46 protein-coding genes, 1 tRNA gene and 1 riboswitch (2 of these 48 only partly in view) are annotated in these 57,671 nt (G+C 45.9%); of the genes, 16 read left to right on the top strand and 31 right to left on the bottom strand.

From position 1 onward, the window contains the following. From LZZ85_RS07675 to uvrC, 3 genes are all read left to right on the top strand, one after another. Positions 1–32, top strand: the 3' portion of a protein-coding gene (locus LZZ85_RS07675; RefSeq protein WP_237870292.1) for a hypothetical protein. Its footprint begins 1,447 nt before the window's first position; only the last 32 of its 1,479 coding nucleotides appear in the window; the start codon falls outside the window, past its left edge; it ends in the stop codon at positions 30–32. A 143-nt stretch (positions 33–175) separates the two neighbouring features. Continuing rightward, positions 176–745, top strand: coding sequence for a hypothetical protein (locus LZZ85_RS07670; protein ID WP_237870290.1), 570 nt, complete (start codon positions 176–178; stop codon positions 743–745). Between the two features lie 2 nt (positions 746–747). Continuing rightward, complete coding sequence (uvrC, locus tag LZZ85_RS07665; RefSeq protein WP_237870288.1) at positions 748–2,562, top strand: excinuclease ABC subunit UvrC; 1,815 nt, start codon at positions 748–750, stop codon at positions 2,560–2,562. A gap of 368 nt (positions 2,563–2,930) precedes the next feature. Here the strand turns inward: uvrC and porN are convergent, their stop codons facing one another. The 8 genes from porN to LZZ85_RS07625 all read right to left on the bottom strand — a co-directional run bounded on the left by porN (position 2,931) and on the right by LZZ85_RS07625 (position 14,290). After that, complete coding sequence (porN, locus tag LZZ85_RS07660; RefSeq protein ID WP_237870286.1) at positions 2,931–3,959, bottom strand: type IX secretion system ring subunit PorN/GldN; 1,029 nt, start codon at positions 3,957–3,959, stop codon at positions 2,931–2,933. An 11-nt stretch (positions 3,960–3,970) separates the two neighbouring features. Further along, entirely contained in the window at positions 3,971–5,503 is a 1,533-nt protein-coding gene (porM, locus tag LZZ85_RS07655; RefSeq protein ID WP_237870284.1) for a type IX secretion system motor protein PorM/GldM, read from the bottom strand. A gap of 94 nt (positions 5,504–5,597) precedes the next feature. Then, positions 5,598–6,425, bottom strand: a complete 828-nt coding sequence (porL, locus tag LZZ85_RS07650; protein ID WP_237870282.1) for a type IX secretion system motor protein PorL/GldL — start codon at positions 6,423–6,425, stop codon at positions 5,598–5,600. A gap of 126 nt (positions 6,426–6,551) precedes the next feature. Continuing rightward, complete coding sequence (gene porK / locus LZZ85_RS07645) at positions 6,552–7,853, bottom strand: T9SS ring complex lipoprotein PorK/GldK (RefSeq protein ID WP_237870280.1); 1,302 nt, start codon at positions 7,851–7,853, stop codon at positions 6,552–6,554. 334 nt (positions 7,854–8,187) lie between these two features. Next, positions 8,188–10,299: a thioredoxin domain-containing protein gene (locus LZZ85_RS07640; protein ID WP_237870278.1), complete on the bottom strand. Its 2,112-nt coding sequence runs from the start codon at positions 10,297–10,299 to the stop codon at positions 8,188–8,190. A gap of 179 nt (positions 10,300–10,478) precedes the next feature. After that, positions 10,479–11,273, bottom strand: a complete 795-nt coding sequence (locus LZZ85_RS07635; protein WP_237870276.1) for a uroporphyrinogen-III synthase — start codon at positions 11,271–11,273, stop codon at positions 10,479–10,481. 39 nt (positions 11,274–11,312) lie between these two features. After that, positions 11,313–12,293, bottom strand: a complete 981-nt coding sequence (locus LZZ85_RS07630) for a DUF4271 domain-containing protein (protein WP_237870274.1) — start codon at positions 12,291–12,293, stop codon at positions 11,313–11,315. 200 nt (positions 12,294–12,493) lie between these two features. Beyond that, positions 12,494–14,290: a POTRA domain-containing protein gene (locus tag LZZ85_RS07625; RefSeq protein WP_237870272.1), complete on the bottom strand. Its 1,797-nt coding sequence runs from the start codon at positions 14,288–14,290 to the stop codon at positions 12,494–12,496. A gap of 92 nt (positions 14,291–14,382) precedes the next feature. On the opposite strand from LZZ85_RS07625, the gene hemW reads away from it, so the two are divergent. After that, positions 14,383–15,543 carry a radical SAM family heme chaperone HemW gene (gene hemW / locus LZZ85_RS07620; RefSeq protein WP_237870270.1) on the top strand — a complete coding sequence of 387 codons (1,161 nt, stop codon included), beginning with the start codon at positions 14,383–14,385 and terminating at the stop codon, positions 15,541–15,543. Between the two features lie 122 nt (positions 15,544–15,665). Here the strand turns inward: hemW and LZZ85_RS07615 are convergent, their stop codons facing one another. The 10 genes from LZZ85_RS07615 to LZZ85_RS07570 form a co-directional block, all read right to left on the bottom strand. After that, a complete protein-coding gene (locus LZZ85_RS07615) occupies positions 15,666–16,712 on the bottom strand; it encodes an NAD(P)H-dependent glycerol-3-phosphate dehydrogenase (RefSeq protein ID WP_237870268.1) in 1,047 nt (348 codons plus the stop codon). 138 nt (positions 16,713–16,850) lie between these two features. Next, a complete protein-coding gene (locus tag LZZ85_RS07610) occupies positions 16,851–18,227 on the bottom strand; it encodes an efflux RND transporter periplasmic adaptor subunit (RefSeq protein WP_237870266.1) in 1,377 nt (458 codons plus the stop codon). Positions 18,228–18,285: 58 nt separating this feature from the next. Further along, positions 18,286–19,722 carry a TolC family protein gene (locus LZZ85_RS07605; RefSeq protein WP_237870264.1) on the bottom strand — a complete coding sequence of 479 codons (1,437 nt, stop codon included), beginning with the start codon at positions 19,720–19,722 and terminating at the stop codon, positions 18,286–18,288. Between the two features lie 301 nt (positions 19,723–20,023). After that, a complete protein-coding gene (locus tag LZZ85_RS07600) occupies positions 20,024–21,184 on the bottom strand; it encodes a trans-sulfuration enzyme family protein (protein ID WP_237870262.1) in 1,161 nt (386 codons plus the stop codon). A gap of 2 nt (positions 21,185–21,186) precedes the next feature. Beyond that, a complete protein-coding gene (locus LZZ85_RS07595) occupies positions 21,187–22,515 on the bottom strand; it encodes an APC family permease (RefSeq protein ID WP_237870260.1) in 1,329 nt (442 codons plus the stop codon). 57 nt (positions 22,516–22,572) lie between these two features. Next, positions 22,573–23,133, bottom strand: coding sequence for a hypothetical protein (locus tag LZZ85_RS07590; RefSeq protein WP_237870258.1), 561 nt, complete (start codon positions 23,131–23,133; stop codon positions 22,573–22,575). Between the two features lie 42 nt (positions 23,134–23,175). Then, the gene (locus tag LZZ85_RS07585) at positions 23,176–23,874 is read right to left on the bottom strand and encodes a dioxygenase family protein (RefSeq protein ID WP_237870256.1); all 699 of its coding nucleotides are present in this window, start codon (positions 23,872–23,874) and stop codon (positions 23,176–23,178) included. A gap of 135 nt (positions 23,875–24,009) precedes the next feature. After that, positions 24,010–24,771: a DUF6089 family protein gene (locus tag LZZ85_RS07580; protein WP_237870254.1), complete on the bottom strand. Its 762-nt coding sequence runs from the start codon at positions 24,769–24,771 to the stop codon at positions 24,010–24,012. A 221-nt stretch (positions 24,772–24,992) separates the two neighbouring features. Beyond that, positions 24,993–25,706 carry a LytR/AlgR family response regulator transcription factor gene (locus tag LZZ85_RS07575; protein WP_237870252.1) on the bottom strand — a complete coding sequence of 238 codons (714 nt, stop codon included), beginning with the start codon at positions 25,704–25,706 and terminating at the stop codon, positions 24,993–24,995. 15 nt (positions 25,707–25,721) lie between these two features. Then, positions 25,722–26,861 carry a sensor histidine kinase gene (locus tag LZZ85_RS07570; RefSeq protein ID WP_237870250.1) on the bottom strand — a complete coding sequence of 380 codons (1,140 nt, stop codon included), beginning with the start codon at positions 26,859–26,861 and terminating at the stop codon, positions 25,722–25,724. Positions 26,862–26,970: 109 nt separating this feature from the next. Further along, positions 26,971–27,282, top strand: a riboswitch (cobalamin riboswitch). Between the two features lie 103 nt (positions 27,283–27,385). Between LZZ85_RS07570 and LZZ85_RS28760 the strand changes: the two genes are divergently transcribed. After that, complete coding sequence (locus tag LZZ85_RS28760) at positions 27,386–27,610, top strand: cysteine-rich CWC family protein (protein ID WP_432422756.1); 225 nt, start codon at positions 27,386–27,388, stop codon at positions 27,608–27,610. Between the two features lie 1,251 nt (positions 27,611–28,861). After that, complete coding sequence (locus tag LZZ85_RS07560) at positions 28,862–29,440, top strand: MarC family protein (RefSeq protein WP_237870246.1); 579 nt, start codon at positions 28,862–28,864, stop codon at positions 29,438–29,440. Positions 29,441–29,556: 116 nt separating this feature from the next. Here LZZ85_RS07560 and LZZ85_RS07555 read toward each other — a convergent pair whose 3' ends face one another. From LZZ85_RS07555 to LZZ85_RS07530, 6 genes are all read right to left on the bottom strand, one after another. Beyond that, complete coding sequence (locus LZZ85_RS07555; RefSeq protein WP_237870244.1) at positions 29,557–31,119, bottom strand: calcineurin-like phosphoesterase C-terminal domain-containing protein; 1,563 nt, start codon at positions 31,117–31,119, stop codon at positions 29,557–29,559. A 36-nt stretch (positions 31,120–31,155) separates the two neighbouring features. Next, positions 31,156–32,514 carry an alkaline phosphatase family protein gene (locus tag LZZ85_RS07550; protein ID WP_237870242.1) on the bottom strand — a complete coding sequence of 453 codons (1,359 nt, stop codon included), beginning with the start codon at positions 32,512–32,514 and terminating at the stop codon, positions 31,156–31,158. Between the two features lie 156 nt (positions 32,515–32,670). After that, positions 32,671–34,269 carry a DUF5689 domain-containing protein gene (locus tag LZZ85_RS07545; RefSeq protein WP_237870240.1) on the bottom strand — a complete coding sequence of 533 codons (1,599 nt, stop codon included), beginning with the start codon at positions 34,267–34,269 and terminating at the stop codon, positions 32,671–32,673. 24 nt (positions 34,270–34,293) lie between these two features. After that, on the bottom strand, positions 34,294–35,859 hold the full coding sequence (locus LZZ85_RS07540; RefSeq protein WP_237870238.1) for a SusD/RagB family nutrient-binding outer membrane lipoprotein: 1,566 nt from the start codon (positions 35,857–35,859) through the stop codon (positions 34,294–34,296). Positions 35,860–36,015: 156 nt separating this feature from the next. Next, positions 36,016–39,246 (bottom strand): SusC/RagA family TonB-linked outer membrane protein, encoded by a 3,231-nt coding sequence (locus tag LZZ85_RS07535; protein WP_237870236.1) that lies wholly within the window; start codon positions 39,244–39,246, stop codon positions 36,016–36,018. A 676-nt stretch (positions 39,247–39,922) separates the two neighbouring features. Beyond that, on the bottom strand, positions 39,923–40,474 hold the full coding sequence (locus LZZ85_RS07530; protein WP_237870234.1) for a winged helix-turn-helix domain-containing protein: 552 nt from the start codon (positions 40,472–40,474) through the stop codon (positions 39,923–39,925). Positions 40,475–40,597: 123 nt separating this feature from the next. Between LZZ85_RS07530 and LZZ85_RS07525 the strand changes: the two genes are divergently transcribed. Further along, positions 40,598–41,374 (top strand): hypothetical protein, encoded by a 777-nt coding sequence (locus LZZ85_RS07525; RefSeq protein ID WP_237870232.1) that lies wholly within the window; start codon positions 40,598–40,600, stop codon positions 41,372–41,374. A gap of 396 nt (positions 41,375–41,770) precedes the next feature. On the opposite strand, the gene LZZ85_RS07520 is transcribed toward LZZ85_RS07525, so the two are convergent. Continuing rightward, positions 41,771–42,493 carry a siderophore-interacting protein gene (locus LZZ85_RS07520; RefSeq protein WP_237870230.1) on the bottom strand — a complete coding sequence of 241 codons (723 nt, stop codon included), beginning with the start codon at positions 42,491–42,493 and terminating at the stop codon, positions 41,771–41,773. 120 nt (positions 42,494–42,613) lie between these two features. Next, positions 42,614–43,471, bottom strand: coding sequence for a helix-turn-helix domain-containing protein (locus tag LZZ85_RS07515; RefSeq protein WP_237870228.1), 858 nt, complete (start codon positions 43,469–43,471; stop codon positions 42,614–42,616). A 295-nt stretch (positions 43,472–43,766) separates the two neighbouring features. Between LZZ85_RS07515 and LZZ85_RS07510 the strand changes: the two genes are divergently transcribed. The 4 genes from LZZ85_RS07510 (at position 43,767) to LZZ85_RS07495 (ending at position 47,598) form a co-directional block, all read left to right on the top strand. After that, positions 43,767–43,838, top strand: a tRNA-Arg gene (locus tag LZZ85_RS07510). 371 nt (positions 43,839–44,209) lie between these two features. Continuing rightward, positions 44,210–44,461 (top strand): hypothetical protein, encoded by a 252-nt coding sequence (locus LZZ85_RS07505; RefSeq protein ID WP_237870226.1) that lies wholly within the window; start codon positions 44,210–44,212, stop codon positions 44,459–44,461. A 622-nt stretch (positions 44,462–45,083) separates the two neighbouring features. Beyond that, positions 45,084–45,899: a helix-turn-helix domain-containing protein gene (locus LZZ85_RS07500; RefSeq protein WP_237870224.1), complete on the top strand. Its 816-nt coding sequence runs from the start codon at positions 45,084–45,086 to the stop codon at positions 45,897–45,899. Between the two features lie 106 nt (positions 45,900–46,005). Then, positions 46,006–47,598: a serine hydrolase gene (locus LZZ85_RS07495; RefSeq protein ID WP_237870222.1), complete on the top strand. Its 1,593-nt coding sequence runs from the start codon at positions 46,006–46,008 to the stop codon at positions 47,596–47,598. Positions 47,599–47,629: 31 nt separating this feature from the next. Here LZZ85_RS07495 and LZZ85_RS07490 read toward each other — a convergent pair whose 3' ends face one another. The 3 genes from LZZ85_RS07490 to LZZ85_RS07480 all read right to left on the bottom strand — a co-directional run bounded on the left by LZZ85_RS07490 (position 47,630) and on the right by LZZ85_RS07480 (position 50,264). Beyond that, complete coding sequence (locus LZZ85_RS07490; protein ID WP_237870219.1) at positions 47,630–47,998, bottom strand: hypothetical protein; 369 nt, start codon at positions 47,996–47,998, stop codon at positions 47,630–47,632. Between the two features lie 259 nt (positions 47,999–48,257). Next, positions 48,258–49,259 (bottom strand): NADP-dependent oxidoreductase, encoded by a 1,002-nt coding sequence (locus LZZ85_RS07485; protein ID WP_237870217.1) that lies wholly within the window; start codon positions 49,257–49,259, stop codon positions 48,258–48,260. 204 nt (positions 49,260–49,463) lie between these two features. After that, entirely contained in the window at positions 49,464–50,264 is an 801-nt protein-coding gene (locus LZZ85_RS07480) for an SDR family NAD(P)-dependent oxidoreductase (protein WP_237870215.1), read from the bottom strand. An 86-nt stretch (positions 50,265–50,350) separates the two neighbouring features. Here LZZ85_RS07480 and LZZ85_RS07475 point away from each other — a divergent pair, with 86 nt between their 5' ends. After that, complete coding sequence (locus LZZ85_RS07475) at positions 50,351–50,758, top strand: winged helix-turn-helix transcriptional regulator (protein WP_237870213.1); 408 nt, start codon at positions 50,351–50,353, stop codon at positions 50,756–50,758. A gap of 320 nt (positions 50,759–51,078) precedes the next feature. Here LZZ85_RS07475 and LZZ85_RS07470 read toward each other — a convergent pair whose 3' ends face one another. Both LZZ85_RS07470 and LZZ85_RS07465 read right to left on the bottom strand, forming a co-directional pair. Continuing rightward, the gene (locus LZZ85_RS07470; protein WP_237870211.1) at positions 51,079–52,467 is read right to left on the bottom strand and encodes a glycoside hydrolase family 43 protein; all 1,389 of its coding nucleotides are present in this window, start codon (positions 52,465–52,467) and stop codon (positions 51,079–51,081) included. A gap of 113 nt (positions 52,468–52,580) precedes the next feature. Then, positions 52,581–54,347: a family 43 glycosylhydrolase gene (locus LZZ85_RS07465; RefSeq protein ID WP_237870209.1), complete on the bottom strand. Its 1,767-nt coding sequence runs from the start codon at positions 54,345–54,347 to the stop codon at positions 52,581–52,583. A 501-nt stretch (positions 54,348–54,848) separates the two neighbouring features. On the opposite strand from LZZ85_RS07465, the gene LZZ85_RS07460 reads away from it, so the two are divergent. The 4 genes from LZZ85_RS07460 to LZZ85_RS07445 form a co-directional block, all read left to right on the top strand. Next, a complete protein-coding gene (locus LZZ85_RS07460) occupies positions 54,849–55,478 on the top strand; it encodes a DUF4241 domain-containing protein (protein WP_237870207.1) in 630 nt (209 codons plus the stop codon). 39 nt (positions 55,479–55,517) lie between these two features. Beyond that, a complete protein-coding gene (locus LZZ85_RS07455; protein ID WP_237870205.1) occupies positions 55,518–55,964 on the top strand; it encodes an SMI1/KNR4 family protein in 447 nt (148 codons plus the stop codon). 207 nt (positions 55,965–56,171) lie between these two features. Beyond that, positions 56,172–57,080 (top strand): alpha/beta fold hydrolase, encoded by a 909-nt coding sequence (locus LZZ85_RS07450; protein WP_237870203.1) that lies wholly within the window; start codon positions 56,172–56,174, stop codon positions 57,078–57,080. A gap of 97 nt (positions 57,081–57,177) precedes the next feature. Beyond that, positions 57,178–57,671, top strand: the 5' portion of a protein-coding gene (locus LZZ85_RS07445; protein WP_237870201.1) for a helix-turn-helix domain-containing protein. The gene runs 370 nt beyond the window's last position; the window shows 494 of its 864 coding nt (coding positions 1–494); its start codon is at positions 57,178–57,180; its stop codon lies off the right edge, out of view.

The following is a 57,671-nucleotide window of genomic DNA, read 5'->3' as shown; positions in this document are numbered from 1 at the left end:
GCACCGGCACATCCAACACCGGCTGGAGATAAAAATATCATCAACGGCTTCCTGTGTCAAAAAACGCCCCGCATCGCCGGGGCGTTTTTCTTATCACCACACCCCATAAAGTCGCCCTGTTATCCGCCCGGAGATCAAACAGAAGCCTTAATTTCGCAACAGAAAGGATCTAACGATGAAAAAAACAAGTTTAGGTTTAACAGTTTCTCTCCTGCTGCTTCTCTCCTGCAAATCCTCAAAAGAAAATGAGGAGGCAGGTTTTTTCCCTATTCTGCCGATCCTTCAAAGCCAGGTAGCAAAAGTAGACACCACCCTGAACTCCATCAGGCAGTACGTGTTTGCAGACAGCAGTCATGTAGATACTATTTTCGTACACCGGAATCAATTCAGAGCACTGGCCCAGGATTTTCTGAGCCTTCCGGATATCGCCACAGAAGATTACCAGGACCGGTATAAAGAGACCACCCAGTTTGACGAAACGCTAAACCGGGCCATTTTTACCTATGTACCGGTAAATGCAGACAAAGAGATCATACAACGCCAGGAAGTGCTGATCAAACCTGAAGGCAGTGGTGACCAGATCACTTCAATCATCGTGAATACAGTTAACAATACAAAAGACAGTGCCATACAAAGACGAATGCTGTGGCAGGTGGATAAAAGTTTCCAGGTGACCACTACCCGCCAACTGGTCGGCCAACCGGCCGTTACCACCACCGTCAAAGTTGTATGGGATGAGGAGTAGACATGACAGCAGCAGAATTTCAGCAATTAGCCCCCGGCATTCCGCTTCAGCCCGGGATCTACAAATACTATGATTCTTCCAATTCCCTCATTTATGTGGGTAAGGCCAAAAGTATACGCAAACGCGTAAGCTCCTATTTCAATAAGAACCTGAACAGTTACAAAACACATGAGCTGGTCCGCAGGATCCACCACATCGAGTTTACGATCGTAAACTCCGAGCAGGATGCCTTTCTGCTGGAGAACTCACTGATCAAGGAGTTTCAACCGATCTTCAATATCAACCTGAAGGATGACAAGACCTATCCCTTCATCGTGATAAAGAATGAGCCTTTCCCAAGAGTATTCCTTACGAGAAAAAAAATACCGGATGGCTCTGAATATCTCGGGCCTTACACGTCGGTAAAAAAAGTAAGGGAGCTGATCGAATTCACGCGGCAGACGATCCCCCTGCGGAATTGTTCACTGAACCTGACGGAAAAAAATATCCGCGAAAAGAAATTCAAGGTCTGCCTGGAGTATCACCTCGGCAATTGTAAAGGCCCCTGCGAAGCACATCAGACAGAAGAAGGATACCGTGAGAATATTGAACAGCTGAAGAACCTGCTCAGGGGAAACCTGACGCCGGTATTAAAACATTTCCGGGATGAAATGAAGCGATTTGCGGCAGACATGCGCTTTGAAAGAGCGGAGATCACCCGGAAGAAAGTTGAATTCCTGGAGAACTACCAGGCCCGCTCTGTAGTGGTGAGCACACGCACCGGCGACATGGATGTATTCTCCCTTGTAAAAGATAAGGAGGTGGCTTTCGTCAACTTCCTGATGGTGCGCAATGGCGCGATCGTGCAGACACACACCACCAAAGTAGAAACACATCTTGACGAAAGCCCGACCGAGATCCTCAGCTTTTCGGTCGCACAACTGCGGGACACGTTCAATAGCGAAGCAACCGAAGTGGTGGTGCCCTTTGAGATCGAATATCCGCAGACAGAACTGACGATCACCATTCCCAAAGCGGGCGACAAAAAAAAGCTCCTGGAGCTTTCTGAAAAAAATGCAGATTATTTTATAGAAGAGATCAAAAACAAAGCAAGGCTTCAGTTGTCCCGCAATACAGACAAGATCAAAATACTGGAACAATTGCAGGCCAACCTGCAACTTCCTTCCCTCCCGCTGCACATCGAATGTTTTGATAACTCCAACTTCCAGGGGAGCTATCCCGTGTCGGCGATGGTTTGCTTTAAGAATGGGGAACCCAGCAAAAAAGATTACCGGCATTTCAACGTAAAGACGGTGGAAGGCATCAACGACTTTGCGTCGATGAAAGAGGCCGTTTACAGGCGATATAAGCGCCTCCGCGACGAAGAGCAGGCTTTTCCTCAATTAGTCATTATCGACGGCGGAAAGGGCCAGCTAGGCGCTGCATTGGACGCTATCAGGGAGCTTGGCCTCCTCGGTCAGTCAACATTCGTCGGTCTCGCTAAAAATGAAGAAGAGATCTTCTTCGCCGGAGATCAGGAATCGCTGAAACTCCCTTACAACAGCGAAAGCCTGAAACTTGTACGCCGCATCCGCGATGAAGTACACCGTTTCGGCATCACGTTTCACCGACAGAAGCGCAGTAAAGGCACTTTCAAAAATGAGCTGGAAGATATCAGCGGTATTGGTAAAGCAACAGCAGACATGCTATTGAAAGAATTCCGTTCAGTGAAAAATATCAGGGAGAAAACGGAAGAAGAGATTGCGGCAGTGATCGGAAAGGCTAAGGCGGGGATTGTGCAGAAGTATTTCAGCGGCAACGATGGCAACGACGGCTGATGACCGATGGCCGAGCTCCGCAAATCGATAAAGAGTAGAAATGAAGAAGCCTGCCGATGTCGGCAGGCTTCTTTAAATATATTAGCTCGGGGTGCGGCCATCGGTCATCAGCCACCAATCCCTCTAAGAAATTGTTTCACTTAAAGACAAAAAAAATGGGGCCAGGATAGAAATCCAGCCCCGTTTTTAAAATCCAATATCCTATGAAAAACCGAGACGAAAATACAACATTTTCCCTATTTTCCTAGTGACAGCCGACGATTTTTCAAACTTTTTTTAATTAATTATAAATGAAATCTTTAAATACAGAAAAAGCCCCGTGACCGGGGCTTTTTCTGATAGATATGTTTTTTTTATACTGGTAGCTGTTAGTAAGACCAGAGGTCTTGCTCGTAGTTAAAGATCTTCTCTTTGATCGCATCGCCTTCCAGCAATGCCAGGATCGGATCTTTAATATACATTCTGATATTACGGTTAGCAGAGTTATCAATAGTCGACTTCACGATATAGCTGCTGAACATACGGCTTTCGAACAATTCTTCCCAGGTCATACGGCTGTTACCCATGTTCTTAGGGTTGTACACCTCGTATTTTGTCAGGATTGAACGCAGATCCGGATAGTAGACCCAGAACATCACTGTTGAGCCTGGTCTTTCGCGACCATCAGGCATGAACTGTGTTTTCAGCGGTGCGATACCAAGGATCCTGCAGAACAGGCGGCTTGATTCGCGGTCAAATACCCATTCTTCCTTGATACGCAGTTTCAATACTGTTTTGGGGTCGAATGAACTACGTGTTACCACATAGCGGACTACTTTGCTTGGGTCATTGGGGTCAACCTGAGGGGTTGTGTCCACCGCACCGGCACTGGCTTGTGTAACTGATTCACCGGTGATCGGCGTGGTAAAGCGGTCGTCTTCAAACGCAGTAACCTGGCCTGAAGTAACAGCTTTCATCAGGATGTTGATGAACATCTGGCTGCCGTTGTCGCTTTCTGCTTCGTAGCGGAAGGTCTGGTTCATCTTTTCACGGAGGTCCAGCTCTCTCCACACTTTTTCAGCAAAGAGGGCGTCATCAGCTCTCAGGTGCTCATAATCCAATGGCGTACGTGCATTCACGCTGCTTTTATCGTATGCGTTCTCGTTGCGGAGCGATTTCTTTACAGCCGTATCACTTGCGAGAGAGGCTGAATCCACTACAATCGGAATGTTTCCATAAGGATTATAGTTGGAAGGCGGAGCAGTGTTATTATTCTGCTGCTGCGTCTCCTGTTGCTGCTGATTAGCAGGCGGGTTTGTACCTGTCCTGCGTCGGCCGGAACGTTGAGCATCAGCATCCGTAACAACCATGGCGCTAACCGCCAGCAACAAACAACTCTTGATAACAATGCTTTTCATCTTCAAATCTTTTATTTGATGTAGTAAACCAGTGAAGGCAACTTCTGTGTTCTTCCGTCAGGTCCAACTGCGCGGATCTCATCTACTGTTACGGTTCTTCCAGGACCCAGTTTGCGGATAATGCTCTGCGCTTTGCCATCAAACATGTTTCCTTTCACCGGAGCTTCCTCGATATCACCGTCAGGATTGTCGGCAGTCAGTGTGAAGCTTGTAACGGCATATCTCAGGTTCAGCGGGAAGTCCTTAATATAAGCACCCACACCAGTCTGAGCTTTGAATGCACCTGCAGCTACGTTCTCACCGCTTGGGTATCCACCGATCGTGCCTACAGGCTGAGGGATGGTACGTACACGGAATTTTGTACTTGCTGCCGGTTTGCCGTCAACTGAAACGTTGATCATACAATCATCAGTTACGCTGTTCACTTTTGCGATGTAATGACCACCGCCTGTTTTAGTGATAGAACCGCCACCACCGGCAATGCTTACAGAAACTTTATCGTCTCCGCCGCCGCTCGCAGCAACAGTGATCTTATTTTCGTAACCGATATAAAGTACGTTCATTTCGTCAAGTGCAATAGACGCTGAAGATTGACCTACAGTATAAGGAATCTCCTTTTTTATGGTCTGCTGAACTCCATCCTGGTCAACATAGTTGATCACTACAGGAATAGAATGCTGGCCAATACCTGCTGTCGGAACTTTGATACGCGCTGCACCATCTTCGCCGATCGGAACAGATCTGCCGCCGATCACGATGTTTGGCTGAGCTTGTTTACTGAAAGCACCAACACCAGCTGTCACTTCGATCTCCTGACCAGGCATCACGTAGTTTGAGCTCTGACCGATGATCGCAGCATAGGTATCGAACCGTACGGTTACTTTACCAACCTGCTCGTGACAATAAGCAACCACTTTGTTCTCTGAAGTTCTTACGTCATTCTGGAATTTACTCAGGATCGTAAGAGCAGCTACAGTAGGAACCATTCGGAAATACGCCGCTTCCCATGAACTGTTTCCTTTCGCTTCTGTATGAGGTTTTGTAAGATCGATCTGGAGAGTCTTTCCAAACTCTTTTGCGATCAATGAATCAACACCTAATACATCAGTTTTATACTTTGCCAGCATGTCGTAGAGTTTCTGGCCTTCGCCTTTCTCTACCATGATATGTGTGGCAATGTCAAGGTTGTCTTCTTTGAACTTTTTAGTTGCATCCTTTGGATCTCCGCCCGCTTCGGTTAAGATGCGGTCTTTCAATCCCTGGATATAATTAAATACGTTGTTCGAATAGCTGGCTACCTGAGTTGCCTTTGGCTCCCAGATAGTTGCTTTTGCAGCAGACTGAGGGTCAGCCTTCTTCTCTGCCAGAGATTCGAGGATCGTTTTAGTCGAATTGTTTACAGTAGTGTTCGTATTCTGTAAACTATTATTAACCGTCTTAAAGGCATTCAGGATCTCCGATGATACGTTGAGGGCCAGAAGGGCCGTCAACACGAGGTACATCATGTTGATCATTCGCTGCCGCGGCTCCTTAGGTATAGACATGAATTCTTGGTTTTAAAATTAGATAAGGTGACTATCAAAAATCAATGGATACGGGATTTTCAATTATAAGTAATAACGAAACCCTTTGTTAGTTTTAGCTGCGACCCTGCATTGCGCTCAGCATGTTACCATAAACATTGTTCAGGCGGCCCAGATTGTTCGCAAGCAATGCGATCTGATCTTTAGCTTTCTGAGCATCTTCCACGCTACCCTGCATTGCTTTGGAAGCATCAGTCAGGTTGCTGTAGAATTTGTTCATAGCTTTCAGGTGATTGTTGGTGTCCTGCAGTTCCAGCTCGTAGATAGTGTTCAGTGAAGACAGATTTTTTGTCAGCACCTGTACCTGCTCGTGGAATTGCTTTGTACCATCAGCTGCCTGATTGAAGTGTTGAATGCTGCTTGCAGCGCCCAGGTAAGCATCTTTCATGGTACCCAGTGCAGTAGCAGCTTCTTTTGTTTTCTTTGTATAGTCACCGGTAGCGGCTACCACATCAGTGATGTCAGCCATCTTATCTACAGTACCACCGAATTTCTTGAAATTTTCGCCCAGACGACCAAGGTTAGCCGGAGTGATGTCTGCGTCACGCAGCATATCTTCCAGTTTGTTCAGCGCAGGGTTACCATTGTTACCGCCGCCACCGCCGATCGCGAGAGGAGTTGGTTTAAAGTTTGGATCCAGGTCCGGGTGAGTAGTGATACCTGGAAAATATCTTTCCCAATGTGGCTCTTCAGGTGGTTCAACACCAAAGGCCATGATAAGGAATACTACAGCTTCTGCGATCAGGCCGACCATGATTGCATAATCAGATCCTGGCCAGTGCAGGATTTTCATCATCGCAGCGAAGATTACAACGGCTGCAAAGAACGAGAAGAGAAAATTAAGTACTTCCTGACCTTTTTTGGTTTTAAAGAAGCGACGCATAAGGGTTCGTTTTTATGGATTATTAAATTTTAAAAGAGACAAACGGATTAGTAAGAGATTAAACGTCTCGTAAGCAGTTAAATTGTGCGGTGTAAAAAGGGGGTCGCAGACGACCCGTGGAAAATGTTATCTGCGACGACCTTTTTGCGGAGCGGCTGGCAGGTCAATAACACTGCGGAAGCCGATATAAGATTTGGCTGAGTCCTGGTATTCGTAAGTGCTGGTACCTGTCTGCAGGTAGTAACCCACATCTTTCCAGCTACCGCCACGGATGATCTTGCGTTTCATCAGCGGTGGATCGTCGTCTTTTGCATTCCAGCGAACGTCAGGGTTCATATCATGCTGGAAGTTGTTACGACCTTCATAGAAGATAGAAGAAGTCCATTCTGCCACGTTACCTGACATACAGTACAGACCATAATCATTAGGCCAGTATGCATCAGCACGTACAGTATAGAAACCGCCATCTTCAGGATAGTTACCGCGGCCGGGTTTGAAGTTGGCCATCAGACATCCTTTTTTATTGCGGAGGTAATAGTTACCCCATGGGAACATTGATTGTGAACGACCGCCGCGGGCTGCATATTCCCACTGAGCTTCAGTCGGAAGACGGAAGTCAGACTCCTGAACCCGTTTCTTGCTGTCAAGCCATGAGTTCAGCAAGTGTGTTCTCCACTCGCAGAACGCTGTTGCCTGTTTCCAGCTCACACCAACCACCGGATAATTACCGAAAGCCGGGTGAGAGAAATAACGCTTGGTCATTGGCTCGTTGTAAGAATAAGAGAAGTCACGGATCCAGACCAGTGTGTCAGGATAGATCGCTACGTCTTTTTTAATGATGAACTTAGAGCGCGGTCTGCCGGCATTCTCCCTTTTTGCAGCTTCTTTCAGATCAAATGTCTCTGAATGGAAGACCAGCTTGGAAGCATCGATCTCTTTTTTGCCGAAGACACGGTCTTCCGGTGCAAGGATCAGATCAGCCATAGACTCCACCGTCTTAGGGTCATCCCACTTAACGGTGCGCATAGCAGCCCAATCCACATATTCATTACCATCAGCGCCGGCTTTCACTTTACCCATTTTACGGGCAGCTACTGAGTCACGGACCCACTGTACAAACTGACGGTATTCGTTGTTGGTGATTTCTGTTGCATCCATCCAGAATCCACTGATGGAAACGGAACGGTTACGTGCGCTGAAGGCATAAGCCGGATCCTCGTCGCTCGGACCCATGTGGAAGGTACCCTGAGGTATGTATACCATTCCCGGCGGTTTAGGGAGAACATAACGACTGCCTGGAGCTACTCCATGTACCTGGCCATCGTTGGGAAGAGCACTTCCGCTGCTTTTCTTTCCGCCAATTATTCCGCAACTGGACAGCATCGAAACGCTGACAATAGCGAGGATTGCTCGGTTTAGGTTTTTCATTTTCATACACTTAAAGGGTATTGGGCAAATATAATATTTTGGTTTGTTCGTAAGCACAACGTTACAATTTTATTTTATATAGCCAAAACGGATTTTACGACGTAAATATTCAAACGAAACATGACTTGTTTTTATTGCTTTAACACGAAATTAATTGCCCCTCCAGCACTGCCTTCCGGCGGGCGGAGCCGATGACCCATGGCCGCTTTTTTGCTACCCGGAATCATGCTCTCACACGGCCCGGATTACAAAAACGATCAGTGACTCAACGCTATTGTCTATTCCTGCAAATATTTTATTATATGTGTATATCGTATGGATAACTAACCTGCCCTTATACCGTAACAGACTTGTTGATCAACGAGATAGCTTCGTCATATGTGCTGACAGGCTGCTGACAGGCAAAATCCCTGCAAACAAACACCTTTACAGGTCCGCCGGCGCTCTTTCCGTTCAGTAACGGATAGGCAGAAGCCCCGCCGTCGAATCCCATCATCACGGCATGCGGCGTAAAAGCCCGTAATAACCGGTGGTAGATCTCCGATCTTCCGGTTCCTACAATCGCTAATTCTGCCGTCCCGGTTGCCCGTTCCAACACCTGGGAAGCCCAGTATCCGAAAGAAGTTGGATGCCTGACGATCGCCTGGCCCAGCGAATTGACCATCCGGTCGCTCCTTTCCCGCCAGTCCGCCCGGTCAAGCAATATCCCCAGATGATGAAGAACGGAGGCCATGACAGCGTTTCCCGATGCTACTGCCCCATCATACACTTCTTTTTTCCGGATGATCACGTCCGTCTGGTCCTTACCCGTGAAAAAAAAGTACCCGGTCTCCTCTTCGCTGAACTGCTCACTCAAGTGATCCACGATCTTCGCGGCCTCTTCCAGCCAGGTCGCATCCCCGGTGATTTCCTGCAGATGCAGCAAAGCATCTGCCAGAAACGAATAGTCATCCAGAAAGGCCGGGTATTTTGCCTGCTCATTCTTCCAGGTCCATGTATGATAATATCCTCCATCTTCACAGGTAAACTTCTCCAGCAGGAACTTCATATTCGCCACTGCGAGCTCCCTGTACTGCTCGTCTCCCGTGGCAGCAAATGCCTTACTGCAGGCTTTGTTCATGAGCGCATTCCAGCCTAGAATGATCTTGTCATCCAAGGCAGGCCGGACGCGGTGGCTGCGAGCTTCAAGTAAAATATTTTTTCCCCGGGTGATCCGCTGCTTTAATTCATCGGGGGTAAGGGAAAACTGTGTGGCGATCTCTTCCCATGACGACAATACGCGCAGGATGTTCTTTGAACCTGTATGTCCCGGTTCATTCCAGTTGCCTTTTTCAGAAATATCATAATACCCGCAGAATGCCGGCGCCTCCTCAGCAAGCAACTGTTCCACTTCCTCCTTCTGCCATACATAGAACTTTCCTTCCTCCCCTTCACTGTCGGCATCCAGCGCCGCATAAAATCCAAAGCCCGGCGCCATAAGCTCGCGTTTTACAAAGCCGATCGTTTCGCTGATCACCTCAGCGTAACGCTTTTTCCCGGTAAGCTGATACGCTTCTGCCAGTACATCCACCAGCAAGGCATTATCATACAGCATCTTTTCAAAATGCGGCGCCAGCCATTCTGCATCTGTGGAGTAACGGGCAAAGCCGCCGCCAAGCTGGTCATAGATGCCGCCTTCGATCATCTTGTCCAGGCTCAGCAATGCCTGTTGCAAACCGGGTTCCGCGAGCTCCTTAAACTGGTTGCCGGATCCCGTCTTTTTTACATGGTAATATCTCAGCAGATATCGGATCGTAAAGCTCTGCGGGAATTTAGGAGCCCGTCCAAATCCTCCCCAGACCGTATCTGCATTCGTCAGACAGTTCTCCGCGATCTGATCTGTATTTCCGGTGGTGAATACGGCATCACCCTGAGCAGGATTTTGCAAGCCGAAACTATTTGCATTCAGCAGGTGGGTGGTCAGATTATTCGCCTGCGATTCAATTTCCTCCCGTTTTTTGTAAAAACCATTAGCCACGCCCGCAAGCACTTCTTTCCATGAGGCTCTGTTGAACGCCCTTACCGGCGGGAAATAAGTACCGCCATAGAACGGACGTGTATCCGGCGTGAGAAATACATTGAGCGGCCACCCTCCGCTTCCGGACATTGCCTGCACGGCATCCATGTAGATATGATCAAGATCCGGGCGTTCCTCACGGTCGATCTTGATATTGATGAAATGTTCATTCATCAGCTCCGCTGTACTTTCATCTTCAAAGCTTTCGCGTTCCATTACGTGACACCAGTGACAGGCAGCATAGCCGATACTGACAAGGATCGGTTTGTCCTCCTCCTTTGCTCTTTTCAATGCTTCTTCCCCCCATGGGTACCATTGCACGGGATTGTGCGCATGCTGCAGCAGGTAAGGACTCGTTTCGTTGATGAGATGATTGGTATGTTGATGCATGGGTTATTATTGGGACAGTAAATCAGTCAATTGAAATGCCAAACAGGCTTATACCTGTAAAAGTACAACGACTGGGTGTAGGAAGATGTTCCAGAGCTGCTAAGCAGCTCCCGCTACCTCAAAAAAAAAAGGTTTAAGAAGTTTCCTTCCTAAACCTTTCAATATGCTGGATTGACATCTTATTTCTTTTGCACTGCCAGGAACTTATCAAGCGCAGACACCATACTGGGAGCCTGCGGCTGTGGGGCGATAATGTCCAGTTTCAGCCCTGCTTCTTCTGCTGCTTTGGACGTATTGCTTCCAAAAGCGCCGATCACGGTACCGTTCTGCTTGTATTTGGGAAGATTATCGAACAAACTCTTGATGCCGCTTGGTGTAAAGAAACAGATCACATCGTAGTTATTCTCATTCAGCATTTCCGCCACATCATTGCTTTGTGTGCGATACATAAATGCTAGCGCAAATTCGCAATTATTCGATTTGAGCCAGTTTACGATCTCATTATCCTGCTGGTTCTCGGAGCAGACATACAGGAATTTTTCATTTCCCTTGTGTTTGTTGATAACATCAAACATGCTTTTGTTGCTGCCATCAGCTCCGTAGAAAACCTTGCGTTTGCGGTAAAGAATGAATTTTTGCAGGTATAGAGCGACTGCTTCGGTGATACAAAAGTATTTTGTATCCTGCGATACGCTCACTTTCATCTCTTCGCAGGTGCGAAAGAAGTGATCGATAGCATTCCGGCTGGTGAAGATCACCCCCGTAAAGTTCGGAATCTCTATTTTCTGCTTGCGGAATTCGCGCGCAGGGATCCCTTCCAGCCGTATAAACGGCTGAAAATCCAATTGAATTCCGTATTTCCTGGCCAGCTCAAAGTACGGCGACTTGTCACTTTCGGGCCGGGGTTGGGTAATCAGGATTTTTTGAATGTCCTTGGCCAGCGTATCGGCCTTTTTCACACCAGTTGTTGACATGTTGCGGTTCGGCTAAATTGGCTGCAAAGTTAAGCCTTTCTATTTAAAAAAGAATAGTAAAAGCCTGTAAATCAGCAAAAGTGGCGCTGCTTCGAATGCCAGGATGTATAAAAGAAAGTGAAAAAGGTTGAACCTGACCTCATTACGAGCTGCAGCGTAACCTAAAATAAATCTGTACAGGAACAGCATCCCGATGCCTGCCCAGGAAAGTGTCAGCGCAATCGATCTCATTGGCTCGGCGGAAAACGCCAGCAAAGCCAGGAAGGGTAGCAGGAAAATACCGATAACTTTATTGATAATGAAGACGATGAAAATATAGGAATCCGCTGCCTGCCGCACATTGAACATCCATCCGCAAAGTTTCAGCACCAGGAATTTGCCCACATAGATAGCAGCGAGTCCCGCGCAGCAATACAGGTAAAGCACCCAGAAATTGCTCACCGGCCGGACGTTGAAATGAAACAGCAGGAAATTAACGTACAACCCGGTCGCCGACAGGAAAAAGATATTAAAACCCAGTGAAGCCACCGGGGTCTGCATCAGCTGTTCCCGGATCTGCCTTTGCTTCATCGTTGTCTGGAAAAACACCCGGAACAGGTCGCTGAAATACTTCGCGAAAGCAAGTTTAAGCAACGCAAATGCGAGAACAAGCGCCATGATCACATAGAACAGCGTCTCCTTCCCCTTGAATACTTTGAGATTGGAAGGCACCACAAACGGTCTTGTCTTGAAATCAAAAAAAGGATGCAGCCTCATGATCTGCACAGCAAATGGAAGCTCGCTGATCATCTCCCATTGCGGCATACCGACCAGGGGGCGCTCAACTATACTGTCCACTGCGGCCGGCAACACCGTTGCAGTATCCTTCAGGCGGGTAGTATCAGCCGCCACAGTTCGTACCTGCACGACCCTCCTTCCCGTATCTGCAGAAGGCATCCTCGCCGTATCAGCTACAGCCTGCCCGTAAGATTCTATCGAATAAGAAAGGATAACAAGAAATAAGATGAGTAACCTGTGCAAGAAGTATTGGGTTTTGATTTTCCAAAAGTAAGCTAAGAGGAGAAAGGGGCGAAGGAGGAAAAGAGTTTTTTGTTTTTTATTTGTTTCAGTTCTTTATTCCCGGGGAGTTCCCTGTGTTCCCGTATACTCTAACGCGCAATAAAACACTTTAATATTTTCAGCATCCCTCTTTTTCTCCGTTCCTCCCGTCCTTCCCGTATCTAGAAGAAATTCACGAACCCGAAGTGAACTTTGGATTGACGAAGGCTGAATGGCACATCACTTCGCCGGCCAACTGCCCAGGCGAGGTTGAATATCCCGAGTTTGGTTTCGAACGCAAGGCCAAGACCGGAACCTAGATAGGAATAACTGGCGTCAGTGTTCTGCGAGTTATTGCGTCCCCAGCCGCCATCGACGAAGCCATAGAAGAAAGAGTTTTGCCCGATAAGATAACGGTATTCAAGTGTACCGATAGCGAACTGCGAGAGGTACTGGCTTTCTTCATCAAACCCACGTAACAATTTGTAACCGCCGATCTGGAACAACTCATTCCGGAAGACGTTCCCGCTTTGAAAAAAGCCGCCGTTCAATCCGAGCTTGAGTGTGCTTTGCCTTCCTATGGGGAGATACCTCGCAGCGATCACCCTGGTGCGGAATTGATAGGTGTTCAGCTTAACCGTATCATACAATGAATTGAAATCAAACGCAGGGTTTCCCGGATCTTTCAATTCGAGCACTTCATTATTCCGCTTTACTTTTTTGGTACCCGCAGAAGTAATGATACGGAATTCATTTCCTTTTGTCGGATTCATCCGGTAGTTGGTGTTATTGAATTCGTAATCGATCCCAACATTGGTAGAACTGACATCCGCATCATCCGGCAGACGGTAAGTTTGCAGGATATAATTTGTATTTGCACTCGTTACGATCGACTGGAATCGCTGCAGGAACAACTTTCCGGACTGCCTGCTGTCCAGCACATACTGTGCACCTAACTGAAAGTTCACGTTCAGAAAGGAACTATCCTTCCGGAACATATCAAAAGAAAAATCCAGCCCGACCGGAGTATTGAACAGGTATGGATGCCGGTAAATGATATTCAGTCGCGGAGACCTTACCTGTAATTGCTGCCAATTCAGGCCAATGGTCTCTCCGGCACCCAGCGCATTCCTCAATAACAGGTTTGCTTCACCGGTCACCAGTAGTTTTTTCGATGACAGCTGATCATTATTCGGAAGAAATCCAACCAGTATATTCACCTGGCTGCTTTGTTTTTGTTTCAGATACATCTCCAGGAAAGACCCAGAGTTCAGCCAGATCAGTCGTGAAGGGCGTTCTTCTTCCACATAGGACAGTTCACGCATTTTACGGCTTACATTCTGCAGTTTCTGTTTATCGAACGTGCTGCCGTTACGTATGTCAAGAAAGCGTTGCAGGAATTCGGAAGATATTTTCGCATCGCCAACAACACGGATACTGTCGATCCGGTAAACAGGCCCGGGTTCAACTTTCAGCGAAGCCCATACTTTCTCCTGTTCAAGCCGGAAGCTATCGACATACACTTTGCCAAACGGACGTCCATTGTTTTCGAGATGCGTGATGATCTTTTCCTGCCAGCTCTGGACCTGCGCAAAGTCCATCGGTTTGTCAATAAATGCTTTCTCCCTCCATCCGATCGCCGTCAGGATAGCAGGGTCCACCTGGCCTGCATCCAGCTTCCCCCATTCATAGCGATCACCGATATAGATAACAGTCCGGGCAGACGCTGAATCAAAAAAGAGGCTATCGATAGAAGCCGTAACATATCCTTTCATCTGCAATAGCGGCGTAAGCTCATTCATATATGCTATGCATTCGTTCCTCGAATCAAACAGCGTACGGATCCCCAGGGTTGACGTCAGGAATACCGTGTCTTTATCCACCGCCCGCAGCTGCAAAGGATAGCTCCCCTGACCTTTCACCGAAAGGCAGCTCAACAAAATGAGGAGAAAGAAAAGCGGGCGTACTAACTTTGTCATATTTTACTGAACACGGCTGAAGGTTGAAGCATCCTGAAATGTTTTAATATAAACAGGAACAACAGCCAAACAGATCCACTAAACAAATCTACTTGTCTGGCATATATATTCATATTCCTTTTTGCAAACAGGCCTGTCATTATTGCAATTTCCACTTCAGCACATCGCTGCGGTACAAAAACGAACTGATCGCGGCTTTATTGGGCGAGATCAGCCTGACGAAGGATTTCTTTCCGGAAGCGGTGAAGAATGCTGGAGCCGTTGAAACGATCTATTTCGGCGGAGGCACTCCCAGCCTTTGCACGAAGGAAGAGATCGATGCGATCCTTTCACAGATCTCCGCAAGTTTTGAGGTGGCTGCCGGAGCAGAGATCACGCTGGAAGCAAACCCCGACGATATCACCGAAGAGAGGCTGCTGCAATGGAAAGATTCGGGCATTACAAGGCTGAGCATCGGTATTCAGAGCTTTTTTGAAGAAGACCTTGTTTGGATGAACAGAGCACATAATAGCAGCCAGGCCTGGAATAGCTTACAACTGGCGACAAAATATTTCGATAATATCACGATCGATCTCATCTATGGCACTCCCGGGCTCACTGATGATAAGTGGAAACAGAATGTCGATCGCGTGATCAGCCTCGGGATCCCGCATATCTCCTGTTATGCTTTGACGGTTGAGCCCAAAACCCCTTTGCAGAAAATGATCCGCGAACACAAGCTCGCAGACGTAGATCCGGATCATCAGTCCGCGCAATTTCTGCTACTGATGACCTGGCTTGCCGATGCCGGCTTTGAGCATTATGAGATCTCCAATTTCGCTAAACCGGGTTTTCGCAGCAGACATAACTCGTCCTACTGGAAAGGGAAGCCTTACTTCGGATTCGGACCATCAGCGCATTCTTTTGATGGAGAGTCCAGGTGGTGGAATATTGCAAACAATACGACCTATATCCGGTCAATAGAGCAGGGAGCCATTCCGTATGAAAAAGAAGTGCTGACACCGGTGCAGCAGGTGAACGAGATGATCATGATCTCACTGCGGACACTGGAAGGATTGGATACCAGCCGCCTGATACAACAGATAAAAGGGATTGCACAGGATGAGATCCTGCGGATGAAACAAACGATCCTTGAAGAAAGTGCACGTTATATCAGTAACGGATTAATGGTACGGGAGGGGGATTGGCTGCGGCTGACGTATGAGGGAAAGTTGCTGGCGGATGGAATTGCAGCGGATCTCTTTTTTGATTAAAACGGCGTAGCAGTTTTGCAAAGAACAAAAAGGAATCACAAAGACCGCAAAGAGACCTTAGCGCCCCTGGCGGTCCCCTTTCGTTCTTTGCAAAGCTGCTACGGAATACAATAGAAATTTTCTCAGATCATCACCTGTTCGATCTTCTTAAATCCTATCGCGGGATTCACTCCCTCCCATAAGATCTGATAGACCGTTTCGGCAAGCGTCATCGAAGCTTTTACCGACTTATTGATATTGAAAATACATTTCGCGGCATTATAACCTTCCGCCACCATATTCATTTCCAGTTGTGCGGTCCGTACTGAATATCCTTTACCGATCATGTTCCCGAATGTCCGGTTACGGCTGTAAGGAGAATAACAGGTTACCAGCAGGTCACCCAGGTAAACGGATGCCGCATAGTTCGGCGTTTTACGGTGCGTGAATGGATCTTCTTCCCTTTCATGCTCACCTACTACAATATGTTCAGCGCCGAAACTGCGGAGGAATTCCGCCATTTCATCTGCTGCATTTGCGATGTAAACACTCAGGAAATTATCTCCGTATTCGAGGCCATGCGCGATGCCGGCTCCCAGCGCATATATGTTCTTCAGCACGGCGGCATATTGTACGCCAAGAATATCGTGGTTCACGATCGTATTGATATAATCGATCGTAAAATGAGAAGCGATGGTAGAAGCCATGGTGATATCCGTTCCCGAGAAGGTCAGATAAGAAAGCTTTTCCGCCGCCACTTCTTCTGCGTGACATGGCCCCAGAACGGCAAAATAATTTTCAAGCGGAAGATTGAATTTCTGATGGAGATAATAGTTCAGCAGGATATCCTGATCAGGCAGCAGGCCCTTTACTGCGGATACGACACGTTTTCCCTCCCAGTCAGCTGCTGTAAGGTGGCCAATGCTTTGATCAATAAAAGATGAGGGAATAGCGATCACGATGATATCCGATTCCCGAACAACGGTCTGAACGTCCGGAGACATCCGGATCGTTGCCGGATCAAAGTTCACCGAAGAAAGATAGGATGGATTATGCCTGCGTTCCGCAATATGCCTGATATGATTTTCATTTCGCACCCACCAGTTCACCACCTGCTTTTTATCTGTCAGTATCTTGGTCAATGCTGTTGCCCAGCTGCCACTTCCTATTATACCAAAAGTCTGCCCCATGCCTTGTGTTGTTAGTTAGAAGAAACGGATAGGACAAAGATCAGTTTAAAAGTTTAAAGGTTCAAAAGTTTAAAAGTTGAAACCCGAGGATCATCACTTTTAAACTATTGAACCTTTAACTATGAAACTATGGCTGTTTTATTTCTTCTCGAACAGTTGATCCTTTGCCACCACTTTCACCTTCATGCCTTCCTTCATCGTTTTGCTGATGGCTGTATACGGGCCTGTCACCACCTGCTCACCGCCTTTCAACCCGCTGAGAATTTCGATATAGCTCATATCCTGGATGCCGGACCTGACAACCACTTTTTTCACTGTGCCGTCTGCCTGCACAAGGAATACCACTTCCTCAAGTTCATTACTGATAGAGGGAGAGGCTGATGTGGCAGACTCTTCTCCTCCTTTTGCATCCGTTGCCTCTTTCTTTTTATCCTCTACACTCTGATCACTTCCTTTTACCCGTGCATTTACCGCAGTGATAGGAACAGACAGTACATTATCATGACGCTTAGTCTTGATATCTGCACTCGCGTTCATCCCCGGTCTGAAAGGAAATTTCTTTGGCTTTGAAGGATCGATCAGGTCTTTGTAAGAATTGAAATCAAGACGGATCCGTACCTGGTAGTTCGTTACATCATTAGCGCTGGCAGTGGATCCGGTAGTAGCGGATTTTACGCTGCTGGCGATCTGTGTGACCACGCCTTTGAACTTGCGGTTATTGTAAGCGTCTACTTCTATATCTGCTGAGTCACCAATATTCACTTTAACGATATCATTTTCGCCAACATCAACTCTGGCTTCGAGTACACTCATGTCCGCAACGGTCATCATTTCAGTACCAACATTGAAACTGTTACCGGCAACCCGCTCTCCCTTCTTTACCTGCAGTGAAGAGATCACGCCATTCATTGGGGCTACCAGTGTAGTTCTTCCAAGATCTTTATTTGCACGTGTAAGACCTGCCTGCGCCGTTTGTACGCCGGCTTTCAGGCTGCGGATATTTTGCTGTGCCGCATTATAGTTTGCCTGAGCGGAACGCCAGGTGGCTTCCACCTGCTCAAATTCCGATTGAGATATCACTTTCTGATCGTACAGGGATTTATTACGGTCGTACGCCTGCTTCGACTGGGTGAGTGAAGCATTCAATGCTTCAAGTGCGGCTTCATTGTTCGCAACGGTTGCCTGTGACTGGCTGACCTGTGAAGCGGCTTCATCACGGCTGAGCGCATAGATATCTGCAAAGATCTTCGCGAGAACCGTTCCTTTCTTTACACTATCGCCTTCTTCCACATTTAGTTCCACCACTTCCCCGGAGATATCCGGGCTGATCTTTACTTCCACTTCGGGATAGATCTGTCCGCTGGCCGTCACCGTTTCAACGATAGTGCGTTTCCCGACTGCTTCCGCAGTTACTTTTTCGAGACCGTCATCCTTACTGCCAAAGATTTTACTGGCTATGAAAATAACCAGCAGCACACCAAAAATGATCAGTATCCATTTTACAGCCTTCTTCATAATATCTCCCTGAAGGGTTTTTAATTAGGTAATGTTTGCGTTGCGTAACAGTACAGGATTACAGTTTCAGTCCGAGTCCCTTATAGAACTCAAGCAATTTCATCTTGAACACATAATCATATTGAGCAGAAACCAGGTTGATCTTTGCACGGAAAAGATTATTCTGATTAGTGATCAGGTCGATCGTATTCAGCAGTCCGACATCAAATCTTTTCTTGGCAAAATCATAAGCCTTCTGAGCAGTTTCCACTCCTTTTCTGGAAGCGTTGAATTTCTGCAAGGCAGCGACAGCATTGTTATGAGACTGGTATATGTCCTGCTTAAGCGTTAATGCATCCTGTTCTTTCTGTAACTCCACACTGGTAACATTGAGCTGAGCCTTGCGCCAGTTCGTCCGGGCGATCCCGCCATTGAAGATCGGAATGCTGAGTCCCAACCCGATCGACTGGCTGAAGTTATTGTTCAATTGGCGGAAATAAGTATTCTTTCCATAAGAGAGCGGCACTATTTGTTCTTCCTGGGTGGTCACCGTATAATTTGTTCCGTTCACACTCACGTTACCAATCGGTAAAAAAGCGAGGCCTGATTGGGTGACATAACGCCGTTGAGCATTTGAGTAGCGGCTATCAAGATTTCCAAATAACGTCAGAGATGGATACATCTGCCCCCGTACAGCCGCCACGTTTTTGATCGCCGCCTGAAGGTTAAGCGTATTGATCTTTTGCTGGGGCATATTTGCCTGGGCAAGCTGATACACTGCGGCCGGATCAAGATCAGCCAGGGACTCTACCGGGATCTGTTCAACCGGAGGGATCGCGACTTCAAAAGCCTGGTCTGCAGGAATATTCAGGACTGCTTTCAATTGAAGAACAGATAGTGTATAGTTCGCTCTCGCCGTGATCAGGGTAGAACTGTCATTGGCGAGCTGTGCTTCCAGTTCGGCAGCATTCAATTCAGGAAGGGCTCCCGCTTTTACCTGCTTGGTAACTATGTTCAGTTGCTCGATACTTTGTTTTACCTGCACATCACTGATATTGATCTGCTCCGCATTCAGCAGGATCTGGAGATATGCATTGGCAACATTCAGGGCCACATCATTTCTGGCTTTCTCAGCCCCGGCCACGTAGGCCTCTGCCTGAAGACGGGTTGCAGCCACCGTATTGCGCTTACTGAACCAGTTGAAAAGATCCAGGTTTATATTCAGCGAATGGTTGGTGAACAGAATTTCCTGGGTGGTGAAGCTGTTGGTCGCAGGGTCAATGGACCGGCCGAAGTTATACCCTCCGCTGTTTTGAAAGTTCGCGGACGGAAGCTGCGAAAGCTTGTTCTGCTGATAGGTCAGCGCGTATATGCGGGCCTGTACGTCTGCCTGTCGCACGGAAATATTGTTTTTCAATGCATAATCTACACATTGTTGGAGGTCCCATTTGTCCTGGGCATAGCAGGTAGTAATAGCAAATAAGCAGATTACCAGTTGGATGCAGCGGGTCATCATGAAACAAAAATAAAGGAAAACTGTGGCGGCGAAAGTGATTTTTGGTAAATGGGGGTTAATTTTTAAGAGGAAGACCGCGGACGAAGAACTGCTGACCCGGACGGCCATGGCTTAACGGAAAAGTTTTGCCGGGGTGGACTGGCGCAGGAGCGACGCAAATGGTATCAAAAAAAAGCTAGTACGCTATAGAATACTCTTTGCGCTCATTGCGATCCGGCTGCGTAGTTTGCGTACTCCCATGCCGCTTAATAATTAAACGGAACCCTTACGCCCCTGCCCGGCTGCGATCCGTGGCCCTCTTCTACATCCGGCTCAACGCCTGCCGCAGATCCTCAATAATGTACGAAGGTTCCTCCAGACCAACATAGAGCCGTACATACCGGTGTTCACGGTTAGCCGGGTTAAAATCTGCCGCCGGGATACCTGCACATTTGGGGATGACCAGCGATTCATGACCACCCCAGCTGACAGCCATCAGGATATGTTTCAGCGACTCGCAGAAGCGTACGATCGACTGCCGGTTATCTGTTTTCAGCACCAGCGTCATCAGGCCGAAGGCATCTTTCATTTGTTTACGGGCCAGCTCCAGCTGTGGAAATGATGTATCAAAAGGAAAAATGACCGACTCGATCGCGGGATGCTGCTTCAGAAAAGCGAGCACTTCCTGCGTGGACCGGCTTACACGCTCAAGCCTGGCCTGAAGTGTCCTCAGACCTCGGATCAGCAACCATGCATTGAATGGCTGTATGCCACTTCCGGTCCCCAGGTATTCACTATCGAAGATCTTTTTCATCATCGCATGCGAACCGCAAAGCACCCCGCCAAGCGTATCGCTATGGCCGCCGATATACTTCGTCGCCGTTTGCATTGCCAGATCGATCCCTAACGGGATCACGGGCTGATAGACCGGCGTGGAATAACTGTTATCGATCATGGTAACGATCCTTCTTTCCTTTGCAAAAGCAGCCACCTCTTGCAGGGGTTGCAAGGCAAAGTCCCAGCTATTGGGAGATTCAAGATAAAAGAACGAAGTATTGTCTTTTGCAGCCAGTTGCCAGTTTTCCAGTCTTGTTCCATCTATATAGGTTGTTTGCACACCAAACCTCGGCAGCACCACATCAAACATTTTCTGTGCCCAGCTATAGGGATTTTTAACGGACACGATATGATCGCCACTCTTCACATTGGCCAGCACGCCTGCAAAGATCGCTGCCGCTCCGCTGTTGAATACAAGACAATCTTCCGCCTGATCAAGCGCGGCAAGTTTCTTCCGGAGAATATCCACCGTAGGGTTCAATCCGCGGCTGTACAGGTACCCGCCCATTTCATCCTCAAAAGCTTTCGACATTGCATCAACCGTCTTGAAGGCGAAATTGCTGGCCTGAACGATAGGCGGAGCTACTGCATTGAAATAATGCTCACGGTCCTCTCCCAGTTCATTCAATATATAGGAAATATCCATTGTCAGAGTTGTGTTTTCTTTTTATAACTAACGATCACAAAATAAAGAAGCAGGAAAGAAGCAAATACTGTTGTACCTATCAGCGCAAGATTTGGTGTATCAACAGCAATGGAGATCCCTACAAAAATATAGGCAGCAATGAAGATGAGTGGGAGAAGCGGATATAATTTCATCTTGTAAATGCCTTTATCATCAAGATGTTTTGTACGTTTTCGCAAGATGAACAAAGTGGCGGCCGAACTTGCCATGCCAATGGAATCCAGGAAGATCGTAAAGCCGAGGATCTCATTAAACGACTTCGCAAAAAACAATACGATAATGCCGATAGCAGCAAATGCAGTAAGACCCACTGTGAGCACGTCTTTCTTCTCGTCTTTCTTTTTAAAAGCAGCCGGCAGTATGCCATCTTTACTCATGGCATACATTACTCGCGGATTACTTAACAGCAGTACGTTCACATAAGCGAGTACTGCAATAAAAAGAAGAATGGAAGCGATCATACGACCGGTTGGCCCAAACATTTTTTCAACAACCACCGAGGCAATTCCACTTGAAGTCTTCAATTGTTCAAAACCTATTGCATTATAATACGCATAGCTGACGGCGAGATAAAGACTGATGATCAGCAGTATCCCGATAAAGATCCCGCGCGGAATGGTTCTCCTCGGCTCTTTGATATCTTCACCAAAATTGATCGTTTGCTGATAGCCTCCGTAAGTGAATGAAACCGCGATCAGTGCCACGCCGAATGAACGGATGTAGTCCATTGCGGAGAACTCCCCGGTGGTCACCGTTGCCGCATTCGCATTATCCACAAAAAAAATAGAACTGATCAGCAACACCAGCATCCCGATCTTAATGATCATCAAAATATTCTGTGCAGTGGAGCTCATTCTTAAACCAAGGAGATTCACACCATAGAAAAGAATGATCGGTACCATTGCGATCAGGGCTCTAGTGGTAGGTCCCGGGTCTGTGTGGAAGATCACCTGGGAGATGTATTCACTTCCTACCAATGCAACGCCGGACATGGATGCCGCATTGGAGATAAGGATAATACAATTGATCGAAAAAGCAACGGACGGATGATAACATTCTGCAAAAACTTTATAGTATCCGCCGGTGACCGGCAACCTTGAGCCGATCTCCGCGTAGGTCAATGCTCCACACAGGGCGATCATACCGCCGGCAAACCAGGCTCCGAAAAAAAGTAAAGGGGTGATGGCGGCTTTTGCCGCATCGGCAGAGGTTCTGAATATGCCCATGCCGATAACGAGGCCAACAACGATCATTGTGAGATCGAAGAGGCCCAATTTATTTTTTGCAGTCATAGCCACCAATATAATAAATGCTGCGCGAATTAGCGCGAATGAACACGAATACGCGGATTATGCGAATTGCGCCAGATCCGGGTGAGGGCTGGTGCATGTCGCCGGAAGGCTCTGATATTGATGAACAGTGACCAGGGTCGATGGCCTGATCATGAAAGTGCTCATCCATTCACCCGCGGGCAATTGAGAAAGGTCTCCATTAGCAAGAAGCACCTGGTCCCCGACCGTTTCAAGCAGGGTAAGAATGCCCGTATAAAAAGTGACGGCAACCCTGTGCGCGTTGCGGTCAGACAGATTGGAATGAATGATCTCAAATTCGTGCGATTCAAAGCTGGGATGGCTTGAACCAGGGATAAGATCTTTGATACCCGGGATCTGGTTTTTTAGCGCCGATATATATAACCCAACCGCGAAGCCAACTTTGTAGTGAAGGGAATTCGCCTTGGGATTACTTGCAATAAGTTCTTCCAGCGTAGTATGCACCCCTTCCCTGTTATACGCCTGAGCCTGGAGGCGAAACTCATTGTAAGAGTCAAGAAATACATCTTTTTCGAAAGAGCCGGAAAAAGCCGGTCCGATCTCGTGACGGAATGCAAGCTTAACAAGGGCTTTAGCCATGGGAAAGGTTTTTAGATTTGACGACGAATGCTGAATATTCCTTTATGCCGAAACATAAATAGTATGAACAAGATCATAACCACCTGAAGCATTGGAGGTTACAGCAGCCAGCTCATTATCCAGGGAATCACGGATAATGCTATCAGAAGAATTAGTGGTATCTGGCTGTCCGTGCGCCGCGTAAAGGGACGTGTTGCAAACGGCAGTATTGACCGCATCAGGGAAGGCGATTTGCGAGGTCAGTTTCAGCATACTGTTTACATAGATCTGTACATGGATATGTATACAGCGTCCGCTATACCAACCCGGATAAATAGACGTAAACCCGATCTCCCCGTTGCTGTCTGTCACCTGCCTGCCACGGCAGAAGACCAGGCCGCTGTTGTTTTGCGTGCCGAGATAACCCGTGTTTGAATAGCCGGAATAATAGCCGTCTTTGTCGCAATGCCAGATATCAACTACCGCATTTGAAAGAACAGCACAATTGTTATTTACATTTTTGACAATGATCCTGATATTTAAGGGCAGACCGGCTTTACCATCAGCTATAGAAGTTCGCTGGATTGCTGAACCGCGACTGCCATACAACGGATAAGGACCATCTGTTTCCGTATCAGTAACGGAACAGCTCCCCGAGTCGCTGCTACTGCTGCTGTCTTTGCGGCATGCATCAAGAACCGGTGATAAACCGATCACTCCGATTAAGCCGGCTGTCTTCTTCAGAAAATTTTTACGTTCCATTTGTATATCGCTTTTAGAGATGAATAATGTGCGATATAAAATTGGAACTTATTGAAAAGAGAAAAGATAATGATAGATGAACCGGCATTATGTACCGATAACTCCACTGTTGTTGAGCGGGATCAACCAGGAATGTTAATACCTGGTCTTAAGCGGGCGAGGACAATCCAGCATATTTGCTTTACCAAAACGGAAGATCACATTGAGTGTGTGACTGTAATAATTATCTCCCTGCTTAGGATTCACTGCCTTGCTGAAACCATCAAGATAGTCTGTTGATGTACGGCGGATATTTGTCTCAAGTCCGACCCCGATCTTATCCGAAAAGAAATAGCGGACACCAGCAAAAAGAGGAATGAAAACACGGCCACCCGGAGGAGTGTGTTGTATATCTTCAGAAAGCCCGTTACTTGTCTCACCATTGTCAGAAAAATATTCAGCATTATAACGGCTGTAATCACGTTCTATATCTAAAAACGTATAACCAACGCCAAGGCCTACATAGGGTGCCAGCTTTTTAACTTCATAATTACGGTTAAGCACATTCCATTCTATCATCGCACTCGGTTCAACGATAGAACTGGTGAATCGGAAACCTCTTTGACGGCGATATTCAGGCTCTTCGTAAACAGATTCATCTCCCTCAATAGAACCGATTGCAAGATTCAGTCGCCAACCGAAACCAGCGCTCACCAGCTTTCCTCCGAACAATTGTACTGCCGGACGTAACGTTTTATATGATCCTGCTTTTTCTTCAGAAAGGTCTCCCTGATATACAAAGACACCACCTCCAACGCCGAATTGCCAGCTTGGAACATTTTGAAACATCTGCGCGGAAGATGTATATCCTATCACTAACAGCAATAGAAGGGCTGTACTGCTTTTACAGTAATTCATACAATAGCTTTTTCCTTAAAGTGTGAATGCAGTTTGTCGGTTGGTCCGGGGGATGATAGGCGGCTTGCTTTATCCTTAACGAAAAAAACGCCCTTTCATTTTCGCCGTTTTGTTAAATCCATTTGGACAAATACAAACTCTGGGCCAACATCGGGCTAATAGCGGAAAAAGGAGAGCGAGAGAAGGAAGAAATGATCGTTTACAACCGGCCTTTTCTCCTTTTATTCTTTGCCCGGCTTAGCCCCGGCAGACCATTGCTGAATGAAATCTGTATAGCTGTCGCTGACAGGCAGCTCTGTTTTGGACTGGAGCATTACTTTTTTATTCTGGATAGACTGGACTTTGCCGGAAGAGACCACATAGCTGCGATGTATCCGGCTGAAACGGGAGGATGGTAATTTTTCCAGCACCCCTTTGAGCGTCATGAGGGTGAGAATGGGTTTGCTGTCGATCAGGTGGATCCTGATATAATCTTCGAGGCTTTCTATATATTCAATATCGGAAAGCTTGATCTTGATCATGCGGTATTCGGAATAAACGAAGAGGTATTCATCACCGGTATCAACCGGCCTGTTTTTGTAGTGATGATATTCTATCGCTTTATTTACGGCTTTTGAAAATCTTTCAAAACTGATGGGTTTGAGTAAATAATCGATCGCATCAAGCTCAAAGCCTTCGAACGCAAATTTCTTATAGGCGGTAGTAAAAATGATCATTGGTTTTTCCTGTAAGGAGCGGGCCAGGTCGAGCCCGGTGATGTCTGGCATATTAATATCGAGAAATAGCAGATCAACAGCCGTGCTGCGAAGATACTCGGCGCCTGATACAGCATCATCAAAGGTCTGCACAAGCTGAATACCGGGGAATCGCGCAATATATTCGCGGATCAGCGTCAGCGCGGGTGGTTCATCATCTATAGCAATGCACTTTAGCATAGGATCAAAATATAGTTATACCTGCAATGTAAGTTGAACTGTATAAAAACCATCATCTGTGGTGATGTTCAGGAAGTGCCTGTCGGGATAAAGCCGCTGCAAACGTTGCCTGGTATTCTTCACGCCGATACCTGCACGATCAGAAGAAGTTTTTGCCTCGAACAACCTGTTCCTGCAGAAGAAGCGGATATGATCATCCTGCGCAGACAATTTTATTTCGATAACGGACTCTTCGTGACTGCTGATCCCGTATTTAAATACATTCTCAATAAAATTCATCAGGATCAATGGTGCGATCTTTTTTCCGGCAGCCTGCCCTTCCACTATAAAAGAAACCGTCATTTTTTTTCCCAGACGCAGGCGTTGCAGGTCGATATAATCGCGCAGGCATTCGATCTCGTTTTCCAGAGATACATAATCTTCTGTTACATCATCCGTTACATAACGCATAATGTTTGAGAGTTTCATGATGCTCTCTGCAGTGTTCTCGTTTTTTGTAACAGCAAGAGAGTAGATATTATTCAGTGTGTTGAAAAGAAAGTGAGGATTGATCTGTGCTTTCAGAAAAGAAAGTTCGGCATTGGCTTTATCAGCTTCGGCCTGCATGACCCGGCTTTCGGTTCGCTTCCATTCGCGGATAACGCAGATCGCTGTGCTGAGCGACCAAACTGTTACAAAAAGAATAATGCTGACGATATCGGTGGGATGTTCACGATTGGACATCCCCGGAGGCCGGCGCCCCTCCCGTGGTCCGCCCTGGGGCGGAGCGTATAGCGAATCCCGTGGGCCGGACATGAACCGGCGCTGCTCCTCTCCCTCCCGCATTTGAGGCCGGTGCCCCTGCTCCCGGGGAGATAACCCCCTGATCACTTTTTCAAAAGGCCGGAGCGTATACACACCAGTAAAAAGGACAAGTCCGATAGCTATATACAGAAAATATTTCTTTCTCAGATATAGCCGGGGGAACAGTAAAAAATAATTGGCATAAAAAAGAAAAAGGAAGACCGAAGAGAAGATCAGAAAGGGCACTGAAAAAACGCGGCTTGTCGTATCACCACCCGAATTAGGCATCCGGATGGCAAATCCCAGCACCAGGCTGAAGAATAGCAACCAGGCGGCTACATGGGCAACAACAGGTGTAAACTTCTGTTTCATTGACAGCAAAGTAAGTTACAGAAAATTAAACCGATCATCATGTACCGGTAAATGCCCTTAATGAATGGATGATTTGCCGGGATACATGTTAATATCTCTGTCGATATACCTATTTTTGCGCTGATCGGGTTTCCGCACTTGCGGAATTAAAAGGGAAGTCCGGTGAGAAACCGGCGCTATCCCCGTAGCTGTAAAAACCCTGCGTCCGCCTTGGCTAAAGCTTTGGCGCACGTAGCAAAGCATTTTAATCCAATGTCGTTTAGTTAAGAGCGCCCTACACTAGCTCATCGGCCATCGAATGAACTTTCGGGAAATCCTTAACTAAATGACATGGCATTTTAATCCACTGCTGCAGCAATGCAATGGGAAGGAATTTGCAAAAGGTTTAAGCCAGAAGACCTGCCTGGTCAGACCACTGACATTCAACTTTCGGGTGAAAAGTGAAATGGATCATTCCTGTATTCGCGTCATGCGGCCTGGATATAGCGGATCGTTCATTTCTGTTTCTCCCTTTAGTATTTCAAATGTTCTGTATGTGCAATCATGAAACACATAAATGCCCGCGTTGTGGAAATGGTTTTGCCTGTAAGCCAGGCAATATTACCCAGTGCCAGTGTTTCGGGATCACGATCACATCCGAGCAGAGGGCCTTTATGGATCAGCGATACAGCGACTGTCTGTGCAAAGAATGCCTGGTCCATTTACAGTCAGAACTGAACCGGTTTGTTGAAACGCATATCAAGCGATAACACATGCGTACCTGAAAGAGAAATTCCTATAAAACCACCATAAGTTAAGCAGTTAGTGGCGCCGGAAAAATGAACCCTGGCGCCATTTGCGTTATTTGTCACTGCAGTAAGTCTCCTGCTCGTGCCAGATGAACGATGGCAGATGATCGATGGCCGATGGCCGAAATCAAACAACTAACTGAAAATCTCTTGGTCTATCTAAATTTTCGGCTGGAAGATGCACGCTTTTTTTAGGGAACTATCAACGGTGGAGCCCGGCCATCGGCCATTGAACCGTTACAAGCGACTTTCCTTTCCAAACGTTTCAGAGCAGGCGTAAAGGCGCTGTCTCCTTCACTAAGATCAACACCAGTAACCGCATGCTCCGCATCCATATAGCAATCCCCTATTTAGGAATGATCATCCGGAGTAAACGAACATTTCTTATTAGCCGAAGAACGAGCAGACCCGATGTCATCCCAGACCCCGGATGCGTGAGGCCCCGGGGTTCCGTATGCCGGAACATCTTTCGGAATCTAACAATCTTGAGAACTGAGGATCCGGCATCTCCACAATCGGCCAAAGCATCCTTGTCACCCTAAAATCAGAAGTAAGAGTTATGGGATCAGGTCAATTGTTTTGAATAGCTGTCCCAGTTATGTTATCTGGTGGTCTGTTCACCAGAATACTTCCGTTATTTTCCCCGCAGATCTTGTGTTTTTCTCATGGATTCGCTTACGCCTTGAGCGATCTTTACAACAGAGAAATTTCTTAGTCACCGTCATTTTCAGGACTGGTGGAGGAGGGCAGTCCTGAAAAGGGCGGTGCGTTTTTTTATTTCATCTATGATCAAAAAAAGGAAATGTGAGTTAGGATAGTGGAATTATATCAAATCAAGCGGGCAACGACAGTCAAACGCAGGCATGCGGGTGCTGTCGTATGCCCGTTTGTAGCCAGCGCGGCCGCGCGGGTGCGCTGTAGAGAGGTCTATGCGTCGCTGGCGCCCGGATATGGGGGCTTTGACCCGTTTGGGTGAAATACGGTGCGAAAAATAGTGTACCAATACACTACAATTTCCCCGGCAAAACGGTCGGTAAGTGTACCAATACTGTACTAACTTCTTACCCCGGGCCTACCATCCAATCATCATCTACGGTATGCTTATGCTTCCTCTCTGCATCCTCGCTGCCTTGAAGCATACCGACAGTTGCATAAACAGACAACAGTCTTTACATTCAGGATTCGTTTTCTATCTTTGAATAAACCATCACCATGAATCTTGTCCCCGCTGAATTACTCACCGTAACGTTCACGCTTTTTGCGGTGATAGACATTATCGGCTCAGTGCCGATCCTGATCTCATTGAAGCAAAAAATGGGCGGAATGAAGGAATTGCGCGCTACCCTGATCTCTGGAGCATTGATGATCCTCTTCCTTTATGTGGGTGAGGCTTTCCTGAATGTGCTGGGGCTGGATGTAAAATCATTTGCAGTGGGCGGATCGATCGTGATCTTCATTCTCGGACTGGAAATGGTATTAGGGATCGAATTCTTTAAAGGTGACGCCGATGTAAAAACAGCAACAGTCGTACCTATTGCATTTCCCCTCATCGCCGGCTCCGGAACGCTAACGACCATCATGTCCCTTAAAGCCAACTATGGAGTTGCAACTCTATTGATCGCCATTGTCATCAACCTTATCATCATCTACATTGTATTGAAATCCCTCGGATATATCGCAAAGCTTCTCGGATCAAGCGGCCTTAGTGCGATCAGGAAATTCTTTGGCGTGATCCTGCTCGCCATTGCGGTGAAGATCTTCGCGACAAATGCGCCAGGATTGATCAAGTAAGCCGCGAGGCGGATGTAACAGATCAGGGTTTGATCGTCTTAAAATTCGCTCCCGGAAGAGACAGTTTTAAAACGATCAAACCCTGATCTGTTAAAATATACTCACACGTGCACGGCTTACTTTACAGCGAACACCTGCGTTGTTGTAAACTCACGACCATACATATCCTTCGCACGCACTTCGATCTTATGCTGGCCGGGCTTAAGATTTCTCGGCACGGCGAGTTCCCACAGGTGAGTGGACTCCACAGGAAGGCTGGGCCTTCTGTTCCCTAAAAGCGAGTCCGCATAATCCCATTGAACCATCGACGCTACATAGTAAGGATCGAAGCTTTTGGAGAATTTCATCTTCTGCCACTTCCCACCGTTAAAACGGATATCTACAGGAGTGGTTTCATTCCCCATAAAAAAGTTCGCATACACGGTAGAGGTAGTTGGCTTCTTACCATTTGTATTTTTTGGAACATATACGGAGATCTGGTAATCAGGATCTCTGCCGACAACTTTAAAATCGATCGTATACTGGTTGCCTTTGAAATGTATGAACGAATACCCTTTGGGTGTGCCATCTCTCATGGTAGATACGGGCACTCCTTTGTCATTGAATGAACCGGAATACCAGTCACCTGAAGTGGTTGCCGCATTATACTCGTGGTGCGGTTTGGCACGCAACCAGCCTTCTTTTTCCGTGAACAGATCGTTGCGCTGTAAATGCGTATGAGCCGAAAGCGACAGTGTATTGGGATAATCGTTTAGCAGATCAAACAAACGTTTTCTGTGAGACATATTGAAAGATTCTTCAGTCCCCCTAAGTGGAATGTGGAAAGCGAGCACAACCAGTTTATCCTTTGGCACAAGCTTCAGATCATTTTCAAGAAACCGGAACTGGTCTTCCCTGAAACCACCCCAGTAACTTTTACCATCGCGTGGATCCGGGTAAAGGATATCATCGAGGATAATGAAATGCACATCACCGTAATTAAAAGAATAATTGGCAGGGCCGAAATTCTTTTCAAATGTTTCATCACTCAGCGAATCAGCCTTCGCTTCATAGTTCATATCGTGATTTCCCATAACGTTGAACCAGGGCAATCCAACTTTTTGCGTGGCGTCAATGTACGGGCTATGCAGGTCAAGAGAATCTCCTACCAGGTCGCCAAGGCTAAGACCGAACTGCATATTCTTTATGCCTTCCACTTCCGCAACAACACCTTTTGCATAATACTCCACCTCCTCTGCAGTATAAGGCTGCGGATCTCCGAAAATAAGACTGCTGAAATCTTTTAACACAGTACCCGGCAGCAGTGCAAAGTCAACCGACTTAGGCAGTGGACCAGTTGGAGCCACACCCTTGTACTTGAAATCAGCCGGAGACCCGCTTGGCTTATGATTATAATAGAAGACGGGCAACTTCTTTGCTGTGACCGGCAGAGTATACGCTGAAGGTTTGATCACAAAGATGATATTGTCTGAACCAACCGGCAGGGTATACTTACCACTGGCATCAGTTGTTGCGACATCCTGCCCGTTTGATACACCGACACCTGCGATGCCTTTTTCATTCTTATCCTTTTTGCCATTTCCGTTAACATCGGCATACACATATCCCGACACGGAACTCTGTGCAACGGCCGCCAGGGAGATCCCTGTTGAAATTAATACTGCTGCGAGTTTTATCATGATCATTGTTTGTTTTAGATTGTTAGAGAAGGCGAATCACTTTTTCTTCGCCTCCAGAATTCCCGGATATAATATCCCATCCGGCGCTTCGAACGAAAGGCCGAGAAGCGAGGAAACGATCGGAGCCATATCCTGCAACCCCATTACCGGTATCACCACGCCCTTTTTAAATCCGGGTCCGTAGCCGATAAAGCCTGTCTGGATCTCTTTGAAGTCAGGGAAATAACCATGTGTTCCGCCAGAGGCTGCTCTTAACGCATCCTTTCCTTTATCGGAAGAAGAGAAGCTTACGCCCTTGATCGCGGTCAGGGCAAGCACGGCATTGGGATCAGCTCCGATACTATCCAGTTCCGCTCTTTCCACTACACGGAACATTCTTTTCTGAGGTTCGGGCAGGTTCTTAAGAACAGTCCTAAGTTTTTGCAACGTCCCCTTGTCAGTTTTATCTTTTAAATGTAAAAAGGCGGAACCGCCATTGCTATGGAATAGCGCTTTCCAGTTATCCTGGCTGTTTGCCTGTGAAGGAGTAACAAAGCCATTATCGCGTAACCATACATTCGGGAATAAAGTGCTGTGGATATCAGAAAAGCCATGATCACCCAGGACGATCACAGCTGTGCTGTCTTTTAATCCGGCTTTATCTATAGATTCAAGGATCGTTCTTACAGATCTGTCAGCGGATGCGACAGCAAGACGGACCTTATCTCCATCCCTGCCCTGCTCATGTTCAAAGTGATCGGTATTGGCCAGGTGTACAGCAAGCAGGTTGGGTTTATACTTCCGGATCAGATAACCTGCAATGCGTGACATATTTTCGTCTGCACTAAGATAGTCTCCATTATAATCGAACTCCTCAAGCTTTCCCGTTGCATTCTGCTGAGCATCTTCAAAAAGACCGGGCGGGTTTGCATACTGACTAACCTTACCGAGCAATGTTTTTTTGCCGGGCCAGTTCCATATTTCGGGAATATTGTAATCGATCGGAGCTCCCACCGTCACGGGCCAGTGAACAGCTGCACTTGTCATGCCTGCGTTTTTGATCGCATCCCAAAGTGTAGGCACTTTGATCTCAGACTCATTCCAGTACCATCTTCCCGGTGTTGCCCACGGCTCAAAGTAAACATTATAATAGATGCCATGATGGATAGGCAGCGCACCGGTGATCACTGCTGTGTGAGACGGATAAGTTACCGTTGGGAAAACGCCCTGTACTCCTTCCGCACTCACACCTTTTTCTTTCATCTGTTGCAGGTTGACTGCATTCCAGGAAGGGTTCATATAAAATTCGGGACGAAAACCATCGATGCTTATAATGATCACGTGTTTGACCTTTTGCGAGAAAGACTCAGCAACCATAAAAAGAGCCGCTGCTACCAGTGAGATCTTCTTAACCATTCTTCTATCTGTTTATTTAACGGGCGGGAAAAGTTCACTGTCATTGCGTGACAGTAATGAACAAATTCCTTCTTACCGTTCTTACGGTCTTACGCGTAAACAAGAACGGTAAGAAGAAAAATGTGATGATTTCAAAAGGAGTTGACCGGTATCTTACTAGTCGATCAGCCTTGTTACAGCTGCATGTTTTTCCAGCGTATCGATGGTTGCCGTAGTCTGTACCAGCTCAACCACCGTTTGTTTTCGCGCGGTTGTCCATCTGCCAAGTGTGACATTGTACACCCCGCCCATCATATTGAACAGACCCGCATCAGTAGCTGCAGTCGGGTATTTTTCGTTGATCGGGTAAGGCATGTTGTTTGTGTTACCGGAAGAACGATAATGCAGGTAAGGGACAACAACAGGTTTATACGTTGTCTGATCGATGGAGATCGAGTACATGGAATACCAGTCGTTGTTACAGATCCTGTAACCAAGGATCGGGTTCTTTGCTGCGTCGTAGATTGCGGCGCCGCCACCTGTTGCCACAAACAGTACGTCTTCGGGTGTGGAAGCTTCGGTAACGGTTGTGCCTTTGAAGATCGCTACACCGCATGCATTACCACTGTTTGCCCATGGGCCGGAGGTTCCATAGTTGGAAGCACGGACGAGTCCGCCGTCACCAAGGTTAGTTCCGGTGGTAGCATATGTCTTCTGGTACCAGTTTGTTTCAGCAGGAAAAGAGTACGTTCCTGCTGAGCCGTTGATCTTTCTGCCCTGGAAGCCGAAGTAGAAGAACTGTCCTTTTGCCACGCTGCCCGAGTTGATATTCCATTTGATGGTACGCTGACCGCCGGTGGCCCATCCTGCATCCAGAGGATTGGCGGAAGCAGCGGTACCTGCATTGTTGCAGAACACAATACTATAGGGTGTAGTAGCAAAGTTGATATCTTTCGTAGCGATCATCTGTACATATTCATAGCCGCCATCTCCACCTTTTGGATCACTTTGAAATCCGGAGATGATCAGATCCTGGGCAGAAGATCCCATGTCAACAATATCGTCTCCTTCCCTTGTTCTAAGTTGAACAGAGCCATCCGCCGTACTAAAGGGAATGCCGACATAAGCTGCCAGTGCATAGGGCGCATTATTTGCGTAATCCACTTTCGTATCAACGAAAAGAGCCAGGTCGCCAAATCCATCATTGATCTTTTTAGAACCGCCGATCACTTCTCCGGGCTGAAGGGCCGGGTTAAAACTGGACTTATTGAGAATACAGAGAGAGCTTTCATAATCATTAGGATTAGCCAGGATCTGCGCAATATTAACTGCATTGATCCCCACAACGCCTTTCCCTTTGGAGGTAATATTATTTTCAGTCAGCCCGCTGATCGTCAGGATGCCATTTTTCCGTGTCAGCACACCCGTATTGATATCAATCCATACAGAATCACCCGGGTGGAATTTAGCAGCTGCCGCACCGAGATCAATAGAAATACCTCTGAGTAATTCCAGCCGGCGGGCATCCTGCACAACGAGTAATCCTTCAGGGAGGTTTCCTTTTCTGTGATCAGAGACTACTACTGCTGCGATCCTGGTTCCGCCAAACACGCTCTCCTGCGTAAGCAGCACATCCTTTCCTTTGTAGAGGGGGCGGATATCCAGAATAGACACGATCGGGTTCGGTACGCCGCCCGGGTATTTTTCGTTCTTTTCGCAGCTAACCAGTGCTGCCGCGATACCTGTCGCTAGAAAAAGTTTTATTAAAGATTTCATCTTACTATTTTATAGTTGATACAATTAAGGTCTCTGCCACCATACAAGGGTATTGATATCATCTGGTCCTTGTGCAACAATGGCGGCTTTGTAGTTTGTTGGATTTGCAGCCTGAACATATATCGGGTAAACCAATCGTGCCGGCATACGGCCACCGTTTGACAGGCCAGGGCCTTTTGGCAACACAGGATGTCCTGTGCGTCTGTATTCAAACCACTGTTGCAGATCTGTCATGAACAATGCAAAATATTTCTGCAAATGGATCATCTCCATTTTTGCATCCTGTGAAAGATTATCACTCCACAGCTCGCCTGCCGCATCAAGATTTTTCAGGTGCTCTGTGAAGTTGGTGGAAGCAATACTCTCCGGGAAGTTCGGCACCCAGTAGTTGATCGCGGAGGCAATCCCCTGGTAGTAAAATGTTTTTACATCTCCGGTGATCCATCCTTTTAAAGCAGCTTCTGCAAGAATGAACTGCAGTTCTGCATACTGCATAATGATACCGGTGTTCTGATTTTGCTGAAGAGACCACGTACCACCTGTACTCGTGTTATCATAGCTCTGGAAATAACAGCCTTTGTCATCACCACGGCCGGGGATGTATCCGCTTGGAACACCAAACCAACCACCGCCGCTTGCCTGTGAAATACCAAAACGTCCAATACTGCCGGATCCATAAGGAGTAGCAGAAACGTAGCGGGGATCAGTCCAGGCAACAAGATTATCCAGAAAAAAATTACAAACAGCAGGGCCGCGAAAATCCTGCGCACGGATCCCGTTCACATACGGTGATGTATAAGGATCAGTAGTACTGGTGCCGCCGCTCCACAACAATCTTGCATTGTCTGCATTGCTTTGAAAAACCGGGTATGCTGAAGGATTTTCTACGATCTGTTTGATCTTGGCAATCACGGACTGTTGTGTTTCAGTTTTACCTGAAACACGCATCAAAAGACGCAGGTATAAGGAGTTGGAAAATTTTCTCCATTTGCTTATATCACCTTTATACATCGGATCGCTGGACACAACGATCGCGGCATTCGATGCAAGCAGGGTATTGGCCTCTTCCAGTTGACTGAAGATATCAAGGTAAATATCTTTCTGCCTGTCAAATGCAGGCATTACATTATCCTGATCACCTTTCAAGGCATCGAAATAAGGAATATCACCGTAGATATCCGTCAGGTTGGAAAACAACCAGGCCTTGCCGATTTTACCGATCGCCTGGTAAGAAGTGTTGGTTACTTTCTCCGTACGCGCGAGGCTGTCGATCTGTTTGAAATTGGTAAGCTGTACAAACCAGGTATTCCATAAATAGTCGGACTGGTTTGCACGGAAAGCATAGCGAAACACTGTATTGTCACCATCACTCTGGGACACTGTCACCTGCATAAGCTCATTATTAAAACCCCGGTTACGGTTCATACCCGGCCAGAGCGAATTCACCAGTGCCGGTGCGAGTAGTTTATCCGGAGTGGTTTCGATGATATTGATCGGATCTACGTTCAGATCCTCAAATCCTTTTTTGCATGAATAAAGTGTTGGCACTGCCATCACCGCAAAACATGCTATCATTAATTGCTTTCTCATCCTGTATGCTTTTAACTTTTAAATAGTATCAGTCTGTTGCCTGTTCGACGGCCACTGGCCGGTTTGGCTGCCTTTATGTTGCCGACCTTATATTGGTCAGCCTGTATTCCGGCCATCGGTCATCAACAATGTCCTGGATCAACAAGCCTGTGCGAATTAAAATCCGATCGATAAATTGAATCCCATTGAGCGCGTGGAAGGGAACTGCCCCACTTCAAACCCTCTCACGATATCTGTTCCTGCCAGTGTTCCAAATTCAGGATCGAAGATTGGCCATGGCGACCAGATGAACAGGTCACGACCATACACACCGATCAATGCTGATTTCAATCCAAGTTTTTTAAGCAGCTTTGGCCTGAAGTTGTACACGAGGGAAGCTTCGCGGAATTTCAGGAAGTCTGTACTGAAAGTGCTGCCTTCGGCATTGAAGCTGCCGATGCTGTATTGATAATACTGGTCAATGTCATAAGCAACCACATCGTTCTGGCGATAAGAACCGTCAGGATTCTGCACCACACCATTACCAATGATGCCATTGTACCGGCCAGGCAATGTCGATTTCAATTTGCCCTGTTCTGCCATTTTGTAATGTGTCAGAGAATAAGCCACTGCACCAAGCTGTGCGTCAAACAATACTTTCAGGCTGAAATTTTTAAAGGAGAATGTGTTGCCAAGGCTGAATTTGAATTTAGGGATCGTATTACCGAGGTAGATGATGCTATCGGTAATTTTTGGAAATCCGGTTGCCTCGTCATAGATCACCTGGCCATCAGGACTGCGCCTGTAACCCAATCCATACAAGTCTCCCATACTTCCGCCGATTGATGCCACGATCTGTCCGCTCGCGATCTGGCCAGCTCTCAGCAATGCTGTGCTGTCCGGCATGGTAAGGATCTTATTCTTATTGAAAGAGAATGTCGCAAACGTAGCCCATTCAAAACTGCGGCTTTTCACGGGCTTTGCATTAATGCTTACTTCGATACCATTGTTTCTTACTTTCCCTGCGTTGATGATAGAGGAGTTGTATCCGGATGCTGCATCAACTGTTCTGGTGAAGATCTGGTTTCTTGTATTTCCAAAATACAAGGCTACGTCTGTGCTCAATCTTCCATTGAAGAACTGCACTTCCGCACCCAGCTCAACTGTTGTAGTAAGAAGGGGCTTAAGATTTACATTAGGCAATGTTGTTGGACTGACAAGGCCGCTATCCGGGTAGATACCACCATTGGCCACCGGGTAAGTGTAAGCCGTCCTGTATGGAGTAGTACCGCCACTACCCACCTGCGCAAATGATGCTCTCACTTTTGCATAGTTGATCACAGATGGAAGCTTTGCCACATCCGACACAACAAAACCTGTATTAATAGAAGGATAGAAGAACCCTACGTTATCCGTTCTTTTTGGCGTAGCCAGTACACTGTTCCAGTCCTGGCGCCCGGTGATCTCCGCAAACAGAAAGTTCTTATAGCTCAGGTTAATGATACCGAACATACTGTTGATCCTGTAACGGCTTGTATCAGGGAAATACAGGAGACCATACATGCTGTTCTCCAATGTATAGATGCCGGGGTGTCTCAATCCATCGTTCCTGACATCGGATTTATCATATTTATTCCATAATTGACTGCCCCCTGCGGTCACACCGAGTTTCAGATCCCTGGTCAGGTCTTTATTATAACGCGCCATCACATCATAGCTCTGCTCCTGCGCATAAATGTTTTGTTTTCTCACAGACCCTCTTGGCAAACGTGTCCCTGCATCAAACGGCCTGTCCTGTTCGCGTTTATCATTCATCCAGTCCATGTTACCGCGGACCATGACGTTGAGCTCCTTGCTGACCTGGTAGTTCAAGGTTACGTTACCCGTTACGTTGTTTCTTTTTGTTTTGTTCAGGAATTCATTTGTGATCGCAAATGGATTCTCCGGGAAAGAAGAAAAGGGATAACGGATATGTTTATAAAGGCTGTCATAAACGCTTCCCGGCCCACCAGCCCAATAGTTTCTCAGCCAGTTATAATCAGCACTTGGCTGCCAGAAAATGTACCAGTACATCAATGACTGGTTACCATACCCTGCAGCAGGCAGATTATCACTATTCCTGTAACCATAGGTTACTTTGGTTGAAAGTTTCAGTTTTCTGGTAATATCTGTATTGGTAGAAAGACCCAGGTTTTTGCGGTCGAATCCCGTGTTGGGAACGATCCATTTATTATTTTCTGTACCAGCCGTCAGGCGGATACCGGTAGAACCGATCTTACCATCCACACTGAGACTGTTCCTCAGATCACTTCCGCGATCCCAGAACTCATTGATATTATCATATGCTTTCCATTCTGTACGTTGCAGGCCTACGTGCTGACGGACCGGATCGTATTGATAGAACATTTGTCCATCAAACCTTGGTCCATAAGCAGAGCTGGTACCGCTCGTGCTTGCTCCATCGGCAGTAGCACCGTAAGAATAATGAAGAGCGCCGCCCAATCCCTGGCCATATTCGTACTGCATATCAGGGAATCTGTTCGCTTCTTCAATGTTGCCGTTCATTGTATAACGTACATTGAAATGACCTTTCTTTTTCTGATAAGCCGACTTGGTCGTAATGATCACCGCACCGTTAGCCGCACGCTGACCATACAATGCAGATGCAGCAGGGCCTTTCAGCACAGATATGCTTTCAATATCCTGTGGGTTGATATCGTTCACGGAACTTCCATAGTCAGCCGGTAGATTGTCGGAGTTAGTAGCATACACCTGGTCACTGCCATTGGCAGAGCGCTTACCACTACTATTATTGATCACCACTCCATCCAGTACGATGAGCGCTTCGTTATCGCCGGTAAGGTTGTTCTCACCACGAAGTATGATCTTGGATGAAGCAGCAGGGCCCGAGCCGGAACGGATCAGGTTCAGACCAGCGACTTTACCGGAAAGAGCATCCAGGAAGTTTGAGCTGACAGCATCGGTGAGCTGGGAACTGTCCACTTTCGTAAGCGCATAACCCAAAGATCTTTCAGACTTCTTAATGCCCAGTGCAGTTACTACCACCGTTTCCATTTCCCGCTGATCCGCAGCCAGTGTCATCGCTATTTCAGACTGATTTGAGACCACAACTTTCCTGGTAAAATATCCAATACCGGAAAAAATGAGCGTCTGCCCTGTATTGACCGTAATGCTGAACTGACCGCTCTCGTTCGTAACAGTTCCCCTTGATTGTCCTTCTACCATTACGCTGATACTGCGCAAAAGTTCTTTATTCTCTTCATTCCTGACAGTACCACGTATCTGCCTTTGCTGAGAGAATACCGATAGTGAAATACAGAGGAGGAGAAACCCTGAGAGAAAGACTGCCTTTCGATGAAAAGCAGCCAGGTGTGAAAAAGGTTGCATTGATGTGATTTTGGTTTGCAAAAGAATCGCTTTGAAAAAATTTAAAACTGCTTGTAACAAATTGTAATGACCCGATGATCTTTATTGAACAAAAACTTAATGTCAGGATCTGCGAGCGATCATGCGCATCGCTATTCAACTCCCGAATAACATCTGCAGGCAATGAGATAAAAATGATCGCTATCAGCAGACATCAATGTTCCTGATCTCGAAAAAGAGGAATAATCACACACAGGTAACTGTACCTTTTTAGCAATAGAAATGCCTGTAGCAACCGCGTACGCGCTGCTATTGAATAACGTAGAGTAATTCATTCAACAGTTGTTTATAAAAAATCGATATCCAGAAATAAGTCAGGCAGATCAGGTGGGATCTTTAGCCATAACCGGCTTTTCGTTAGGGACGCAAAGTATTTGCGAGTTGTGAATTTTATGTTAACGGGAGATTAACCTTCTATGAAGTGAAAGATTTAATAATGAAAAGAAACAAAATGTGCGGGGTTATGAGTTGTTTTATGTTTTGCACATGGATAACAAAACAATGCGTGCAGAATTCCGCAGCGGAATGATCATCCTATAGGAGAATTCATGTTGGAAATATCAGAATGATTAAGATCAGGATGCAGCGGCTAAGAACTTTTACAGACAGAGCATGATCTTATCACTGCCAATAAAGATCAATGTGGCTCTTTCATTTCCTTATATTGATAGGTTGTGTCGATCTCTGTCCCGGCGGGTTCACCATATTCATCGGGTCCGTCTGTTTTATTTCTTCCGAAGAAAAACAAAGCAGCGATGATCAATGCCAAAATTATCAGGCTTGTAATGATCCGGCGCCTGGCGGACTGCTGCGAAGCAGTTTGAAGAGGCTGCGCAGTTTCAGGGAAAGACCGTTCCTCCGGTGCAGCAATGATGTCAACCGTCGCTTGCAGCAGGTATCCTTTCTTAGGAATTGTTTTGATCCGTTCTTTTCCCGAATCATCCAGGATCTTGCGAAGGAAGGAGATCGCCTGGTTCAGTCCATCGTCCGCACCGCCATAGTCATTCCAGATCTCCCTGATGATCCGCTCCCTGGACACAGTTTGCCCGGCCGACGCAGCCAGCATCTGCAACAGTTTAACGAACCGGGGCTCCAGGCGGCTTTGCGTACCGGTCTGCCGGTCAACAAGCAGGTGCTTGTCAGCCATTAGTACAAACCGTTGATCGATCAGGATTTCTTGTGTTTGCATCAAAACAAATCTAGCCAAATTCGGCCTGGAACGGAGGGTTTGATCCAATCTATAGCTTTTCTAAAGGTTTCCTTTATATGATTTCTCTTTGATCAGCCGGATTTTGCGGGCAAATAATAAAACATGAAACGGATCCTCCCGGTGGTCTTCCTTTTGCTGACGCAACAGTGCTCATCCCAAAAAGCTGATCTGGCCAGCCATATCGGCCTGGATCTGCGGTATTATGAAGAGCAAGGACAGCGATACCTGGGTGTCAGCCCCGCTTTGATCACCACAAACAACGATGCATTGAGCGAGGCCATGAAAAAATATCCCCGGCGATTCCGGTATCTCCTGATGAATAAAACCAGGTTTCAGGGGATCTATGAAAAGTATTATCCTGATACAGTCATGATCAATCGTCTTTATACCGATACCCTGGCAGGCGACAGTTCCTTCCTGAGAGCTTATCTCCTGCTGACTTCGGCTTTCACAAAAAAACCGGTCATCACTATGCATTTCAGCCGGCAGGAAATGATGAAAGTTGCAGCAAGGTTCTTTTATTGCCAGTCCGTAAGGCCCGACTTCAGCATCGCATCCACGATCTGTATCGGCAGAAATGGTTTGGAAGGCCTGTTCATCAGCGCTGACCAGACGATACTGGAGGCTTTTTGTTTCGAAGCCATCTTTGAAAAATATTACCGGCCGCCGGGCCAAAAAAACCTTTTCATCACAAACTTCCTTTCTTACATCAAAGAAGGGGAAAAACAGTATGCACCATTGCGATCAGACACGGGTGTTTATCTCCAACGGATCCGCGACCATTGCTTTGCTAAAATGGAAAAAGACCGGTATTTACAGCAATCACTAATGGATTATTACGAGGCAAACCGCAACAGTTTTATTTTTCTCCTCAAATGAACCGATGACCGAGGACCGATGGCCGATGAACGATGGCCGATGGCCGATGAACGATGAACGATGGCGGATGGCACTATACCAATTAGGAGCAATAGTTTCCATCCAAATGCAGCACTCGGCCATCCGCCATCGTTCATCGGCCATCGGCTCCATACCAATTAGCAGCAATAGTTTCCATCCAAATACAGCACTCGGCCATCGTTCATCGGTCATCGTTCATCGGCTCCATACCAATTAGCAGCAATATCTTCCATTCAAATGCAGCACTCGGCCATCGGCCATCGTTCATCGGCCATCGGCTCCATACCAATTAGCAGCAATATCTTCCATTCAAATGCAGCACTCGGCCATCGGCCATCGTTCATCGGCCATCGTTCCTCGTCCCCGGCCATCATTCTAAAGCCCTGTCTTACCCTCGGCCCAGTAAGCCTGGGAAAAAATATTCCTGGAAGGCACATTCAGTTGCTTCAACTCGCTCCGGGCAATACGCATCGTATCTGCATTACCGGCAAGATAGAAGCCCGTATCCGCCAGGGAGACTCCCGTATCTTCCTGTTGCTGAAGAATGCGCTGGCGGATACGGCCGGCCTTATTGAGCCCGCTCTTCTGAAGAACATGACCATATAACTGCAATTCGGCCATTACCGAGGAATCATCCACTTCGAAGATCGTGATGCTTGAATGTTGTTTCGCTGATGCTTCGTTACGCAGCGATAAGGCCAATCCCAGCGCTGTCTCATCTCCTATCATCACATGATGCGAAAGGTGCTTACGGTACACCGTTCGTCCTCTGGGAATAATGATGCGTAGCTCATCTCCTTCTTTCAACTGACCGGCGAACTCACTGCCCGGGCCATTCCCATGTAAATGAAAAAGTATATCACATACTCCCTGCTCTGCATCAAACAGGAATGGCGTATAATTCCGGAACGCTCTTTCATTTACACGAAAGCCGACCGCATAACCTGGTTCTGAAATAACACCCCGGAAATCACCAAGCAATCGGACCTTTCTGACCGAAGAAGAAAAATCTTCGATCTGAGTGGCAACCACCTGGCGAAATTGTGATTTAAGCAATCCTTCTACCGCATCATTCATCCATTTAGGCAACGTAGGCATAGCTGATAATTTGAACACAAATTTCGCAAGAGGATCAGCCTGCTCAGGCAGGCTATTCGGGGAAATGATTGGACTATCCGGGGTTTCGCGGATTGTTGATTCCTGAAACAGGATCGACGGCTATCTTGCTAAACGATATTTAGATGGAGAAATGCCTTCCTGTTTACTGAACAGCCGCGTGAAATAAGTATGGTCTTCATACCCCAGCTCGTAAGCGATTTCCCTGACAGTAAACTCAGTGTAGAAAAGCAGCCGTTTCGCTTCCAGCAATATCTCCTGGTGGATCCATTTGCTGACGGGCATACCGGTTGTATTGCTGACCACTTCATTCAAATAGGCCGGCGATACATTCAGCATGGCGGCATATGCCGCAGGGCTTTTGACCACCCTGTATTGTTGTTGCAGCAGTGTTTTGAACTTGCGTGTAATTTCCGCTGCTCTCCCTTCTTTTGCGGCTGCCTGTACTGGCTGTTCACGGTAAATAGCGGCAAAGATCGACAACACAGATTCAGTAGCAGCTTTGATCATGGGAAAAGAGTCCTGTGTAAAAGAAGGATCTTCGAGATGTAGCTGCAGCAGGGAAACGGCAGTGTTCAGCTTGACCGCCCAACGATCATTGACATCAGCAGCCTGTAATGGCTGGGCTGTCTGCTGCAGCAAGGTTCTGACATGTTCCGGCACCAGGGTTGTTGCAACGGCAACAAACCACGCATCGATGGGATCAAATTTTGTAACATGGTGAACCTGTCCCGGTAAAATACATAACACTTTTCTTCCCCGGGCATTCACGGTTTGCGAGTCAACCACCAATTGATTTTCGCCACATTCCTGGAAAATGAACAGGAAGTGATCATCCCTGTGGGGCCTGCTTACGTTCTCCGGCGGTGGAAAATCCTCATTCTTCAGATTGCGCATAAAGATCCCGTGCGGGGAATGGCTCGTCATCCGGTGTTGGGGTATTGATTGCTTTCGCGGCATAAATATAAAATTACCCGTACCTGATGAATGCAGACTACCCGATGCAGATAATTACTGATCGAAAGCGGGAAAAATCGGTGAATGGCGTAATAGTGCATGAGCGGGAGAGTATCGCAAAGTACCCAAAGTGCGGATCCTATACAACATTCCCAGATTTGCGAATGCTGCCTGTAGAAATCTCTATGAACTGTATCTAAATTACGGCCAGAAAGGTTTTTTCCTGTAATTTCGCAGGCCATTGCGCTGAAAGCAATCGACAACGATTTATCTGGTTGATTTTCAGATTTTTGATGCTGGCCTCGTAGTACAATGGATAGTATAAGAGTTTCCGAAGCTCCAGATACAGGTTCGATTCCTGTCGAGGCTACTTAACCGGAAAGGCGAAAAAATCTTCGCTTTTCCGGTTTTTCATTTCATGTATGTTGTTGTTTATCTGATAAATGCAGTCGGCAATTGAGTTCAGTCGAATAGTTCGAAATGACTTTCCATCGAAATTGATTTTTCAGGAAATATCGAACTGATAATTTGACGTTTCTCCGTTACAGTCCCTCCCCTACTCACTACGTTCAATCGTGTCAAATTGATCATCGCTTGCCCTAGCTGTTTATCAACGTTCCTTGTGGTAGTATCAGTTGACTGATTGAATAATTGTAGTTCAAGACGAGAAATCTTCCCCTCGCACTCCATCTTGACCTATTTATAGTCTCCATCATCTATCGCCCCAGACAAAAGCAGATCTTGGAAAAACCTTTTTTCATCTTCTACTGTAAATACAAGGAAAAGATAAACGGTAACGGAATAATTATCAGCGTTATTAGTATTAAGAAGATCGCCAATGCACTCGAGACATCATTCGACCACCTCGTTTGCGAAGGACTGCATAACGGGGTTGATAAAAAACGCAAGCGGTTGCAGGAACTGGAACAACTCGATGAAGCTAAAAAGAAGACACTGTACGACCTCCTCGATACATATATACGAGATGCTTAAGCCGGCAAAGTCTATGCTTAAAGATCTTAAGTTCGGCACCTGCCAAATTTAAAATCTCCAATATCGCTAATTAGCTGATATGTTTTCTCTCTTAAATAAGTTTCCAGAAAAAAGATGTGCATAATTATTTAAAACAACAACAGCAAAGCGGAATTTACCTGAAGCCCGGGAGTTGCGTGCTCTTTTCCACCGATCTTTCCAAAAAATGATGTAGTTGCAATATCACTAAACAACGAAATCAGGTTTGCTACCCCGGATAAAAAGATTAGTGCAGTATATAATCGCCACCCTGAGATTAAAAAAGTAAAGGATTATGTCCAGAACACAAAGAACGAGCGCAATAACAGGTTTCTCGGTAATCACATAATTTTTTATACTCCATTGGCCGTAAAAAGCTCTTGTCTTACTGAAATGACCCGACCAGGTACGTCTATATCATTTTTAATACGTACGTACTGCATGGCTCTGCGAGGCGCCAGAATTTCCGTTATGTGTCGCCTGGTAATTTAACGGCAACTGGCCTGAAAATGAATACTGATTGGTAATACGATCCAGTAAATGAGGGATAAATTGCTTAGTCCTCCTCTTCTTATCGTAATTTTACACCATTCAAGAACGCGGGATGGAACTAAATTTTTATACACCTAGAAATAAATTATTACAACAGTTCATAGAGGGGTATTATTTTATCACCGATACTCAAAAAGGCGGAACAGAAAAATACCTGACTTTTCCCAATAACTTCTGCATTGTAACAATTAATCTAAACTCCCGTGTATTACTTTCGGAAAATAGTATAAAGATCTTTCCTTCGAAGAAAGAAAATATTTACACCAGTGTAGTGTATAGATATACCAATCCCATTGAAGTCTATTATAAAAAACCCATACACGAGTTAACCATCTATTTCAAGCCATTGGGATTGAATCATTTTGTTCAAAATATCGAAATAATATTTTGCCAGCGAAACCTTGCTGGCTTTGCGGCTAACCTGCCAGATTTCGAAACAGAAATGTGTAAAATATTTGCCGGGAAAGATCGTGAGGCGCAGCTAGAACACCTGGAAAAATTCTGGCTCCAAAATTTAGTGAAAAAGGATCTGGACCTGATGAAAAATATATTGAAGGATATTGAATCCAACATGAAAATTGAGGACGTTGCTGGAAAATATGAAATGTCAAGAAAACATTTGAATACACTATTTCTAAAACATTTAGGGAAATCTCCAGGTGAATACCAGAAAATATACCGTTTCCGGCAGGCGATAAATAATAAAAGTGGCGTACGCAACCTGACAGAACTGGCCTACGAAAATTTCTTCTATGATCAATCCCATTTTATAAAAAACTTTAGAGCATTGACAAACAACAGCCCTAAAAGTTTCTTTAAAATGTTGATACCAACCAAAAAAATGTCTGGCTTTTTATTTAGCCGGTAACAATTTTACAATTCTGGAGATAATTTTTAAGCTTTCTTTGCTTTAATACCTGAGACTTCATTCAAAGTGCCCAGGGTAATCAACCTGTTTTCTAAATTCTATTGCTATGGCTAAAACATTCCGTTTGATCGGATCGACTTTCCTTTTTTTCTTTTCAACACTTGCGGGTGTTGCGCAGGTCTCTTCTCTAAAAATCGACTCGCTAATGGAAGAAGCCTTAACTAAATTGAAAGTAGCTGGAGCCGCAATAGCCGTTGTGAAGGACGGGAAAGTGATCCATCAAAAAGGGTATGGTGTTGGTTCTATTGACACGAAAGTACCAGTTACCGAGCGTACGAACTTTCAAATTGCTTCAAATACCAAAGCGTTTACCACAGCTGCATTGTCGATACTCGTTGATGAAGGGAAAATAAAATGGGATGATAAGGTAAAGGAGTATATCCATGAATTTAAAATGTACAATGAGTATGTCACCAATAATTTTAATATTGTTGACCTGCTAACCCATAGAAGCGGCCTGGGGCTCGGAGCGGGCGACTTGACATTTTTGCCCGACGAGTCGGATTTTACAGTGAAAGATGTCGTACACATTTTTCAACATTTCAAACCAACATCGGCATTCCGAACGAAATATAATTATGATAATCTGCTTTACATCATTGCCGGAGAAATAATAGCCAGAGTAAGCAGTATGAGCTACGAAGAATTTGTTCAGAAGCGCATCCTGCAACCATTGCAGATGGCAAACTCGTTTGTAGGAGACCGTTCCATTAATGAAATAATGGATTTGGCCACACCGCATTCTACTGCAACAGGCTCGTTAAGGGTGATCAATCGCTTCAAAATCGGAATGATCAGTGCCGCAGGAGGGATGTATTCCAACGTAGCGGATATGTCTAAATGGGCGATCATGCAACTTCACAGGGGCAAGTATGGAGATAGTTTAAAATCATCCTTATTCTCTTACAATAACAGCGGCAAAATGTGGACCATACAAACCGTTCTGCCAAATTATGTATCTGAACGATATAACACACATTTTAACGGGTATGGCTTAGGCTGGCTTTTAAATGATATGAGGGGCAATTTAATTGCGACGCATACCGGTGGGTTGCCCGGTATGTTGTCGCAGGTAACACTTGTCCCGGATTTGAATTTGGGCATCATAATTTTAACCAATACTGAGAGTGGCGGCGCGGGTCTCACTTTTGCTGTTACAAGAGCAATCATGGACAGTTATTTTGGCCTGGATGATGCAGGATGGATAGATAGCAGGGCAAAGAATTTTGCGAGAAATGCAAACAATATAGATGAAGTGACAAAACAGGTTTGGAGAAAAGTGGATTCTTTAAAAAACACCAGGATCGAACGTGGCAACTTCATAGGGATGTATGAAGATAAATGGTTTGGAAAGGTGGAAGTTTTCCTGAAAGGAAAACAGCTTTGGATGAAAAGCCTGCGTTCTCCAAAATTAAATGGGCCGATGTATTTCTATAGTGCCAATACTTTTGCCATAAAATGGCAGTACCAGGACATGAACTGTGACGCATTTGCCACGTTTTCATTGCCGGAAAACGGAAAGGCAACTTCGATAAAAATGAAAGGCATTTCGCCGGGCATTGATTTTAGTTTTGACTTCCAGGATTTGGATCTGAATCGAGTGGAAAGGATCGATCGGGTCGCACATCCATCCAAATGATTTCTCTCACTTGTTAGTCTGACATGCCGGTTCACTTAATCCGCAGATTATTCTTTAATGATCCGGTGTGTGCCCGTGATAACATGATTGTGGGAATCTTTCGCAGGTAAGTGCGCGCGGTATTCGAACGAGAGGAGGCAAACAGCAGCGTGTTTTTCCCGATCACAATCACGTTGTCTGCATACCCGATGCGGTTTTGTCCCCAATAAGGCTGATCTTGCAAAAAACCCTTCGATTTAAGGTATAACCAGCTTTCCTTCACCCGGACCTTGATTTCCCCGATACCGGACACGTCGTCGTCAGCCCGGTAAATTTGTATTAAATCGCTAATAAAATCCAAAGGTTTAGGCGGCAGAAAAGGATGGTCTGTTTGTTGCAGGGCGCAGATCTGCATCTTCATACGTCTACAATAAAAGTCACCGTACTCCCTCTGATCTTTTTTGCGATCGATATCCAGTGGAGAAATCAACAAGAATTTACGACAGCAATTAAAGCGTTGGAATTTTAACGACATCTGAAATTGTCTGTGAGGTCAAATCCTGGCCATTACCGATAAGTATTACCTCTTTTCTATTCACCTTTTCTCCGGACTAACAGGGCCTATTGAGCTGTGTATAAAGCTCAAAAATCCGGGCCGGAAATGATCAAACAGGCTTTTTTTATCTCATCGTAACAACCACCTTTCCCTTCGCACGTCCGGTTTCAACATAAGCCAATGCCTCATTGATTTGTTCCCATGGAAACACTTTATCCATAACAGGCTTTATCTCGCCTGACTCTACCAGTTTGGTGATCTGACTTAATTGTTCACCTTGCGCCCTCATAAAAAGAAACGAAAAGTTGACACCAAGGCGCTTTGCCTTTCTCCGGATGCTTGCACTTAGGACTCTCAATGCTATTTTCAAAAACCAGTTTGCTCCAATTGCTTGTGCAAATTCAGGATCGGGCGGGCCGGAAATGGAAATAAGTTTTCCTCCGGGTTTCAGTATTCGGAGAGACTTTTCAAGAGTCTTCGTATCCTGGCTATTCAATACAACATCATAATCTTTTAATCTGGTTTCAAAATCTTCTTTCTTGTAATCAATAACAATATCTGCTCCCAGTTTTTTAACCAGATCAATATTTGCGGAGCTGGTTGTTGTAGCCACTGTAGCGCCCAAATACTTTGCTAACTGAATGGCGAATGTACCCACGCCCCCGGAACCTGCCTGGATGAAAACTTTCTGGCCTTTTTTCAGGTTTGCTTTTTCAACAAGTGCCTGCCACGCTGTTAAACCAACCAGGGGTATGGATGCGGCTTCATCCATTGAAAGATTTTCTGGCTTAATAGCTACATCATCTTCATTGACAGAAATGAATTCTGCAAAGGTCCCAATCCGATAGTCTGCGGCTCTTGCATAAACCTTATCACCAACGTTGAATTTGCTGACCTTTGAACCTGTTTGTATTACAACACCTGCCACATCGTGGCCCAGCGTAAACGGAGTTTTATAAGGTAAGATCATTTTAAACTCACCATTCCTGAGCTTCGAATCCAAAAGGTTAAGGCCTGCTGAATGAATTTGTATCAGTACATCATCTTCTTTTACACCGGGTGCTGCAATTTCAGCCAGCTGCAATTTTTCGTTTTTGCCGTATCGGGGAACAATAAATGCTCTCATTGCCTGAAGTTTATTTTTACCTGTTATTGTTTGTGTCAAAAAGGACAAGATGCTTTTAAAAACGCTTCATGATCCTGACATATACCTGCGTGATCAGCATCTTTAAACTATGATTTCCGAAATGGTAATGCGATCGCGTAAGTTGATCCTATTACCATTTCATACCATTCTGAATCTCTGTAGATCGCATACATTAATCCTGTTTCAGAACCTGTTTAATTGTTTGAGAACCCCTTTTTCTAACATCCCATAAGCAAAGTGCTGCAGATTGACCAATGCAGTAGTGCCTTTACCAACCATGTTCCTGAATTTAGGCTTATCCTTTTGAATTACTTGAAGTACTTTTTCTATAACAATTGCAGGGTCCTCAGCTCGTTCTGCCAGGTCGTTAGTGAATTTCTCAATTTTTCCCCTTAACGTATTGTAGTCTTCAATTTTCGTTAAAGATGATGATGAATTATTTAGAATACTTGTTTTAAAAGCAGAAGGCTCGATCATAGCGACACTGATATTAAACTCATTCAATTCATACCGTAATGATTTGAAATACCCCTCCAACGCGTGTTTTGAAGCGGCATAGTAAGCTGCATTAGGGAATGAAACAAGTCCAATAATTGAACCTACGGTGATTATTTTACCGGATTTTTTTTTTCTTAAATATGGTAATACAGCGTTAGTTACTTTGACAGTTCCCCAAAAGTTAGTTTCCAATTGTTGCCTCCCCAGCTCAATAGGCGTTTCTTCCGCAATACCAGAAACCAGGAAGCCCGCATTGTTGACAAGAATATCCAACTGACGGATCTCCTTGAAAATCCTTTCTGGAAAAGTGTTTATTGATTGTTCTGAATCAAGATCCAGTGCTATCATTTTGAAGGGCAATGTTCCCGAATACTTTTCCGGGTTTCGGCTCGTACCTATTACATTGTACCCATTTTTATGGAGCTTACTGGCCAAAAGAAACCCGAAGCCTGAAGAAGCACCTGTTACTAAAATTGTTTCTTTCATTTCTTATTGTTTTGTACTTTTACTTGCATTTTGCAAGTGCAAGATACAAAGTACTTGCACAATGCAAGTGCTTTTAAAGATTTTTTATGCCCCTTTCAAAAAAAAGATCAGATTGTCCTATCAGCTCTTCGCTCGATGTGTTTGGAGATAAGTGGTCGCTGTTGATAATTAGGGACTTAATGGAAGTAAAAACCTGCACCTATGGTGATTTTTTAAAATCGCCGGAAGGTATAGCCACCAATATTTTAGCCACCCGCTTGCAAAACCTGGAAGAAAATAAGCTTATTGAGAAATTAGCCCACCCGGACAGCAAGGCCAAAGTATTGTACAGGTTAACCCAAAAAGGGATTGACCTGTTACCCGTAATGATTGAACTTAGCTTGTGGGCTGAAAAATATTTTTCCATCGCAGACGACAGAAAAGCAATACTGAAAAAAGTTAAGAAAGATAAGGCTGGGTTTATAAAGGCAGCAATAAAGGAATTGGAAAGTTAAACTACGATCTCCGCCATTGTGTTACGGCGAACCCAGTGATCCCATTGTGGTTTGAATTGTATCTCCATTAGTCCTGCCTATGGTCAAATAAAATGCATTTATACAATAGCAGATAGAATTTCTCCTTACAGAGTTGACAGTAACACGAAAACTCATCTCTGAAATGACACTATTGAAATGTATCAACCTTAAGACACTTTATCAGCCTGTGATAGTTGTTATTCCATTTTTAAGGCCAATCTTTGCGTCGAAAACCGCCAGCTTGACTCTTAAATGTCCAAAGATTATATCCAGGATACGGTCAAAGCGATACCTCTTTCTTATTTCTTGAATTTCCACCAGTCGAAATAGAACAGATCCTTCTCACCTTTGAATACAAAGTATATATCGTGCACACCTTTAACAGACCTGACGGGCGCTGATATCGTTTTGAACACATCTCCTTCACCGGAGGTCCCCACATTTACTGTCGCTATTAGCGGGCCATCGATCTTATCAATATGAACTTCTATCTTACCGCCGTATAAGGCAGCGATGCTCATTTCCACCGATGAAGCGCCGGTAGAAAGATCAGCACCCTGCACTTTGATGTAATCGCCATGATTGATCGATGTAACAAACATCCGGTCTGCTATTTTTTTCCCCCTGTTCCATGGAATATTTCTTTCCCACTCCGTTGCTGAGGCGGTTTTAACACCTTCACTAAATGCGATGGTCTCAGCCTCCACTTTATTGAATGGATTCAGTGAAGCGAGTTGTTTAACACCAGTTGCGGACCAGAAAGGAAGTTTTTGAATGGTACCATCCGCGTTGTACGTAAGTTTTTCAAGACAGATGGACCGCCTTTCATAATGTTTCGACATGGTCTTCTTACCGATCTGGTAATTAAATCCAAATACATAGGAGTTGCCTTTATAGTCGATGATCCCCGGATGATTACCACTTGACCTGGGATCACCATCCATGATCATCCCTTTGTACTGCCATGGTCCTGTTGGAGAAGTGCTCATCGCATACCCGATGCCTTCCGGGCAGCAGGTGGAAGCATACGCCATATAATAATGGCCGTTGCGTTTATAAGTCCAGGGGCCTTCCTGATAATGAAAGGGATCGGGTTGATCTTTTACTTTGGCAAAGGATGTATCTTTTATGATGCCGCCTGAGTAAGAGATCATGTCTTCATTCAGCTTCACATAGTATACATTAGGATTACCCCAATACATATAAGCCTGACCGTCATCGTCAATAAATACGGTTGGATCGATATCATCGGTGCTGTTCTTCACCAGCGGCTTTCCGATGGGATCTTTGAAAGGCCCGTAAGGGCTATCTGCAACCAGCACACCGATTCCAAGTCCGTTCGGCACGGGGCAGTACAAATAGAATTTCCCATTGCGCCGTATACACTGTGCGGCCCATGCGCCATTGTCCGTATTGACCCATTTAAAATCTTTCAACGAGGCAACTGCGCCGTGATCCGTCCAGTTAACCAGGTCCGTTGATGTATACAACAGCCAGTCATGCATTTTAAAGCCGAACGCATCATCTTCGTCATGCCCTGTATACAAAAACACTGTGTCATTGTGTACCATTGGCGCAGGATCAGCAGTAAATTTTGTCTGGATAATTGGATTCTGCGCACTGCTGTTAATGATACCGCCAGCGATGCTAATCAATAACAGGATTGCTTTTTTCAATATTACTTTCATGATATCAGCGTTCATTTTATAAATTATTGCGACTGATCAAATCAGTCACAGCTTTGTTCAACACTAGTTCAGGTATGTCACACAGATCCTTTGATCACCCCGTCTGGTGAGATTTATTTTTTGGGAGAAACGCTTATTCCTTCAGTGGTGAGTGTAATAGGTTTTATCGTTCCATCATTATTAAAATACAGGTATTCCACGCTGACCATTCGTCTTGTATCGCCACCTGGTGTTCCGTTCAATGTATACGATCCGTCATGATAGAAAAAGTACCATTGCTTTTTAAATTCGATGACGGAGGGGTGGATCGTAAAGCCGTGTTTTGCCGGACCGGTAAGAAGGCCACGATACGTCCAGGGGCCGTTAAGGTCCGGGGCAGTAGAATACGCGATCTGTTCAGGCTGCACACCGGGAGCGTCCGCAGCATATACATTATAATAGAGACCACCACGTTTAAACAACCACGGACCTTCTGAGTAATTGCGAAAAGGAACTTTTTTGATCGGCCCATCTGTTTCCGTCATATTGGGTTTCAATTTAACCATGTAGCAATCTCCATTGCCCCATGCCATCCAGGGAGTACCGCTCTGGTCGATAATGACCGTTGGATCGATATCTGAATTGGGACGATGCGAATCCTTTGTCATGCTGTCAATGATCAATGGCTTTCCGGGATACACTTCTTTGAATGGACCGGTCGGACTATCTCCTACTGCTACAGTTATAAAATGTCCGTTCTTACCATCAAGTGTAACATAAAAAAAATACTTCCCGTCTTTTTTGACCACCTGCGCGGCCCACGAAGATGAAGGATTGGCCCCGGCAAAATCTTTCGCCGACAAAACAGCTCCATGGGCTTTCCAGTGCTTCATATCTGTGGAAGAATAACATAACCAATCAGGCATCGTAAACCAGCCACCAACGGGAGCTGCATCCTTGCCTGCGTAAACATACACCGTATCTCCTACTACCAGTGCCGCAGGATCAGCTGTGAAGTAATCGGTAAATAAAGGGTTCTGACCTTCGACCCGTGGCAAAGGTTCTCCGCTGATTCGCACCTCATCAATGCCCCCATCGAGTACAGCCAGATTATTGGGAGCACCGGAAGGAAAACCACGGCCTATCACCCACATGCCCGCACCGCGGTTCAGCGCAACGCCTTTAAAGCTCATGCTGACCGGCTTCCGGAAATCAGGCTGGCCAGCTGCTTTTATCAATAAGCTTAGCCGGGTCTGATCACGCTTAGGATCGTATACAGCTTTTGCCACCACATCATACCACTTGCCGGCTTCTGCTTTCACGCTACCGGCTATCCGGCGCGGCATACCGTCGGCGCATAATACTTCCACAAAAAAGGATCCTTCCATTGGGTCAAACCCAATGGATACATCACCGGACGGAGCGCCCTTCGCACCTTCCTTACACAGATAGACCTGTTCGGTTCCCAGCAGATTACACATCAGGCTGGCTTCGATGGTCCAGCTTTTACGCATGTCGTAGTAAGCAAGTGGCCGTTCAAAACTGACGATGTATTCGCCGCGTTTGATCGCTAGCGAATATATGTTGGGTTCGCCCCCGATCGTTGCGGAGGGTACATTCCCGGAAAAGACAATGGATGAGGGTTTTGAACCGCGGGCCTGTAGAAAATTCCCTTTGCCTGAATGATCAAAAACAAAAGGCAGGGGATCCGCCGGACGACGGTCATCGGCTGTAAGAGGCTGCCCCACCGCAGGTGTGGTCAGCGTTCCGTTGAGTTGTTGCACCTGTTCAAACCGCCAGTGTGCAAAAACTTCGCCTTGCGCCCGAGCGCTAACTGCAGTCATTAAAGATGCGGCAAAGATCAGCATCAGTGCATAACCGCGATACATTTCACTTGACATAACTACTAATATTGATACGAGATCACCGGCCAGCCCTGAATTCAATCCATCAATACGGCGGATGCAGTGATCAATTATCTTATAATTTTCTGAGGGCTATCATGAAATCACTATAGCCTGCCGGGATGCAACAACCGTCATTGGTCAGTTTTTCATGGTGTTGCTGACACAAGATAGACTGCGTGAAATGTCTCGACTGCAACATTTGTTGAATAATATGCTCCATTTGTTCAAAATCAGTTCAATTATGTTTGAAGCCTGCGTGTTTTTTATATTATTAATTCAAAATGACAGCAGGGCTGCGTCAGGCTCAAAGGCTCCCGGCGGGTAAACCGCTAATACAAAACAACGATGAACGAAACCAACGCAGCTACGGCCGTCCTGCAAATCCATTTGAATAACCTGCGGCAAAACAAGATCCGGGAAACCACAGGCGATCGCTTTTAGCTATTTGTACCACCCGGCCGCTCATGCAGTTCGCTAATTAATTATATTACACGCATGATATCTCCATTTATTCCTGCTTCTCTTGAAGCTGCTTTTTCAGAGGGGTTTACGCATATCACAGGTGAGCACCAATACAGTTTTTACACAAAAGAGATCTGCAACCTTCACATTAAAGAAGGACGGATCATTGCCTGTGACCCTTTCCTCTATAATGATGATCAACCTTTCACTGCGCAGTTTCCGATCGGTTCTTTCCCTGTTGAACTAGCCATTGCCCGGATAAATGATGACGAACGCGTGGGATTTGCAAGGATCAGGTTTTCCCAGGATAAACCGGTACGATGGGAAATAGCTGTCGTGGAAGGTCAGGACACATCCACTCTCTCCAGCGACGAGATTTTTGGATATGGTGTGGATGCAGGCACGGGCGCTTTCATGGATGCTTCGGGAGGAAAAGAACTACTCTCTTTTTTAAAGGCAGAATATAACAATTTTCAGCTCCTGATTGACGCTTTAGAGATCAACGACAGAGACACCTGGAGCTGGTTAGAGTGGCAACAGAACGGTGCTAACGCAGCTATCTTCTCATCAGGATGGGGAGACGGTGTTTACGCTACTTATATCGGATATGACGCCAATGACCGGATCTGCAGATTAGTGACAGACTTTTGTGTCATCGGCTAAATGGGCTCTGAAAGCCATAGAACAAAGAACTGATCGGTCATGAAAGAGTTGATCAATATCATAGAGCTTAAGCATTGCGATACGGGGATCAAACTGAACCCCGCCGCGTCCATTGAGAAAATTGAAAAAACGGAAGTTCTGCTGGGCTTTAAATTGCCGGAAGACTTCAAAGAATTCTACCAGATATGTGATGGCTTTGAGTGCCAGGAAGACATTTTCAATTTTCTACCGCTGGAAGATCTACTCCGCGAGGGCGACCACGGAAAAGACTGGGCTGTTTTTGCTGAATATATGATCCACTCCGATGTCTGGTCATTGCGGGTGCTGGAGAAAGGTTATGAGATCTTTTATAATGACGGACATGAGATCGTCTTAACAAATTCACTGACAACATTCCTGGAAAGATTTCTGAAAGGTAATGTGTTCGATGAAGAAGGACTATACGAATGGCGGGATGAAATAAAGAAGTCTCAACAGCTGCTATAGATGGCAAGCCCTCCTTGTCTGATGACCCGGCCTTTCACTTACACCTGTCGCCAAACCTTAGAGCGGGAAGAGTGCCCGACCTACTACCAAACCCACCATTCGGGAAAAATGTACCAGACTCCCTGCCTTTTGTCCATTGTCCGGCCTGGCAAATGATTGCAATTTTGTGTCAACAAATCAAAATCATTACCAGCAAAAAACAAACAAATGAAAAAAACAGTTCTGTCAATCGGCTTTTTAACGGCATTATTCATCCAGGCAGCTTTAGGCCAGGGGAAAAGAGTACCAGCATCAGCAGACAGGAAGGAATTTATCGAAGTAGAGAAAAATGTGAAATTACATGTGACCGATATGGGTGAAGGGCAGCCTATCGTGCTGATCCACGGGTGGCCGCTGAGCGATGCGATGTATGAATACCAGTACCAGTACCTGGAACAAAAAGGATTCAGAGTGATCGGCATTACACTCAGAGGCTTTGGCAAGTCGGACAAACCTTACGGCCGATATGATTTCGACGTATTTTCAGATGACATTAAAGTGGTGCTGGAAAAACTCCGGATCCAGAATGCGGTCCTTGGAGGCTTTTCGATGGGCGGAGCAGTCGTGATCCACTACGTTACCAAATACAATTCAGCACATATCAGCAAGCTGGCACTATTCGCCGCGGCCGCGCCATCCTGGAAACAACGCGAAGGCTTTCCCTATGGCGTTCCTGAAGCTGATCTGAACGCGCTGATCAAAAACACGACCACTAACCGTCAGGACCTGATAGCGGGATTTGGCGCTTCATTCCCTGCAAAAGAAGGCGCCATTTCTAAAAACGTGGAAAAATGGCTGGAAAACATCAATCTTGAAGCATCCCCTTACGCTATCACAAAATCCATCACAGCACTACGTGACCTCGATTTACGTCCCGAACTTTCAAAGATCAATATCCCGGTGGCCATATTCCATGGCGTGTATGACAAACTGTGCAACTTTGAATTTGCCAATCAACTTAATAAAGGCATTAAAAATTCCTATATCGTGAGATTTGAAAATAGCGGTCATGCACTGTTCTTTGAAGAAATGGACAAATTCAACACAGAGCTGGAAAAATTTGCCAGAAGCAAATAAGCAAAAACCGTTGCAGGGTTAAATAACTCTGCAACGGTTTCCTTTCCTTCATTAACTTCATCATACATTCCACAGATCCCGAAAAAACAAACCAGCAATGATCAGACGAAATCAATTCGAAAGCAGCCTTAAGCGTTTCGGCCTGGTGCAGGTCACTGAAGAAAGCATTGATGCGATCAACGGAGATGCTTACAAGCAATACATCAAAGTATTATACCTTCCAAAAGGTTACCGGCTGACAGTGGATTTTGGAGCGTATGTGACAAAACAATCAACCTTATTTTTTGTAGCACCAAACCAGTTCCTGAATATCGGACAAGTTGGAACAGAACCGGGATATCTGATCTATTATAACCGCGACTTCTATTGCATCCAGATCCACGATAATGAAGTGGCCTGCGACGGCTTGTTGTTCAACAATATCAATAACATGCCCATGGTCACCACCCCGAAAGAAGAGGCTGTTTATTTCGGAACGTTGTTCCGCGAGATGGAGGAAGAATTCCGGTTGGCAGATACGTCACTGGAAGAGATGATCCGCACCTATTTAAAGCAGCTGCTCATCCGGGCTACACGGCTATGGAAAAAACA

The sequence above is a fragment of the Terrimonas ginsenosidimutans genome, from assembly GCF_022012415.1.
Classification (GTDB): domain Bacteria; phylum Bacteroidota; class Bacteroidia; order Chitinophagales; family Chitinophagaceae; genus Terrimonas_A; species Terrimonas_A ginsenosidimutans.
The sequence above is the reverse complement of the archived record's forward strand: the minus strand, read 5'-3'. Positions and strand labels throughout refer to the sequence as shown.

What these genes read in the sequence shown, in the direction of transcription:
- LZZ85_RS07670 (WP_237870290.1), top strand. Translation starts at nt 176, where the DNA reads ATGAAAAAAACAAGTTTAGGTTTAACAGTTTCTCTCCTGCTGCTTCTC.
- uvrC (WP_237870288.1), top strand. Translation starts at nt 748, where the DNA reads ATGACAGCAGCAGAATTTCAGCAATTAGCCCCCGGCATTCCGCTTCAG.
- porN (WP_237870286.1), bottom strand. Translation starts at nt 3,959, where the DNA reads ATGAAAAGCATTGTTATCAAGAGTTGTTTGTTGCTGGCGGTTAGCGCC.
- porM (WP_237870284.1), bottom strand. Translation starts at nt 5,503, where the DNA reads ATGTCTATACCTAAGGAGCCGCGGCAGCGAATGATCAACATGATGTAC.
- porL (WP_237870282.1), bottom strand. Translation starts at nt 6,425, where the DNA reads ATGCGTCGCTTCTTTAAAACCAAAAAAGGTCAGGAAGTACTTAATTTT.
- porK (WP_237870280.1), bottom strand. Translation starts at nt 7,853, where the DNA reads ATGAAAAACCTAAACCGAGCAATCCTCGCTATTGTCAGCGTTTCGATG.
- LZZ85_RS07640 (WP_237870278.1), bottom strand. Translation starts at nt 10,299, where the DNA reads ATGCATCAACATACCAATCATCTCATCAACGAAACGAGTCCTTACCTG.
- LZZ85_RS07635 (WP_237870276.1), bottom strand. Translation starts at nt 11,273, where the DNA reads ATGTCAACAACTGGTGTGAAAAAGGCCGATACGCTGGCCAAGGACATT.
- LZZ85_RS07625 (WP_237870272.1), bottom strand. Translation starts at nt 14,290, where the DNA reads ATGACAAAGTTAGTACGCCCGCTTTTCTTTCTCCTCATTTTGTTGAGC.
- LZZ85_RS07615 (WP_237870268.1), bottom strand. Translation starts at nt 16,712, where the DNA reads ATGGGGCAGACTTTTGGTATAATAGGAAGTGGCAGCTGGGCAACAGCA.
- LZZ85_RS07610 (WP_237870266.1), bottom strand. Translation starts at nt 18,227, where the DNA reads ATGAAGAAGGCTGTAAAATGGATACTGATCATTTTTGGTGTGCTGCTG.
- LZZ85_RS07605 (WP_237870264.1), bottom strand. Translation starts at nt 19,722, where the DNA reads ATGATGACCCGCTGCATCCAACTGGTAATCTGCTTATTTGCTATTACT.
- LZZ85_RS07600 (WP_237870262.1), bottom strand. Translation starts at nt 21,184, where the DNA reads ATGGATATTTCCTATATATTGAATGAACTGGGAGAGGACCGTGAGCAT.
- LZZ85_RS07595 (WP_237870260.1), bottom strand. Translation starts at nt 22,515, where the DNA reads ATGACTGCAAAAAATAAATTGGGCCTCTTCGATCTCACAATGATCGTT.
- LZZ85_RS07590 (WP_237870258.1), bottom strand. Translation starts at nt 23,133, where the DNA reads ATGGCTAAAGCCCTTGTTAAGCTTGCATTCCGTCACGAGATCGGACCG.
- LZZ85_RS07585 (WP_237870256.1), bottom strand. Translation starts at nt 23,874, where the DNA reads ATGGAACGTAAAAATTTTCTGAAGAAGACAGCCGGCTTAATCGGAGTG.
- LZZ85_RS07580 (WP_237870254.1), bottom strand. Translation starts at nt 24,771, where the DNA reads ATGAATTACTGTAAAAGCAGTACAGCCCTTCTATTGCTGTTAGTGATA.
- LZZ85_RS07575 (WP_237870252.1), bottom strand. Translation starts at nt 25,706, where the DNA reads ATGCTAAAGTGCATTGCTATAGATGATGAACCACCCGCGCTGACGCTG.
- LZZ85_RS07570 (WP_237870250.1), bottom strand. Translation starts at nt 26,861, where the DNA reads ATGAAACAGAAGTTTACACCTGTTGTTGCCCATGTAGCCGCCTGGTTG.
- LZZ85_RS28760 (WP_432422756.1), top strand. Translation starts at nt 27,386, where the DNA reads ATGTTCTGTATGTGCAATCATGAAACACATAAATGCCCGCGTTGTGGA.
- LZZ85_RS07560 (WP_237870246.1), top strand. Translation starts at nt 28,862, where the DNA reads ATGAATCTTGTCCCCGCTGAATTACTCACCGTAACGTTCACGCTTTTT.
- LZZ85_RS07555 (WP_237870244.1), bottom strand. Translation starts at nt 31,119, where the DNA reads ATGATAAAACTCGCAGCAGTATTAATTTCAACAGGGATCTCCCTGGCG.
- LZZ85_RS07550 (WP_237870242.1), bottom strand. Translation starts at nt 32,514, where the DNA reads ATGGTTAAGAAGATCTCACTGGTAGCAGCGGCTCTTTTTATGGTTGCT.
- LZZ85_RS07545 (WP_237870240.1), bottom strand. Translation starts at nt 34,269, where the DNA reads ATGAAATCTTTAATAAAACTTTTTCTAGCGACAGGTATCGCGGCAGCA.
- LZZ85_RS07540 (WP_237870238.1), bottom strand. Translation starts at nt 35,859, where the DNA reads ATGAGAAAGCAATTAATGATAGCATGTTTTGCGGTGATGGCAGTGCCA.
- LZZ85_RS07535 (WP_237870236.1), bottom strand. Translation starts at nt 39,246, where the DNA reads ATGCAACCTTTTTCACACCTGGCTGCTTTTCATCGAAAGGCAGTCTTT.
- LZZ85_RS07530 (WP_237870234.1), bottom strand. Translation starts at nt 40,474, where the DNA reads ATGCAAACACAAGAAATCCTGATCGATCAACGGTTTGTACTAATGGCT.
- LZZ85_RS07525 (WP_237870232.1), top strand. Translation starts at nt 40,598, where the DNA reads ATGAAACGGATCCTCCCGGTGGTCTTCCTTTTGCTGACGCAACAGTGC.
- LZZ85_RS07520 (WP_237870230.1), bottom strand. Translation starts at nt 42,493, where the DNA reads ATGCCTACGTTGCCTAAATGGATGAATGATGCGGTAGAAGGATTGCTT.
- LZZ85_RS07515 (WP_237870228.1), bottom strand. Translation starts at nt 43,471, where the DNA reads ATGCCGCGAAAGCAATCAATACCCCAACACCGGATGACGAGCCATTCC.
- LZZ85_RS07500 (WP_237870224.1), top strand. Translation starts at nt 45,084, where the DNA reads ATGGAACTAAATTTTTATACACCTAGAAATAAATTATTACAACAGTTC.
- LZZ85_RS07495 (WP_237870222.1), top strand. Translation starts at nt 46,006, where the DNA reads ATGGCTAAAACATTCCGTTTGATCGGATCGACTTTCCTTTTTTTCTTT.
- LZZ85_RS07490 (WP_237870219.1), bottom strand. Translation starts at nt 47,998, where the DNA reads ATGAAGATGCAGATCTGCGCCCTGCAACAAACAGACCATCCTTTTCTG.
- LZZ85_RS07485 (WP_237870217.1), bottom strand. Translation starts at nt 49,259, where the DNA reads ATGAGAGCATTTATTGTTCCCCGATACGGCAAAAACGAAAAATTGCAG.
- LZZ85_RS07480 (WP_237870215.1), bottom strand. Translation starts at nt 50,264, where the DNA reads ATGAAAGAAACAATTTTAGTAACAGGTGCTTCTTCAGGCTTCGGGTTT.
- LZZ85_RS07475 (WP_237870213.1), top strand. Translation starts at nt 50,351, where the DNA reads ATGCCCCTTTCAAAAAAAAGATCAGATTGTCCTATCAGCTCTTCGCTC.
- LZZ85_RS07470 (WP_237870211.1), bottom strand. Translation starts at nt 52,467, where the DNA reads ATGAAAGTAATATTGAAAAAAGCAATCCTGTTATTGATTAGCATCGCT.
- LZZ85_RS07465 (WP_237870209.1), bottom strand. Translation starts at nt 54,347, where the DNA reads ATGTCAAGTGAAATGTATCGCGGTTATGCACTGATGCTGATCTTTGCC.
- LZZ85_RS07460 (WP_237870207.1), top strand. Translation starts at nt 54,849, where the DNA reads ATGATATCTCCATTTATTCCTGCTTCTCTTGAAGCTGCTTTTTCAGAG.
- LZZ85_RS07455 (WP_237870205.1), top strand. Translation starts at nt 55,518, where the DNA reads ATGAAAGAGTTGATCAATATCATAGAGCTTAAGCATTGCGATACGGGG.
- LZZ85_RS07450 (WP_237870203.1), top strand. Translation starts at nt 56,172, where the DNA reads ATGAAAAAAACAGTTCTGTCAATCGGCTTTTTAACGGCATTATTCATC.